This window comes from Streptomyces sp. NPDC052721, assembly GCF_040678315.1.
Classification (GTDB): Bacteria; Actinomycetota; Actinomycetes; order Streptomycetales; family Streptomycetaceae; genus Streptomyces.
In genome coordinates, this window is the sequence record NZ_JBFATL010000042.1 from 1 (window position 1) to 56,511 (window position 56,511).

The following is a 56,511-nucleotide window of genomic DNA, read 5'->3' on the forward strand; positions in this document are numbered from 1 at the left end:
GAGGGCCGGGGCCCGGCACGCCGAGAGCACGCACCTGACGCCGCGCGGCCCGCCCTCCGGGCGGACGACGGGAGTTTGACGACAGGACCTAGGCGGCCTTCGCCTTCGTGGCGTACATGTCCACGTACTCCTGCCCGGACAGCCGCATCACCTCGGCCATCACCGAGTCCGTCACCGCCCGCAGCACGTACCGGTCCCGGTCCATGCCGTCGTAGCGCGAGAACTCCATGGGCTCGCCGAACCGGACGGTGACCCGGCCGGGCCGCGGGATGCCCCGGCCGCCCGGCTGGAGCTTGTCCGTGCCGATCATGGCGAACGGCACCACCGGCGCGCCGGTCATCAGGGTGAGGCGGGCGATACCGGTGCGGCCCCGGTACAGGCGCCCGTCGGGAGACCGTGTGCCCTCCGGGTAGATCCCGAAGATCTTGCCCTCCTCCAGGATGCGCCGTCCGGTCATCAGCGCGGCCACCCCGCCGCTCGCCCCGTCCCGGTCCACCGGGATCATCCCGACGCCGGTGAAGAACCACGCCATCAGCCGGCCCTTGACGCCCTTGCCGGTGACGTACTCGTCCTTGCCGATGAAGCACACCTGCCGCTTGGTGACCAGCGGCAGCACGATCGAGTCGATGAACGTGAGGTGATTGCCGGCCAGAATCACCGGGCCGTCGCCGGGGATGTGCTCCACGCCCTCCACCTGTGGGCGGAACATCAGGCGCATGATCGGTCCGAGCACTGCCTTGATGAGCGCGAAGCGGGACAACGGGTCCTCCGATGTCAAAGGGGGCGATATGAGTCTGTGCAGGTGAGGACATTACTCGCGGCGCAGGGCCGCGCGCACATCGGGGACACCCGGTTCACCGAGGTCTTACGAAGTGTTGACGCGGGTTTACCTGCGGTGGCGTGCGAAGAACGGCGCGTAACCGCCTTGCGTCGATGTGACGGACATCGCGCCGGCACCGGGGGGCCGCCGCCTCCGACGAGCCGTCACCTTCCGCCGTTCGCAGGACATCCGGCAGCACCCGGGTGTTCGGACCGGAGCCTCCCGCTCGTCATGTGCGCGCCCCTACGATCGGGCCGCACGATGGACGAAGGCGGCAGGAGGGCGCTCATGGACGGCGACCAGGCGAACGGGCAGGCACAGGGAACGGGACGGAGGGCGCTCCTCGGCGCCGCGGTGCTCGGCGCGGGCGGAGCGGTCCTCGGACTGTCCGGCACGGCCCGGGCGGCCGAGGCCCGGGCGGCCGGACACGGGGGCCGCGGCCTGAAGGGCCTGCCGGTGCCGACGATCATCGGCCACCGGGGTGCCAGCGGCTACCGCCCGGAGCACACCTTCGGCTCGTACGACCTGGCCCTGGACCTGGGTGCCGACGTGGTCGAGGCGGGCGACCTGGTGCCCACCAAGGACGGTCACCTGGTCTGCCGGCACGAGCCGGAGATCGGCGGCACGACGGACGTCGCCTCCCACCCGGAGTTCGCCGACCGCAGGACCACCAAGGTGCTCGACGGGGTCCCCACCACCGGCTGGTTCACCGAGGACTTCACGCTCGCCGAGCTGAAGACGCTGCGCGCCGTCGAGCGCATTCCGGCCAACCGGCCGCACAACACGCTCTACAACGGCCGCTGGGAGATCCCCACCTTCGAGGAAGTCCTGCACTGGCAGGACGAGCAGACCCGCAAGCGCGGCAGGCAGGTCTGGATCTACCCGGAGACCAAGCACCCCACCTACTTCCGCAAGCTGGGCCTCGGCCTGGAGGAGCGGGTGGCCAAGCTGCTGCGCACGTACGGCAAGGACGGCCGGAACTCCCCGGTCATCCTCCAGTCCTTCGAGCCCAGCAGCATCCAGCGGCTGAACCGGCTGGTCGACAACCCGCTGGTCGTCCTGCTCTCCTCGGCGAACAGCCGCCCGTACGACTTCGTCGAGGCGAACGACCCGCGTACGGTCGCCGACCTCATCACGCCCAAGGGCCTGCGCGAGATCGCAGGTTACGCCCAGGGCATCGGCCCGACCCTGGACCTGATCATCCCGAAGAAGGCGGACGGCACCCTGGCCGAGCCGACCACGCTGGTCTCCGACGCGCACAAGGCCGGCCTGATCCTGCACCCCTACACCATGCGGAACGAGAACCCCTTCCTGCCGGCCGAGTACCGCAAGGGCACGGCGGCCGACGCCTACGGCGATGTCTTCGGTGCCTTCCAGAGGTACTTCGCGACCGGAATCGACGGCGTCTTCACCGACAACGCCGACACCGGGCTGCTCGCCCGCGCCGACTTCCTGAAGGACTGACGGCGTCTCTGAACGACCGACAGCACCCGGAGCGTCAACCGCCGCACCGCGCGGCACTCCGTTCGGGGTGACTGTGCGCCGCCCCGGCAACCCGCCGCCGGGGCGGCTCGTCGTTCCGCACGTGACGCACGACCTGGTAGCCGCCCTGCACCCCCTGCTCACCGCCGAGGCCTCCGCCGAGGCATCCGCCTGGGGAGGCGAGCCGGGCGACCTGGAGCAGGCCGTCTGGCTCCGGCTCCTGGAGCGGCTGGAGAGCGACGGGCCACCGCCGGACCCGCACGGCTGGCTGCGCAAGGCGGTCCGCGCCGAGGCCCGCCGCACCCGCCGCACCACCCGTTTTGAACGGCCGTACGGCACCGACCCGGCCGACGACCTCCGCCCCGGGCCGGAACAGCACGTCCTGACCGCCGCCCGGTACCGCGCCCTGCGGGAAGCGGTCCGCCGCCTGCCCGGCCGCTGCCCCCGTCTCATCGATGCGCTGCTCTCGCCGAAGGACCTCACCTACCGGGAGATCGCGGGTGAGTTGGGTATCTCACAGGGCAGTCTCGGACCGGAACGTTCCAGATGTCTTGGATGTCTGCGTCGATTGCTCACACCGGAGGTTGCGGCGTGCGAAGCGCGGGGATAGGAGTGGGGGACGACAGGTGATCAGGTGAGCGGGAGGCATGCGCACATGGGCATGAGCGTGACCATCTCGGTGGCGACCGAACAGGACGCGGAGCAGATCTTCCGGCTCCAGTACCTGTGCTTCCAGAGCGAGGCGGCGCTGTACGGCAACTACCGCATCGACCCGCTCGTGCAGACCCTCGAATCCGTCCGTCAGGAGGTCGCCTCCGACTGCGTCTTCGTCGCCCGGCTCGGCGACGAGGTGGTCGGCTCGGTGCGCGGCAAGGTCACCGAGGACGGCGCGGCGGCCATCGGCAAGCTGTGCGTCCACCCCCGCCTCCAGGGCCACGGCATCGGCGCGAGGCTGCTGCGCACGGCGGAGGCCGCGCTGGCGGACGAGCGCGGCGCCACCAGGTTCCGCCTCTTCACCGGCCACCGCAGCGAGGGCAACCTCCGCCTGTACCGCCGGTCCGGCTACGAGACGGTCGGCAGGGCCAGGGGCGCCGACGGCGTAGAGATGATCATCCTGGAGAAGCAGGCGGGCGCGTACGCGCAGACAGCGTGAGGCAGAGCGCCCGCTCACGCCTCTTCGGCACCCCTGCGGGCGGGCGCCTTCCGCAACCAGTACACCGCGGAAAGCGGCAGGAGCACGGGAATGAAGACGTACCCCATCCCGTACTTCGACCACACCGTCGCATCCGGAAACGCCGACGGCTCGACCAGGGTCCACGTACCGACGACCAGCACGCCCGCGAGCTCCGCCGCACAGCACACCAGCGCCGCCCGGCGAGCCGTCTCCCCGCCGCGCACCAGCGTGTACGTGATGAACCCGTACACCACGCCGGCCACGGCGGACAGGGAGTACGCGAGCGGCGCCCGGTCGAACTCCGTGGAGATCTGGTACGCGGACCGTGACACCGCGCCGACCACCATCACGCCGTAGAACCAGACGAGCAGCATGCCCGGACCGCTGATCAAACGGGCCGGCTTCTCCTCCACCGCCGTCACCTCAGCCTCCCCAGATGTCGAAGAGCCGCACTTCCAGCACGGCCAGCACCACACCGCCGGCCGCCACCGTCACCGAACCCCAGCGGGTCCGCTCGGCCAGCGACATGAAGCCCGCCGCCGGAACGCACGCGAACGCGCCCAGCAGATACGCCACGAAGATCGTCGTGCCCTGCTCCGGCTTCTCGCCCCGCGCCAGCCGCACGACCCCGGTCACCAGCTGGACGAGGGCCAGCAGCGACACCACGGCCATGCCGATGAAGTGCCAGTCCTTCGTCGGCTGGTCGCGGTACGCGGCCCAGCCGCACCAGGCGGCGAGCAACAGCGCGGCGACCCCGGTCACCAGCGTCAGGGCATTGAGCATGCCGTGACCTTATTACGGCGGAAACAGCCCATCGCCGCCGCCCCCGCCCGTCCGGCGCGACCACCGTGGCATTGGCCACAGCCCACCGGGCGGCCGAGCCGGACCCTGACCTGGTGGTGCGGGACCTGTCGGCCTTGTCCGCACTGGTGAGGCACGGGGGAGTGGAGGCCGGCGTGCGTGGCGGGGCGTCCCGCCGCCCCTGTCCGCCACTGTCCACTATGCGGACGGCGACGGCCGGTCAGGACCGTTCGTCTGCTTTACTTCTCGCATGACCACGACGAGCTGCCGCACCCTTGCGACCGAGGCGACCCCGACGCCCGGTGCTCGTTGTATGTGTCGCCTGATGTGTCGAATGTGCGCCTTCTAGAGGGCCCCCGCATCAGCTGAGCCTCGCGCCCCGAAGCGAGACCCGTGGCATGTCCGTGCGCCGTAGGCCGTACGGGACGCACATCCCTTCCCCCATGCCGGAACCGCATGCACCCGTGCCCGGGCACACCCACGCCCGCGCACTCGACAGTGACGGAAACCCACGTGATCACCACCTCGGGCCTGACCAAGGTCTACCGCTCCCGCGGCCGTGAGGTCACCGCCCTCGACGGCGTCGATCTTCACGTCCGCGAAGGTGAGGTCTACGGCGTCATCGGCCAGTCCGGCGCCGGAAAGTCCTCGCTCATCCGCTGCGTCAACCTGCTGGAGCGCCCCACCTCCGGCACCGTGACCGTCGCCGGGCAGGACCTCACCGCCCTGGCCGGACGCGGCCCGCGCGCCGGCAGGGAACTGCGCCGCGCCCGCAGCCGGATCGGCATGGTCTTCCAGCACTTCAACCTGCTGTCCTCGCGGACCGTGCAGGACAACGTCGAACTGCCGCTGGAGATCCTCGGCCAGTCCGGCCGGGCCCGCTCCCGCAAGGCGCTGGAACTGCTCGACCTCGTCGGCCTCGCCGACAAGGCCAAGGCCTACCCCGCCCAGCTCTCCGGCGGCCAGAAGCAGCGCGTCGGCATCGCCCGCGCCCTCGCCGGCGACCCCAAGGTGCTGCTCTCCGACGAGGCCACCAGCGCCCTCGACCCGGAGACCACCCGCTCCATCCTCCAGCTGCTGCGCGACCTGAACCGGCAGCTGGGCCTGACCGTCCTGCTCATCACCCACGAGATGGACGTCGTGAAGTCGATCTGCGACTCCGCCGCCCTGATGGAGAAGGGCCGGATCGTGGAATCCGGCACGGTCAGCGAGCTGCTGGCCACCCCCGGCTCGGAGCTGGCCGCCGCGCTGTTCCCCGTCGGCGGCGAGGCCACCGGCACCGACCGGACCGTCCTCGACATCACCTTCCACGGCGAGGCCGCCACCCAGCCCGTCATCTCCCAGCTCTCGCGCACCTACAACATCGACATCTCGATCCTCGGCGCCGCCATCGACACCGTCGCCGGCCTCCAGATCGGCCGCATGCGCATCGAACTGCCCGGCCGCTACGAGGACAACGTGGTGCCGGTCGGATTCCTGCGCGAACAGGGCCTGCAGATCGACGTGGTGGGCCAGGAGGCCCTGCTGGTGAAGGAAGGTGCCAAGTGACCTGGTCCGAGATGCAGCCGCTGCTGTCCCAGGCGTGTTCCGAGACGCTCACGATGGTGCTCTGGTCCACCCTGATCGCCGTCGCGGCCGGCCTCCCGCTCGGCCTCCTCCTCGTTGTCACCGACCGGGGCGGCCTGCTCCAGAACGTCGTCGCCAACAAGGTCGTCGGCCAGGTCGTGAACATCGGCCGGTCCATGCCGTTCATCATCCTGATGGTCGCGCTGATGAGCTTCACCCGCTGGGTCACCGGCACGACCATCGGCACCACCGCCGCGATCGTGCCGCTCGCCATCGGCGGCATCCCGTTCTTCGCCCGCCTGGTCGAGACGGCCGTCCGCGAAGTGGACCACGGCCTGGTCGAGGCCGTGCAGTCCATGGGCGGCAACACCTGGACGATCGTCCGCAAGGTCCTCATCCCCGAGGCCCTGCCCTCGCTGATCGCCTCCAGCACGACCACGGTCATCGCCCTCATCGGCTACTCCGCCATGGCCGGCACCGTCGGCGGCGGCGGCCTCGGCGACCTCGCCGTCCGCTACGGCTACCAGCGCTTCGAGACCGAGCTGATGTGGATCACCGTCGCGATCCTCGCCGTCGTCATCTCCCTCATCCAGTTCGCCGGCGACTTCGCGGCCCGCTCCCTGTACAGCCGGGGCGGCCGGTCGGGCCCCGCGCCCAAGCTCCGCCTGCTGAAGGCGAAGGAGCCGGCGGCGGCCGACGTCAGCAAGGTCGCCTGAGCTTCCGCAGAGCACCCAGGATTCCCCGTACACCCGCATACGGGGTCGCACCACCCTTAAGGAAAGGCACTTTTCGTGCGTAACACCGCCAAGTTCACCACCGCCGTCCTCGCCGCCGGAGCCGTCACCTTCGGGCTCACCGCCTGCGGCTCGGACAAGGACTCCGCCTCCTCCGACTACAGCGGACCGCTCGTCGTCGCCGCGAGCCCGACCCCGCACGCCGAGATCCTGGACTTCGTCAAGGACAAGCTGGCGAAGAAGGCGGGCCTCGACCTGGAGGTCAAGGAGTTCACCGACTACATCACGCCGAACACGGCGACCGAGGACGGCTCGGTGGACGCCAACTACTTCCAGAACCAGCCGTACCTGGACGACTTCAACAAGAAGCGCGGCACCCACATCGCGCCCGTCGTCACGGTGCACCTGGAGCCGCTCGGCCTGTACTCCCGCAAGGTCGAGAAGGCCGACGCCCTCAAGAGCGGTGCGACCATCGCCGTCCCCAACGACGCCGTCAACGAGGCACGCGCCCTGAAGCTGCTCGCCGCGGGCGGGCTCATCACCCTCAAGGACGGCGTCGGCGCCGAGGCGACCCCGCGGGACATCACCAAGAACCCCAAGGACCTCAAGTTCAAGGAGGTCGAGGCGGCCCAGACCGCGCGCTCCCTGGACGACGTGGACGCGGCCGTCATCAACGGCAACTACGCCATCTCCGCCGGCATCAAGCCCGCCAAGGACGCCCTGGTCCTGGAGTCCGCGAAGAACAGCCCGTACGGCAACTTCCTCGCGGTCAAGGAGGGCAACGAGAAGGACCCGCGCGTCAAGAAGCTCGCCAAGCTCCTCACCTCGCCCGAGGTCAAGAAGTTCATCGAGGACAAGTACCAGGGCTCGGTCATCCCGTCCTTCTGAGCCGTGAGGGGGACAGAACCGATGCGCATGTCCGTCATCGCCGTGGCGGCCCTGGCTCTCGGCCTGACCGCCTGCGGCTCCGGCACGGACTCCGGCAAGGGCGGTGGCAAGGACGACACCCTCGTCGTCGGCGCCACCGCCGTCCCGGCCGGCGAGGTGCTCACCTACGTCAAGGACCACCTCGCCGCCAAGGCCGGCCTGAAGCTGGAGATCAAGGAGTTCACGGACTACGTCCTGCCGAACACCGCCCTCCAGGAGGGCGAGCTGGACGCGAACCTCTACCAGAACCAGCCCTACCTGGACGACTTCAACAAGTCCAAGGGCACCGACCTCGTCTCCGTGGTCAAGCCCTACCTGCCGCCCATGGGCGTCTACTCCCACGAGGTGAAGAAGGTCACCGAGCTCGCCGACGGAGCCACCGTCGCCGTGCCGAACGACATCACCAACGAGGGCCGCGCCCTGAAGCTGCTGGCCGCGGGCGGCGTCATCGAACTGAAGGCCGGCGCCGGCACCGACGCGTCCCCTGCGGACGTCACGTCCAACCCCCGGCACCTGAAGATCCGGGAGCTGGAAGCCGCCCAGCTGCCCCGCTCGCTCGACGACGTGGACGCCGCGGTCATCAACAACAACTACGCCCAGGACGCGGGCCTCAGCCCCACCAAGGACGCGATCCTCCTGGAGTCGGCGAAGGACAACCCCTACGCCAACCTCCTCGCCGTCAGGCGCGGCGACGAGGACGACCCACGGGTGAAGAAGCTCGCCGCGCTGCTCCTCTCGCCCGAGGTGCGGACGTTCATCCAGGACAAGTACCACGGGTCCGTCCTGCCGGCGACCGGCGGCTGACGGCACGTACACGGCGTTTCGCGACGCACGGGGTCCACTCCCTCACCGGGTGTGGACCCCGTCGTGCGGTTCAGTGGTTTCATGCTGCATGCTGGGCAGTTCAGCAGACCTGACGGTCCTGACGGTCTTTCGAGGAATTTCCGAAGGTTACGGAGCGGCGCATGACGAGCACCTTCCCCAACATCTCCATCAGCACGGAGCGGTTGGTGCTGCGTCCCCTCGACGAGGACGACGTGCCCGCCCTGGCCGACATGATGAACGACGAACAGGTCGTCGCCTGGACCACCGTCCCCCACCCCTACACCGAGGCCGACGCCCACCGGTGGGTCACCCGCCTCGCCCCGGACGAACGCACCGAAGGGCGCGGCATAGTCCTCGCCGTCACCGAGTTCCTCACCCAGCGGCTCGTCGGCGTCGTCCACCTGAGGAACACGGACTGGCGCGTCCGCTCCAGCCAGATCGCCTACGTCATCGCCCCCTGGGCGCGCGGCGAGGGCTACGCCTCCGAAGCCGTCCTCGCCACCGCCCAGTGGCTCTTCCACGACCAGAAGTTCGAACGGCTCGAACTGCGCACCGCCGCCGACAACACCGCCTCCCAGCAGGTGGCCCAGAAGATCGGCTGCATCAGCGAGGGCGTCCTGCGCAACGCCTGGACAGCCCGCGCCAGGACCGAGGACGGTGCCTGGACCGAGGTGCGCACGGACGTCATCGTCTGGAGCCTGCTCCCGGAGGACCTCGCCGGGGTCAGCGAGCAGCCCGCCGACACGGGTGGTTTCACGTCGTACTCGGACTGGAACTGAGCCCCCGGGCTTCACCAGGTACTCTCACGGAGCCCGCCCCGGGCTCTCTCCCCCCGACGACCTGCGCAGAACCACTGGAGACTGACGACGATGGCCGACCGGGTCACGGTGATCGGCTGGGACGGCTCGCCGCTGACCGACGCGGCACGGGCCGCCCTCGGCGCCGCCACCCTCGTGGCCGGCGCCGCCCACCACCTGGCGCTGCCCGAGGTCCCGCCCTCCGCCGAACGCGTCCGCCTCGGCAGCCTCGCCCTGGCCGCCCGCCGCATCGCCGCCCACCGCGGCACCGCGGTCGTGCTCGCCGACGGCGACCCCGGCTTCTTCGGCGTCGTCCGCACCCTGCGCGCACCGGAGTTCGGCCTGGAGGTCGAGGTCGTCCCCGCCGTCAGCTCCGTCGCCGCCTCCTTCGCCCGCGCCGGCATGCCCTGGGACGACGCCCAGGTCGTCGTCGCCCACCCGCGCACCCTGCGCCGGGCCGTGAACGTCTGCCGCGCCCACACCAAGGTCGCCGTCCTGACCTCGCCGGGCGCCGGCCCCGCCGAACTCGGCCTCCTCCTGGAGGGCGTGCACCGCACCTTCGTCATCTGCGAGGAACTGGGCACCGAACGCGAACAGGTCAGCGTCGTCACCTCCGACAAGGCCGCCGACCACACCTGGCGCGACCCCAACGTCGTCATCGTCATCGGCGGACCGGCCGGCGCGCAGGAGGGCGGCGGCTGGATCGCCGGACGCGACCCGGGCGCCGGCCCGCGCGGCTGGGTGCAGCCCGACGAGAGCTACGGCGCCGGCCCGGCCGGCGGTCTCGGTGAGGGCGAGACCCAGCTGCTGCGCGCCGCCCAACTCGCCCGCCTCGGGCCGCGCGTCGGCGACCTCGTCTGGGACATCGGCTGCGGCAGCGGCGCGTTCGCCGCCGAGGCCGCGCGCGCCGGCGCGGCCGTCATCGCCGTCGACCACGACCCGGCCGCCTGCGCCCGCACCGAGAGCGCCGCGCGCCGGTTCGGCGTCCAGCTCCAGATCGTCCACGGCAGTGCCCCGCACGTCCTCGAAAACCTGCACGAACCGGACGTCGTACGGGTCGGCGGCGGGGGACCGGCCGTCGTCTCCGCGGTCGCCGACCGGCGCCCGCAGCGGATCGTCACGCACGCCGCCACCCGGGACGCCGCCGAACGCGTCGGCCGCGACCTGACCGAGCACGGATACCGGGTCGAGTGCGCCCTGCTCCAGTCCGTCGAACTCGACACCCGGGCCTGGACCGAGACCGAGCGGAACGTAGCGTTCCTGCTCAGCGGGGTATTGCCGGACCGCGCCCCGTGATCCTGTTGTCGTACCGCGCGCGGTAGGCTGGCCGATCGTTGTACCGCACCGGTGGGCCGAACTTCGTTCACCAATGTCCGGAACGCGCGCCCGTTTTGGGGTGGGTGTGGTACGGCGGAACCGGAGGACGCGCAACGTGGCGCAGTCCACAGCGGACTGTCGCGGATCTTGCTGTCGCGACGGCACGACGACCGGGACAATGCCACTGAATGGCTTTGTCGCCTTTTCCGGCGGGTCGTTCGTGCCGCTGGGCACGGACGCTCGTTCTTCACTGCGGGCGGTCGGTGCGCCGTTCCGGGTGAGCTGGTCGTAGGAGCACTAACCGATGGGCGAGGGGTACGCATGACCGACACCGGCCAGGTCCCGGGCGAGGGGCAGCCGGAGAGCGCAGGCATGGTGGAGCAGCCGGGCGTCCCCGCGCACGGCGCGTACACCTACCTCTCCGAGGCTCCCGCCGAGGACGAAGACCTGCTGCTGCCGGGTGCCCAGGGCGCGTGGGGCAACGAGGTGCCGCCACCCGCTCCGGAACCGGTGGTGGAAGCCGTCCACGAGCCGGGCCCGCACGAGACGGCCGGCCGTGACAGCGGCTCGGTCGACCTCAGCGGTGTCCGCCTGCCCGGCCCGGGCCCGGCGTCGGTACCGCCCTCGCCCATCCTCTCGGCGCCGCACGACCCGACGGCCGCCCCGCAGCCGCCGCGCCGCCCGCTGCACCTCGGCCCGCCGATCCCCGACACCTCCGCCAGCCCGGTCCGGTCCCTCGCCGACCGCGGTCCCGCGGGAGCGCCGGTACGGCAGCCCGGACCGGCGAGCGGCCCCGAATACCTCGACGCCCAGTCGCAGACGGCCCCGCAGAGCGCGGCCCCCTGGGGCGCGGCCCAGGTCGCCACCCAGACCCCGGCTGCCGAAACGGTTGGCCCGGCCGACGCGGCCCAGGCGGCGGTGGCCCGCCTCACCGGCCAGGCATCGTCCCCGACCGGCGACACCGGCCACGTGCAGGTCGTCCACGGCCATGACGGGGTCCAGCCGGTCCACGCGCACGACGGGGTCTATACGGCACCGGCGACGCAGGGTGCCGAGGCAGCGCAGGCGGGCGTGGCCGGGGAGGACGTGGCTTCCGGTGACGGCGGGGCCGTCGCCGGCGGGGCGCCCGCGGCCGAGGCGGACCCGGCGGGTCAGGCCGTACAGGACGCTGACGGCGAGTCAGAGCCGGCGCAGGTCGCCGAGGTCCCGAGCGGTGGAGCTGAAACGGGCGCCGAGCAGGGCGGTGCCGGCCAGGTGCCCCCGATGCCGGAGGCCCCCGGGGCGGACACGGCCCAGACGGCGCCGGGACAGGCCGTACCGACCGGCGCGCTGCCTTCGGAGGCCACCGGTGCCGAGGGGGCTGCGGACGCGGCTCCGGTCGCCGGTACGCCGGCCGGGGCGGCGGCTCAGGCAGCGGCCGGGGACGCGGCCCAGCCGACAGCACCGGCGGAGACGGCCGATGGCGCACAGCCGGGCGAAACGGCGCAGCCCACTGATGCCGGCCAGACCCCCGGGACTGGACAGGCCGCAGATGCCGGTCAGGCCCCCGGGGCTGTGCAGGCTACAGATGGCGGACAGACCCCCGGCGCGGGGGAGACCGCCGCTGCGGGGCAGGCCGCCGCGCAGTCCACCGGCGTCGCGCACGCCGTCGACGCGGCGCAGTCCGCCGCTCCCGCACCGGCTGCTGCCGCTGGGCAGGCTCCCGACGGGGTGCAGGCCGCTGACGGTGCGCAGATGGCCGAGGTGCCGCAGGCTGCTCCTGCCGCGCATGCCGCCGGCGGGGCGCAGTCCGCCGCTCCCGCACCGGCTGCTGCCGCTGGGCAGGCTCCCGATGGGGTGCAGGCCACTGACGGTGCGCAGATGGCCGAGGTGCCGCAGGCTGCCGCTGCCGGGCAGGAGGCCGCTGGCGCGGCGCAGTCCGTCGACGCCGTGCAGCCGACCGGCGCGGAGCAGCTTGCCGGTGCTCCGCAGCCCGCCGACGCCGGCCAGCCCGCTGGTTCCGCGCAGGCCGCCGCCGCGGTGCAGGCCGCCGATGGCGCGCAGATGGCCGAGGTGCCGCAGGCTGCCGCTGCCGGGCAGGAGGCCGTTGGTGGGGCGCAGTCCGTCGACGCCGTGCAGCCGACCGGCGCCGAGCAGAGTGCTGATGAGCCGCAGAGTGCCGAAGCGCAGCAGGCTGCCGTCGCGCACGCTGCCGAGGCCGCGCAGCCTCAGCTTCCCGGCGAGGCCCAGGCGTCCGCCGAAGCCCAGGCCCCCGTCTCTCCCCAGGAGACGCCCGAGTCGGCCGATGCGGTCGCCTCCCAGGGCGTGGGCGAAGCCATCGACGCGGTTGCTGCTCAGGGCGTGGGCGAAGCCATCGATGCGGCCACCGCCCAGGGCGTGGGCGAAGTCACCGATGCGGCCACTGCTCAGGGCGTGGGCGAAGCCATCGATGCGGTTGCCGCCCAGAACGCAGCCGCGGCTGCCGACGCGGCCACCGCCCAGGTGGCGGTCGACGGCGCCGCCCCGACGGCCGCCCAGGCCGTGCAGCCGACCGCCGTCCAGGCGCCGCAGCCCGCCGCCCCGGCCGCGGAGGCACCGCACGCCGATGGCGCCCAGGCGCCGGAGTCGGTCTTCCCCGCCGCCGCGGACGCACCCCACGCCGATGCGTCACAGACCAACGCGTCGCAGACCAACGCGTCGCAGACGGACCCGGCGCAGACCGCCGTACCCGTAGCCGCCGCCGGGCAGGACGCCGTACCGGCCCCGCCCGCCGGTGACGGCGCCGCCGAGCCCGTGGAGGTGGCCGAGCCGGTCGTGCTCCAGGGCCCGCAGCTCGCCGAGAGCGTCCCGCACCCCACCGACGCCCCGGCCGCGCAGGCGGCGCCGGACACCGCCGTACCCGACGCCCCGCACGCGCAGCCCCCCGCCCAGAACCCGGACCAGCCGCTGCCCTCCGGGCTCCCGATGGGGGCCGATCCGCGGCCGCTCGGGGAGTTCGTGCCGGTGGACGGCCAGGTGCCCACCACCCCGCACCTGGCGCCCACCCCGCCGCAGCCCCTCGTCGTGCCCGCACCCCGTGAGGGCGAGCCGGCCGGGGCGCCCACCCCCGATGTCGTCCAGCACGCGGAAGACCTGCAGACCAGGGCCGCCGACCAGGAAGAGAGCACGGCCCACGTGGCGGAAGCACGACAGTCCACCGGCCCCGCCGCGCCCGGCTACGCCGACGCCGAGCGCGAGGCCGTCCTGAAGGTGATGCGCGAGCGCCGCGACATCCGCAACGGCTTCCGCAGCGACCCCATCCCGCACGAGGTGCTGCTCAGAGTCCTGGAGGCCGCGCACACCGCGCCGTCGGTGGGCCACTCGCAGCCGTGGGACTTCGTCGTCATCCGGTCCGCCGAGACCCGGCGGACGATGCACGAACTGGCGATGCGGCAGCGCGAGGCGTACGCCAAGTCGCTGCCGAAGGGCCGGGCCAAGCAGTTCAAGGAACTGAAGATCGAGGCCATCCTCGACACCCCGGTCAACATCGTCGTCACCGCCGACCCCACCCGTGGCGGCCGGCACACGCTCGGCCGTCACACCCAGCCGCAGATGGCGCCCTACTCCTCGGCGCTCGCGGTGGAGAACCTCTGGCTCGCCGCCCGCGCCGAAGGCCTCGGCGTCGGCTGGGTCAGCTTCTTCGACGAGCGGGAGATGGTCCGCGCGCTCGGTCTGCCCGAGCACCTGGAGGTCGTCGCCTACCTGTGTGTCGGGTACGTCGACGAGTTCCCGGACGAGCCCGAGCTGATGCAGGCCGGCTGGTCCAAGCGACGCCCCCTGTCCTGGGTGGTGCACGAGGAGACGTACGGCCGCCGCGCCCTGCCCGGAGAGGAACCCCACGACCTGCTTGCCGAGACCGTCGCACAGATCCGCCCGCTCGACGCCAAGGCGCTCGGCGAGGCGTGGGAGCGCCAGAAGCGCATGACCAAGCCGGCCGGCGCGCTCGGCATGCTGGAGATCATCTCCGCACAGCTGTGCGGGCTGTCCCGCCAGTGCCCGCCGCCGATCCCGGAGCCTGCCGCCGTCGCCATCTTCGCCGGCGACCACGGCGTGCACGCCCAGGGCGTGACCCCGTGGCCGCAGGAGGTCACCGCCCAGATGGTGGCCAACTTCCTCGGCGGGGGCGCCGTCTGCAACGCCTTCGCCGGCCAGGTCGGCGCCGAGGTGTGCGTCGTGGACGTGGGCGTGGCCGCCGACCTGCCTGCCACCCCGGGCCTGCTGCCGCGCAAGATCCGCGGCGGCACGTCCGACATGACCACCGGCCCCGCGATGACCCGCGAGGAGGCCAGGGCGGCCATCGAGGTGGGCATCGAGACCGCCCGCGACCTGGTGGCGGCCGGCAACAAGGCGCTGCTCACCGGTGAGATGGGCATCGCCAACACCACCGCGTCCGCCGCGCTGATCTCCGTGTTCACCGGCGCCGACCCGGCGGAGGTGACCGGGCGCGGCACGGGCATCAACGACGAGACGCTCGCCCGTAAGACGGAGGTCGTCCGCCGCGCCCTGGAACTCCACCAGCCGGACCCGGCCGACCCGATCGGCGTCCTCGCCGCGATCGGTGGCTTCGAGCACGCGGCCATGGTGGGCCTGCTGCTCGGCGGCGCCTCGCTGCGTACGCCGGTGATCCTGGACGGCGTCAGCGCCGGCGCGGCGGCCCTGGTGGCCCGCGCCATCGCCCCGGAGGTCCTCGCGGCCTGCATCGCCGGCCACCGCAGCGCCGAGCCGGGCCACGTGGCGGCCCTGAACAAGCTGGGCCTGCGCCCCCTGGTCGACCTCGACCTCCGCCTGGGCGAGGGCACCGGCGCCCTGCTCGCCCTGCCGCTGGTCCAGAGCACGGCGCGGGCCATGCACGAGGTGGCCACGTTCGATTCGGCGGGGGTCACGGAGAAGTAGGCGCCGCGGGAGGGGTGGTCCGGTGTTCAGCTGTCGGACCACCCGTGTCCCGTGCCCTGCCCACCGCTTAAAATCTGCACGTCAGGGCCGCTCCGAAGGTGCAGCGCGCCCATCGCACAGCTGCACGAGGAGCCGCCCCTCATGGCCGAACACCCCGCCTACCCCGTAGGCCTCCGCCTCTCCGGCCGTCGCGTGGTCGTCCTCGGCGGCGGCCAGGTCGCCCAGCGCCGCCTTCCGGCGCTCATCGCGTCCGGCGCGGACATCGTCCTCGTCTCCCCGGAGGCGACCCCCTCGGTCGAGGCCATGGCGGACGCGGGCGAGATCACCTGGGTGCGGCGCGGCTACGAGGACGGCGACCTCGCCGAGGCCTGGTACGCCCTCATCGCCACCAGCGACCCCGCGGCGAACGTGGCCGCCTCCGCCGAAGCGGAGCGCCACCGCGTCTGGTGCGTCCGCTCCGACGACGCCGACCGGGCGACCGCGTGGACCCCGGCGACCGGCCACAGCGAGGGCGTCACCGTCGCCGTACTCACCACGCACGCGCGGGGCCGCGACCCCCGGCACACCGCGGCCATCCGGGACGCGGTCGTCGAGGGCCTGCGCGACGGCACCCTCGTCGCCCCGCACCACCGCACCCGCACCCCCGGCGTGGCCCTGGTCGGCGGCGGCCCCGGTGACCCGGACCTGATCACGGTCCGCGGCCGGCGCCTGCTCGCCGAGGCGGACGTCGTCATCGCCGACCGGCTCGGCCCGCGCGACCTGCTCGCCGAACTGCCGTCGCACGTCGAGGTGATCGACGCGGCGAAGATCCCGTACGGCCGGTACATGGCCCAGGAGGCCATCAACAACGCGCTCATCGAGCACGCCAGGCAGGGCAAGGCGGTCGTCCGGCTCAAGGGCGGCGACCCGTTCGTCTTCGGCCGGGGCATGGAGGAGGTCCAGGCGCTCGCCGAGGCCGGCATCCCGTGCACGGTCGTCCCCGGCATCTCCAGTTCGATCTCGGTGCCGGGCGCGGCCGGTATCCCGGTCACGCACCGGGGGGTGGCCCATGAGTTCACCGTGGTCAGCGGCCATGTGGCGCCCGACGACGAGCGCTCGCTGGTCGACTGGCCCTCGCTGGCCAAGCTCACCGGCACCCTGGTGATCCTGATGGGCGTCGACAAGATCGGGAAGATCGCCGAGACGCTCGTCGCGCACGGCAGGGCGCCCGAGACGCCGGTCGCCCTGGTGCAGGAGGGGACGACGGCCGCGCAGCGGCGCGTGGACGCCACCCTCGCCACGGTCGCCGAGACGGTCCGCGCGGAGGACGTGAAGCCCCCGGCGGTCATCGTCGTCGGCGAGGTGGTGCGGGTCGGGCCCGCGCCTTCGGCGTGACCTTGGCCTGATCACGCGTAACCCGGGGTAACACATCCCTTCCCAGCCGTTGGCACCACACCCAGGACAAGGCAGTATCACCCTGTGGCCGATCTCATCACCGTCGAGGATCCCGACGACCCGCGCCTGAGCGACTACACGGGCCTGACCGACGTCGAGCTGCGCCGCAAGCGCGAGCCCGCCGAGGGCCTGTTCATCGCCGAGGGCGAGAAGGTCATCCGCAGGGCCAAGGAAGCCGGCTACGAGATGCGGTCGATGCTGCTCTCGGCCAAGTGGATCGACGTCATGCGCGACGTCATCGACGAACTCCCGGCCCCGGTCTACGCCGTCAGCCCCGAACTCGCCGAACGGGTCACCGGATACCACGTGCACCGCGGCGCCCTCGCCTCCATGCAGCGCAAGCCGCTGCCGACGGCCGGCGAACTGCTCCGCACCGCCCGCCGCGTGGTGGTCATGGAGTCGGTGAACGACCACACCAACATCGGCGCCATCTTCCGCTCGGCGGCGGCCCTCGGCATGGACGCGGTGCTGCTGTCGCCCGACTGCGCCGACCCGTTGTACCGGCGCAGCGTCAAGGTCTCCATGGGCGCGGTGTTCTCGGTGCCGTACGCCCGGCTGGAAACCTGGCCGAAGGGCCTGGACTCGGTCCGCGAGGCCGGTTTCACCCTGCTCGCGCTCACCCCGGACGAGAAGGCCCGCACCCTGGACGAGGCCGCCCCGCACAGGATGGACCGGGTGGCGCTCATGCTCGGTGCCGAGGGCGACGGGCTGTCCACGCAGGCGCTGGTCGCCGCCGACGAGTGGGTCCGCATCCCGATGTCCCACGGCGTCGACTCGCTCAATGTGGGCGCGGCGGCGGCGGTGGCCTTCTACGCGGTCGCCACGGGCCGACCGGAGTCCTGACCGGACGTACCCCCGCCCGCCGAACCCTTCCGGACACGCCCTCAGTTACCGGCGTCGCGACTCACAGCCGACTCGTTCGGGTTCGGTACGAACGTTGCCTCGCCCAGCGGCGAGTGGCTCGGCCGGGTGTGCCGCTGCGGGGAGACGCCGTCGTCGCCGAGCCCGCGCGCCGGGCCCTGGCAGCCCTGGGCCACCGCGATCCCGAGTGCCACGAGCAGTGTCACCACCACGAACACGAACAGCCGCTGCCGCAGCAGCCGCGGATTGGCAGGCCGCCGTAGGCCCCCCGCCGGGCGCTGCCCCGGCCGACCGGAACCGCCGCGCTGAGCGGGCCGGCCGCCACCGGAGCGCGGGCCGCCGCCACGCGGCACCGGGGTGGGACGCGCCGTACCCGGGCGGGCGGAGGAGCCGCCACCGCGCGCACCGCTGCCACCGCGTGAGGGCACCCCGCCGCGCGAGGACGCTCCGCCGAGGGACGGCACCCCGCCCCTGGAGGACCCGGAAGGCGCACCGCCCCGGGCGGGAGTGCCGCCGCGCGGCAGCGGCGTACCGGGGGAGGCGCGCCGCTGGGTGCGCTGCTGCTCGGGGTAGGTGTCGGCGAGCCGCCCGGTGGGCCGGTCCGCCTCGGCGGCACGCGGCGCGGGCGGCCGTACGCCGTCCAGGCCCTGCGCCTCCCGGGCGGCGATCTCCTTCAGCCGCAGCGACAACTGGAGCGTGCTGGGCCGCTCGTCGGGGTCCTTCGCCAGGCAGGCCCGGATCAGCGGGGCCAGCGCGTCCGGTACGCCGTGCAGCTGCGGCTCCTCGTGCACCACCCGGTACAGCATCACCTCGGAACTGCCGTGTCCGAAGGGCGAGTCGCCGGTCGAGGCGTACGCCAGGGTCGCGCCCAGCGAGAAGACGTCGGTGGCCGGGGTGACCGCCGCGCCGCGGACCTGCTCCGGGGCGAGGAAGCCGGGGGAGCCGACGGCGGTGCCCACGTGGGTGAGCGTCGAGGCGCCGGTGGCCCAGGCGATGCCGAAGTCGATGATCCGCGGCCCCTTCGGGGACAGCAGGATGTTGGAGGGCTTCAGGTCCCGGTGGACGACGCCGGCCTCGTGCACGGCGACCAGCCCCTCGGACAGGGCCGCGCCGATCGCCGCCGTGTCCGCCGCGCCGAGAGCGCCCTCCTCGGCGACCTTGTCGTGCAGGGAGGGGCCCGGTACGTACTGGGTGGCGAACCAGGGCCGCTCGGCCTCCAGGTCCGCGGCGACCAGCCGGGCCGTGCACCCGCCCCGGATCCGCCGGGCCGCCGACACCTCGCGCGCGAACCGCGACCGGAACTCCTGGTCCTCCGCGAGATCGGGCCGGATCACCTTCAGGGCGACCCGCTGCCCCTTCTTGTCGGAGCCGAGATAGACCACGCCCATCCCGCCCGCGCCGAGCCGTCGGTGAAGCCTGAACGAGCCGACGACGCGCGGGTCCTCGCGCCTCAGGCGCATCATCGCCATGTTCATCCCCGCTGCCCGGTCCCTGTGACGTGGCACAGCTTACGTTTCCACGGCCGCCTGCGCGCAGAGGCCGCGCCCTCCGGGCCCGATGGATTGTGTCGGCCGTCCGGGGGAGGTGAAACGGGGTCAGGAAGCTCGAGCCCACGCCGACTTCGCGTCGCCGGAGACCTCAACCGGTCGCAGTGGCAGGGAGGTTGACGTCCCGCTGGGCTGCGGCGCAAGGGTCCGTACGCCGACCGGCCCGTGGTCGGCGGCGACCCGTGGCCGTGCCCGCGCCCCGGATCTCCATCCACCTCCGGCATCCACGCCGACCCGGACGGGAGTGATCGAAGTCACTCAACTCACCCCATAGAGTGCGTCGGAAATAACGGGACAGAGTGGGTTACCCCTCCGGGAAGACCCCGAGACACCGGCCTCCGTCTCCACCCACGGGAGTACGTCGCACCTCATGGCTCATCCTCATGGAGGCCCGGCAATCGGTACGCGGGCATGACGCCCGGTGGACGCCGCGCGCCTAGATTTAGGTCAAGCGGCGGGTGCAGCACTCGTCCCCCGAGGTCAGACACCCGCCGCTGCCGACGACAACCGAAACGGTCAGGAGAGGGACCATGGCCTACACGGCACCGCGACGCACGGCGTTCGCCCCCCGCCGGACGGGCCGCCGCCACCCCCTGGTGGCGACGCTCATGGCCCTTCCCCTGGCGGCCCTGCTCCTGCTCGTCTTCGACGGCTGGGAGACGGTGGCCACACAGGCGTCGTCCGTGGGTGCGATGCTGGGGCGCTGAGCGGCGACCCCCAGGCCCGGAAGAGCGGTCCGGGCGGGGACATCCATCCATGAAACCCCGTGGGGACGGGGGTACGGCGGACGGCACAAATGCCGGCGCAGCTGGGGAGCTGCGCCGGCATTGGCCGTTTCGTCAGCGCCGCCGCCCGGCGGGCCGTATGCCGGCCGCGGGCCCGTGGGGACGGTTCGCACAGGTCCGCGCGCCCACTTGGCTGCGGGCAGCCGTGCCGCTGGGGCGGCACGGGTCGGCTGGGGTACCCCCCTCTGGGGGGAGGCACCCTGCCGGCGGGCGGTCCCCCTTTGGGGGAGGTACCCCCGCCGGCGCGGGTGAGCGATCCAACCCCCGGCCGGCGCCGGCGCGCCGCACTCGGCCGGCGCGGGTGAGCAACCCGGCCTCAGGCGGGCGGCAGCGCTCCCCCCCCGTCGGCAGGGGTGAGCGACCCCACCCGGAGGCCGGCGGCAGCGCCGCGGCGCCGGTGAGTGAACCCCCGCCGTCCGGCCCCAGTACCCTCGCCCCAACACCCCACCCCGCCCGAGGCCCCCTTGACCGCAGACACGGACACCGGCACCGACACCGACAACCCCGCCCTCATGTCCGCGCTGGCCGCCCACGCCAGGGCCGCCGCTCACGCCCGTACCCCCTCCACCCCCTGCACCTGCCCCAGCACCCCCCTCGCCGACCGCCGGGACGCCACCGTCGTCCGCCACGACGCCACCGTCGCCAAGGCCCACGCCCCGGACACGGACCCCGCCGCGCTCGCGCTCCGCGTCACCACGGCCGCCCGCCTCCCCGAGCTGCTCCTGCCCCCGCTCACCCCGGACACGGCCACCCTGCACGACCGTCCGGTCACCTTCTGGCCGTACGGCGTCCCCGTGGACCCGGACGATCCGGACGCCGCTCCCTGGGAGGCCGCCGCCACCCTCCTGGCCCGCCTGCACCGCACCCCCGTCCCCGCCGGCCTCCCCCCGATGCGTGGCCCCGCCAAAGCGGCCCGGGCGCTCGGCCGCCTCCAGGCGACCCTGCGCACCACACCCGGCGCAGCCGCGCACACAGCCGCCCGTCCCGTCCTGGACGCCTGGGCCGCCCTGCCCGCCTGGGCCCGCGCGAACGCGCCGATGCCCGGCCCGTCGGCCCTCTGCCACGGCGACCTGCACCTCGGCCAGCTCGTCCGGCACCCGGCACCGGACGGCCCCTGGAAGCTGATCGACGTGGACGACCTCGGTGCCGGCGTCCCGGCCTGGGACCTCGCCCGCCCCGCCGCCTGGTACGCCTGCGGACTCCTCCCGCCCGACGAGTGGACCCGCTTCCTGACCGCCTACCGGCAGGCCGGCGGCCCGGCCGTACCCGCGGACGGCGACCCCTGGACCGCCCTGGACGTCCCGGCCCGCGCGCTCACCGTGCAGACGGCCGCCCTGGCGGTCACCAAGGCGCTCGCCGCGGACCGCCCGCTGGACGAGGTGGAACAGGCCGTGGTGGACGCCTGCGCGCGCATGCCGTCCGTCCCCACCGGCCTTCCGGGTCCCCCTCGGCCCGCGCCCGGATTCCCGGACTAGGCTGCAACCGCCCGGGGCCGGACGGAGTCTGTCCTGGGGAAACACGAAGCAGGACCGACCGGCGAGGAGTTGAGCCGAGCATGCAGTGTCCGAAGTGCCATGCGCCGATGCACACCTACAACCGCAACGGCGTCCAGATCGAGCAGTGCAGCGGCTGTCGCGGCATATTCCTCGACTACGGCGAGCTGGAGGCGCTGACCCGCCTGGAGGCCCAGTGGGCGCAGCCGGCCCCGCCGCCCCCGCCCGCCGCCCCGCAGGCCTACCCGGCGGCCCCGCCCGCGCCCGCCTGGGGCGCGCCGCAGGGCGGCCACGGCGGTCACGGTCACTACGGCCACCACCGCCACAAGAGCTTCGGCCACATGCTCTTCTCCAGCTGAGCACGCGCAGGAGCCCCCGGCCGTACGAGACGGCCGGGGGCTCCTTGCTGTGGACGATACTGGGATTGAACCAGTGACCTCTTCCGTGTCAGGGAAGCGCTCTCCCGCTGAGCTAATCGTCCGCGGGCTGTGACCCGTGAGTCACAGTCAGTGCGCGATACTGGGATTGAACCAGTGACCTCTTCCGTGTCAGGGAAGCGCTCTCCCGCTGAGCTAATCGCGCGGGTGGGATCTTCGAGAAGACCCAGGATCCGGAGATCCAGTGGACGATACTGGGATTGAACCAGTGACCTCTTCCGTGTCAGGGAAGCGCTCTCCCGCTGAGCTAATCGTCCTTGGAGGTGGAGACGGGATTTGAACCCGTGTAGACGGCTTTGCAGGCCGTTGCCTCGCCTCTCGGCCACTCCACCAGGAGTGTAAGGGGATCGGGACGACCCCTTCTCCTTCGAGCGGACGACGAGGCTCGAACTCGCGACCTCAACCTTGGCAAGGTTGCGCTCTACCAACTGAGCTACGTCCGCTTGTCGTTTCGGTCCGCTTCCACGTCCCGGCGACGTGTTGAACTCTAGCGGATTCCCGGGCCAGCACAAAAACGCGTTTGCGCAGCGTGCTGCGGTGCACCCGACGGACCCCGTGGTCAGGGCCCCCTCCGGGACATCCCGGAGCCACCTCCCGGACACCCGCCCTAGACTCGACCACGTGCTCCACCACCCATCCGGACTCCCCCCGCTGGCCCGCTTCGGCGACCGCGTCGCCACCGGCCTCCTCGACGTCACCAGCGATCCGGCCGCCCTGGACTCCACCGGCTTCTGGGCCGTCTGCGCGGACTTCGAGGGCCGCTTGACCTGCGCACGCTTCGCGGACGTGCGCGAGGAGCCGGTGCCCGCGCCGGTGCCCGGCGGATGGCGGGGCCCGCAGCCGGGGGACTGGACCTCTTCCCTGGACCGCGCCGCGTACACGGCGGCCGTCCACCGCATCCGCGAGTACATCGCGGCCGGCGAGGTCTACCAGGCCAATCTCTGCCGGGTGCTCAGCGCGCCGGTCGGCCCCGGCGCCGACGTGGACGCCCTCACCGCACTCCTGGCCCGCGGCAACCCGGCGCCGTACGCGGGAACGGTCCGGCTGCCGGAGCACGGCGTGGAGATCGCCACCGCCTCGCCCGAGCTGTTCCTGCGCCGGGCCGGACGTACGGTCGAGTCGGGGCCGATCAAGGGCACCGGGCGCACCGAGGCGGACCTCCTGGAGAAGGACTACGCCGAGAACGTGATGATCGTGGACCTGGTCCGCAACGACATCGGCCGCGTCTGCCGGACCGGCAGCGTGACCGTCCCCGACCTGTGCGCCGTGGAGAAGCACCCGGGGCTCGTCCACCTCGTCTCCACCGTCCGCGGCGAGCTGCGGGAGGACGCCGGCTGGCCGGAGCTGCTGGCCGCGGCCTTCCCGCCCGGTTCCGTCACCGGCGCCCCCAAGTCCAGCGCCCTGACGATCATCGAGGCGCTGGAGACGGCACCGCGCGGCCCGTACTGCGGCGGCATCGGCTGGGTGGACGCCGACCGGGGCACCGCCGAGCTGGCCGTGGGCATTCGCACCTTCTGGATCGACCGCGCCGCGGGCGCCCTGCGCTTCGGCACCGGAGCGGGCATCACCTGGGGGTCCGACCCGGAGGGGGAGTGGCGCGAGACCGAGCTGAAGGCGTCCCGGCTGCTCGCGGTAGCGTCGGGGGCGTACGACGAGACCGAGGGGGCGCTCCTGTGAGGATCTGGCTGGACGGCGAGCTGCGGGACCTGGAATCCGCGAGGATCTCCGTCCTCGACCACGGGCTGACCGTCGGTGACGGCGTCTTCGAGACCGTCAAGGCGGTCCACGGCGCGCCGTTCGCGCTCACCCGGCACCTGGACCGGCTGACCCGCTCGGCCCGCAGCCTCGGCCTGCCCGACCCCGACCACGACGAGGTGCGCCGCGCCTGCACGGCCGTGCTGGAGGCGGACCCGGTGCCGCTGGGCCGGCTGCGGATCACCTACACCGGCGGCCACGGCCCGCTCGGCTCCGACCGCGGCGAACAGGGTCCGACCCTCGTGGTCGCCGTCGGTGAGACCAGCCGCCGCCCGGACTCCACGGCGGCGATCACCGTCCCGTGGACCCGCAACGAACGCGGTGCTCTCGCCGGCGTGAAGAGCACCTCGTACGCGGAGAACGTCGTCGCCCTGGCCCGCGCCCATCAACACGGCGCCTCCGAGGCACTGTTCGGCAACACGGTCGGACAGCTCTGCGAGGGCACCGGGTCCAACGTCTTCGTCGTCCTGGACGGCGAGATCCACACCCCGCCGGTCACCTCCGGCTGTCTGTCCGGCATCACCCGGGCCCTGGTCATCGAATGGGTCGGCGCCAAGGAGACCGACCTGCCACTGGACGTCCTCCAGCGCGCCGACGAGGTCTTCCTGACCTCCACCCTGCGGGACGTACAGGCCCTGCACCAGATCGGCGACCGCGAACTGCCCGGCACCGGGGGCCCGGTGACCGCCGAGGCCATGCGCGTCTTCGACGACCGGGCCGGGCGCGACCTGGATCCCTGAGCCGGAAAACGGGCTGACGCGGGCGGTCCTCCTGGGTAGAACACCTGTGATGACCACGACCCTGCGGCCGGCCGAGCCGCTCCAGCAGCACCCCGACGGAACGCGTTCCCGCCGCTACGCCGTGTGCGTCAACAGCCGTCCCGTCGGCGAGATCCACCTCGGCACCTCGCCGTCCCTCGGTGCCTCGGTGTCCCGCGTCATCGACCTGCGGATCGCCGAGCCCGACCGGCGGCGCGGCCGGGGTACCGTGGCCGCGCTCGCCGCGGAGGAGGTGGCCCGGGGCTGGGGCTGCGTACAGATCGAGGCGGTGGTGCCCGCCACGGCGGACGCCGCGCTGCGCCTGTTCGGCGCCCTCGGCTACACGGTGCGCAACCGCGGCATGGAGAAGCGCCTCGGCGTCACCCCGCCCGCGCTGCCGCCGGGCAGCCACGCGCGCCCCATGACCGAGGCCGAGTTCGCCGCCTGGCAGGAGGCGGAGAGCGAACGGTACGCGCGAGGGTGGATCGGGCGGGGCATCCCCGAGGCCGCGGCCCGGACGAAGGCCCGCGACGACCACGCGCGGCTGCTCCCGCACGGGCTCGCGACCGAGGGCGTGCTCTTCAGCGTGCTGGAGCACGAGGGCGCCCGGGTGGGCACCCTCTGGCTGGCCCTGGAGGACACCAAGGCGTTCGTGTTCGACGTGGAGACCGACGCCGCCCACCGCGGCCGAGGACACGGCCGTACGCTCATGCTGCTGGCGGAACGCCAGGCGATCGAGGCCGGCCGGACGGTCCTCGGCCTCAACGTGTTCGCGGGCAACACCCCGGCCGAGCGGCTGTACGCGTCACTCGGCTACGAGACGGTGACCCATTCCCTGAGCAAGCCCCTGCTGTAGGAGTGCACGGGCCCGCGCCCCCGCTGCGTGCCGTGGAGTGACGGTGCGCGTGCCGCTGACCCCTCGCAGCCGCCCCGGACCCTGGCCCCTGCCCTCGGTCAGGCCTCCCGGTCGGCCAGCAGCCGGTCCGCGATCTCCTCGATACGTTCGCGCAGGCCCTCCTGGCTCTTGCCGCCGTCGAGGCGCTCGCCGCCGATGACGTACGTCGGGGTGCCCGTCACACCGATCGCCTTGCCCTCGGCCTGGTCGGCGTCGACGGCCAGGATGTGCCGGCCGTCGATCAACGCGGTGTCGAACTCCTCCGCGTCCAGGCCGAGTTCCCGGGCCACCTCGACCAGGAAGGGCTCTCCCTCACGGTCCAGCTCCGCCACCCGCTCCAGCACGGCCTCCACGTACGGCCAGCCCTTGCCCTGTTCCAGCGCCTCCTCCGCGGCCTGGGCGGCGGCGAAGGCGTGCTTGTGCTTCTCCAGCGGGAAGTGCCGCAGCCGCAGCTCCAGCCGGTCGCCGTAGCGGGCGCGCAGGGCGCGGACGTCGTCCAGGGCGGTGCGGCAGTCGGGGCACTGCAGTTCGCACCAGACGTCGAGGACGAGGGCTTCGGTGCGTGCGGGGGAGGAGTCGCTCATGCCCACCAGTCTTCCAGGCCGGGCCCGGGCGACCCAATCGGGACCTGGGCCGGCCCGTGGGGGCGGGGACCGGCCCTCCGGGCTGTGACCTGGACCGGCACTCCCGTAGGAGGGGACCCGGAGATGTCCCTGATGTCCGGCCGGGGCATGGCATCGCGGGGACCGGGCGGTGCACGATGGAAGCGACGCACGAGCCCGCCAGGAGGACGGATGATTGCCGAGACAGTCTGCTCCGCCGTGTCCGCGGCGGGCCTGGGTATCGCGGTGGTCACGGCCTACCGCAAGCGTTTCCTGGCGGCGGCCCGCCTCGCGGCCTACTCGCTGGTGCCGGTCGGCCTGGTCATGACCGGAGTCGTCGGCTGGCTCGCCGACACCGCCCTGAGCCCCACCGCCTGGGCGGGCTTCGGAGTGCTGGGCGCGGCCTGGCTGCTGTTCGCCGGAACGCGCGCCGTGGAGCGACGGCGCGGAGTCGCCGGGCGCGAGGCGGCCGAGCGGGACGCGGTGGCGCCCGCGGCTTCGGCGCCGTCCCTGGGGGAGGCGTCCCGGCCCACGGCGCGCCCCACGGCCGGACCGCCCGCCGGCGCGCCCCGGGCCGCCGACTCCGCCGAGGACTTCAGCGACATCGAGGCCATCTTGAAGAAGCACGGCATATGACAGTCACATGACTCGCTGAAACGACACAGTGGGTCCGCGGACGTCCGGAATCGTTCACGAGCCGAACGAGACCTCACGGTATTCGGCGAACTCCCGCAAGATCCGTGAGCCTTGATCGCGGGCGGCCCGTCGAGTGCGCCATCATCGGCCGCGAGATGCTGGACACGCAACAGAGCGAGGCCGCGCCGCCGAAGGACGAGCCGCGCGGATGCCTCTTCGCCCTTTCCCAGCCACCGCTGATGATCTTCCTTGCGGTGATCGGGTGTCTGCTGCTCATGGCCGCGCTGCACGACCTGCTGTTGCTGTGAGCCGTACACGTCCGTCCCGGCGCCACCCGCCGGGACCGACGTCGCACCGGGGCGGGCGCAGGACACCTCGGCCCGCCTCCTCCTCAGCCCGTCGCCTCCTTGCGCCGGGCCCGGTAGGCGGCGACGTGCAGCCGGTTGCCGCAGGTGCGGCTGTCGCAGTAGCGGCGCGAGCGGTTGCGGGACAGGTCCACGAAGGCCCGCCGGCAGTCCGGTGCCTCGCAGCGCCGCAGCCGTTCCTGCTCGCCGGCCACGACGAAGAAGGCGAGTGCCATCCCGCAGTCCGCGGCGAGATGGTCGGCCACGGAGGCGCCCGGTGCGAAGTAGTGCACATGCCAGTCATAGCCGTCGTGGTCGGTCAGACGGGGGGTGGTGCCCGCGGCGGCGACCAGTTCGTTGATCATCATGGCCGCGGACCGGGCGTCAGGCGCCGCGAAGATCGCCGCGAACCGCGCCCGGACCCTGCGCACCGCGGAGAGGTCGAACTCCGAGAGCACGCCGACATCGCTCATCTTGTGGTTTCGTACGAAATCCGTGAGAGCCGGGACATCGGGCAGTCCGTCCGCCGCCGCATCTTCCTCCGGCGCGGTGTTCACCAGATCCACCACGGTGTCGAGGGCGCACCGGGTGTCGTGGGTGATCAGCACGTTTCGCTCCCTGGCCTGGGGGGTCGGGCGGGCGCCCGCCGATGCTGGCCGATGGTAGCGACAACCGCGCCCACCGCACCCGTGTGTGCCCGACCTCTCGCTCGCCGGTAGAACGCCGCCGATCCCCCGAGGGGTTCCCAGGGCACGCCGTCCGGACGGAACGCGGTCGGACGTACACGGAGGGCAGCCGGACGCGCACAGCCCGACGCCGCCTCCGTGACGCTCACGGTGACGGCGCCTGCCTGTGCCGTATGCGGTTGTCTTGGCCCGAGCCGTCTCCCCGAGTGGACGGCGCCGGGCTGCTTGGAGGGGCCGCGACCTAGCTCTCCGCCAGGATGTGCGAGAGCTCCTGATCCAGGTCGAAGTGCCGGTGTTCCGTGCCGGGCGGCACGGCGGCGTCGGTTCGCTTCAGGAAGGACTCAAGGGCCCGCGCCGGGGCCTCGAGCAGCGCCTCCCCCTCCGGGGAGCTGAGGGCGATGCACACGACGCCCTGACCATGGCTGCGGGATGGCCAGACGCGGACGTCGCCGGTGCCGGTGGGCCGGTGAAGCCCCTCGGCGAGGAGGTCGCGGGCGAACACCCACTCGACGGTCTCCTCGGCTCCGGTGTGGAAGGTGGCGTGCACGGCGTAGGGGTCGGCCGTGTCGTACCGCAGGCCTGCGGGGACAGGCAGGGAGGACTCGCTCGACACAACGAGGCGCAGGTGCAGCTCGCAGCTGACCGTGGTGTTCATAAGCGCCAGGGCCTTTCGCTCAGTGTGCGCTCGGGGATTCGCACGTCGGCGAAATCGACATGCCACCTACGGTGCCGTTGTAAACCCCTCTGAGGGTTTTGCGTGTGTTTACGTAACTCTTCCGGCCGAGAACTCGTACCAGACCTACGACCATTCCAGTGACCGGATTCACTCGGGTAGGGTTTGTCTGTATGAATACGGGGAGTGACGATCCGGGCGAGGTCGCCGTGGCAGCGGACAAGGCGAGGACGGGCCGGCCGGAGGCCGGGCAGGAGACCGGGCACGAGGCCGAGCGCGGGCTCGGCTCACGGGCGCCGGAATTCGTCAAGGCCCGCCGGCTCCTGCACCTGAGCTGGCAGGTAGGGGTCTTCGTGGTCGGCCTCGCGGTGGTCGGCGCGGGGATCATCATGCTGCCGCTGCCCGGGCCCGGCTGGGTGGTGATCTTCGGAGGCATGGCCATCTGGGCGACCGAGTTCGTCTGGGCCCAGCTCGTGCTCCGCTGGACCAAACGCAAGATCACCGAAGCGGCCCACCGTGCCCTCGACCCCAAGGTGCGCCGCCGCAACATCACACTGACCGTGACCGGACTGGTGATCATCGGCGTGCTCGCCGGGATCTACCTGTGGAAGTTCGGCCTCGTCATGCCGTGGAAGATCAAGGACCAGTGACGCGGCTTCGCCGGCCGGCGGCACCCGCCGCCCGGCCCCGGTCGGACGCACCCCCTGACATGCGGTAATGTTCTTCCTGCGCCCGGGCGATTAGCTCAGTGGGAGAGCGCTTCGTTCACACCGAAGAGGTCACTGGTTCGAACCCAGTATCGCCCACCCGGACCGACGGCCCATCTGCGACCAGCAGGTGGGCCGTCGGCGTATGCGCGCCCTGTCGGCGGGCGGTGCGAGCGGGCGGGCCCAGGGCTCCCGCACCGTCGCGTTTTGCCGAACCGGCAACAACCCTCGTGCCCGCCGGGCCGCCCACCGGATCATCGAGAGGCACCCCGACCGACGGCCCGGGCGCCGGCCGTCGCACACCGGGCCGCCCGGCCACACCGTCACGACCGGCGGCCCGCCCCCCGGGCCACGCGCGCCCGGCGCCGACGTCCGCCCGGCCCTCACCGGCCCGCCGGGTGTGACGGGCCCGGGGTGGGGGTGGCACCACCTGCACCGCAGCTTCGGCCCACGTAGGCACACCACCAGGAGGACCCATGCAGCCCACCACCCCCGGTGCCGCCCCGGCCACCTCCTCCGGGGCTCCCAGCGCCGCCTCTGCCGCCTCCACCGGGGCTCCCGGCACCGCCCCCACGGTCGTCCCCGTCGCTCCCGCCGGCACTCCCCGCTCCGCCCCCGCCGGCACTTCGGGCACCGCTGCCCCCACCCACCACCTCCTCCCCACCCCGGCGGGCCGCACCCACGCCGTGCAACAGGGCGGCCACGGCCCCCTCGTGCTGCTCCTGCACGGCTTCCCGGAGTCCTGGTACACCTGGCGTCACCAGTTGCCGGTGCTCGCCGCCGCCGGTTACCGGGCGGTGGCGATCGACGTGCGTGGTTACGGCCGTTCGTCCAAGCCGGCGTCCGTGGACGCGTACCGGATGCTGGACCTGGTCGCGGACAACGTCGCCGTGGTGGAGGCGCTGGGTGAGGGGCCCGCGGTGGTCGTCGGGCACGACTGGGGCGCCTCGATCGCCGCCGTATCGGCACTGACCAGGCCGGACGTGTTCCGGGCCGTGGGTCTGCTGAGCGTGCCGTACACCCCGCCGGGTGGCCCGCGGCCCAGCGAGGTCTTCGCGGCGATGGCGGGGGGCGGGACCGGGGACGGGGCCCGGGATGGCGCCGGGGATGGCGCCGGGGAAGAGTTCTACGTCTCGTACTTCCAGCGGCCGGGCCGCGCGGAGGCCGAGATCGAGCCCGATGTGCGTGGGTGGCTCGCCGGTTTCTACGCGGCCCTGTCCGCCGACACCATGCCCGAGCCGGGCGCTCCCGCCCCGTACTTCGTCAGCCCCGGCGGCACACTGCGTGACCGTTTCCCGGTCGGCGTACTGCCGTCCTGGCTGGGGGAGCGGGACCTCGATGTGTACGCCGGGGAGTTCGAGCGGACCGGGATGACCGGGGCCCTGAACCGGTACCGCAATATGGACCGGGACTGGGCGGACCTGGCCGATCACGCGGGCGCCCCGATCACGCAGCCGTCGCTGTTCATCGGGGGTGAGCGGGACGCCTCCCTCGCCTGGCTGGCCGGCGCCCTGAAGGCCTTCCCCGAGACCCTGCCGGGGCTGCTCGGCTCGCACATCCTGGACGGATGCGGGCACTTCGTCCAGCAGGAACGCCCGGACGAGACGAACCGGATCCTGCTCGACTGGCTCACGTCCCTGCCGGCCTGACCGGTCCGGTCTGGCGGGTGGGTGGCTTGTGGGTCTGGTCGGTCCCCGGTCTGGCTGGTGGGTGGCTTGTGGGTCTGGTCGGTCCCCGGTCTGGCTGGTGGGGGGCCTGTGGGTCTGGTAGTCCTCCGCCTCGCGGGTCTGTGCCCTGTGGGCCCGGTCGCCGCCCGCGTTGCCCGTCTGCGACCTGCGGGCCAGATGGGTCCCCGCCTCCCCGGTCTGCGACCTGCGGGCCAGATGGGTCCCCGCCTCCCCGGTCTGCGACCTGCGGGCCAGATCGGCCCCCGCCTCGCCGGTCTGTCGCCTGCCGGCCTGGTCGGCGCCCCGCCTCGCGGATCTGCGCCTGTCAGCCCGATCCGTCCCAGTCTCACGGATCTTCCGTCTCTCGTCCCGATCGGCCCCGCCTGTCCGACCCCTCCGTCGGCCTGTCGGTCACCCTTCCCCTCACCAGGGGAAACGGCCGGCAGGCCGACCCGTCGCCCCGGCCGCCCGCAAGAAATCCTGTCCGAATCATTGACGCACCCCGGGCCCCTCCGTACCTTGTGCCAGCAAGCGCTTGCTTGAAACGATTCATGCGGTGTGCGGCGACGCTGCTGCGGGGAGGGCCCGACTGTGGGAACCAGGAATCTTGACAGGCGTACGATCCTGAAGGCGGCCGGGGCGTCGGCGGCCACGCTGGGGCTCGCCGCGACGACGGGGTGCGGAGGCGACAGCGGCTCCGGGAACGGGACGGTGACGATCCGTTACTCCTGGTGGGGTGCCGAGGAGCGGGCCAAGAAGATCAACCAGAGCATCGCGCTCTTCGAGGAGAAGTACCCGAAGATCAAGGTCAAGACGGACTTCCAGACGTACCAGTCCTTCTGGGAGAAGTTCCAGACGCAGGCCGCCGGCGGAAATCCCCCGGACGTTTTCCAAAACGCCGTCACATTCCTTAGGAAGTACGACAAGCGGGGAATTCTCCTCGATCTGAAGTCACAGGTGCAGGCCGGAAATCTGAGCCTGGATCACTTCCGCGAGGGTGTCACGAAGGTCGGCGAGGTCGACGGCAAGCAGCTCGGCGTTCCCGTCGGCTCCAACACCATGGCGCTCGTCATCGACAAGAAGGTCTTCCGGAAGGCGGGCGTCGAGCCGCGGCCCGGCTGGACCTGGGACGAGTACTTCAAGGCCCTGAAGACCGTCCACGACAAGACGAAGATCCCCGGGGACACCGGCTACTTCACCATCATGTACCTGTACGACCTCTACCTCCGCCAGAACGGCAAGGCGTTCTTCACCGACGACGGACTCGGCTTCGACAAGGCCGATCTGACGGAGTGGTGGACCGACGGCTACAACCGGGTCAAGGCCGGTCACGTCACCGACCCGAAGGTCGTCTCGCAGGACCAGCCCAAGTCCTCGCTCTCCGCCGGGCACGGCGCCTCGGAGTTCACCTGGGACAACTTCACCGTCCGCTACTCGGCGGAGGGCGACAGCGCGTACGGTCTCGCGCCGATCCCCACCACCGACGGCAAGCACACCGGCCAGTACCTCGCCTCCCTCATGCTCAGCGCCTCCGCCCGCACCTCCCACCCGAAGGAGGTGGCGCGGTTCATCGACTTCATGGTCCACGACCCCAGGGTCGGCAAGATCATGGGCTACGACCGGGGCATCCTCGCGAGCACCGAGCAGTACGAGGCCTACAAGCCGACCGACGCCATCAACAAGGAGATCGCGCGGTACGAGCAGGACACCGCCAAGTCCGGTGTCCTCGGCACGATCACCCCGCACCCCTCCGGTGCCGACACCATCGAGGCCGCCTTCCTGCGCATCGGCGGTGACCTCGGACAGGGCAAGGCGAAGGTCGCGGACGCGGTGAAGCAGTTCTTCACCGAGGCCGAGGCCGCCTTCCAGGCCTGAGGGGAACCGCCGTGACGCTCGTCAAGGACTCGGTGCCCGCGACCCGCGCGGCACGCTCGGCCGCCACCGCGAGGACGGGGCGGCCGGGCCGGCGGCGGGAGAACCTCGCCGGCTACCTCTTCATGTCCCCGTGGATCGCCGGCTTCCTGCTGCTGACCGCGGGCCCGATGACCGCCTCGCTGTACTTCGCGTTCACCGACTACAACCTCTTCACCACCCCGAAGTGGGTCGGGTTCGACAACTTCACCAAGATGTTCGACGACCCGAGATGGCAGAAGTCGGTGGAGGTGACGGCCAAGTACGTCGTCATCGGCACCCCGCTGAAGCTGCTGCTCGCCCTCGGCGTCGCCCTGCTCCTCGCCCAGAGCCGCCGCGGCCAGGCCTTCTACCGGGCCGCCTTCTACGCCCCCTCGCTCATCGGCGCGAGCGTCTCGGTCGGCTTCGTCTGGCGGTCCCTGTTCTCCGACGGAGCGATCGTGGACCGTACGCAGACCTTCCTCGGCTTCCACGTCGGCGGCTGGGTCGGCAACGCCGACTGGGTGCTGTACTGCCTGGTCGCGCTGACCGTGTGGCAGTTCGGGGCGCCCATGGTCATCTTCCTGGCCGGGCTCAAGCAGGTGCCCGGGGAGCTGTACGAGGCGGCCGAGATGGACGGCGCCGGGCCCTTCAGGAAGTTCTGGAACATCACCCTGCCGATGATCTCCCCGGTGCTCTTCTTCAACGTGCTGCTGGAGACCATCCACTCCTTCCAGATCTTCGGCTCCGCCTACGTCGTCTCCAACACCTACTGCGGACCGGCCGACGCCACGCTCGTCTACACCTGCTACCTGTACCAGCAGGGCTTCAAGAACTCCCAGATGGGCTTCGCCTCCGCCATGGCCTGGATGCTGCTGCTCGCCGTGGCCCTGGTGACGGCCGTCCTCTTCTGGTCCCAGAAGAAGTGGGTGCACTACGAGGAGGGCGCCCGATGAGCTCCCCCCGTCTCCCGGCTCCGCTCCAGCCGGGGGTACCCCCACCGACCACCACCAAGCCGTCCGCGCCGACCCGCCGGCGCACCGGCTCCCTCGCCTGGCACCTCGGTGCCCTGCTGATCCTGGCCGTCATCCTCTACCCGGTCGTCTGGGTGATCGGCGCCTCCTTCAAGCCGAGCAAGGGCATCATCAACAGCCTCACGCTGTTCCCCTCCCGGCCGATCCTGTCCAACTTCAAGGGTCTCGCCGACGGCATCGCGGACATCTCGATCTGGACGTTCTTCCAGAACTCGCTCTTCTACGCGGGCGGTGCGGTCGTCGGCGTCCTGATCTCCTGCTCGCTGACCGCGTACGCCTTCGCGCGCATCCGGTTCGCCGGGCGCAACCTGCTGTTCTCCCTCATGATCGGCACGCTCCTGCTGCCGTACCACGTGCTGCTCATCCCGCAGTACGTGATGTTCCAGAAGCTGGAGCTGGTCAACACCTATGTGCCGCTGCTGATCGGCAAGTACCTCGCCACCGAGGCCTTCTTCGTCTTCCTGATGGTGCAGTTCATGCGGAACCTGCCCCGTGAACTGGACGAGGCCGCCCGTCTCGACGGCTGCGGACACCTGCGCATCTACTGGTCGGTCGTGCTGCCGCTGTGCCGGCCCGCGCTCATCACCAGCGCGATCTTCACCTTCATCAACGCCTGGAACGACTTCATGGGCCCGCTGATCTACCTCAACGAGCCCGGCAAGTACACCGTGTCCCTGGGCCTGATGATGTTCCGCGACTCCGACGGCGTGGCCGCGAACTACGGCGGCATGATCGCCATGTCCCTGGTCGCGCTGCTGCCGGTGCTGCTGTTCTTCCTCGCCTTCCAGCGCTATCTCATCGACGGCATGGCGACGTCCGGACTGAAGGGCTGAGCCATGGCCGAAGCACGGGTGAAGCCGCACAGGGAGTCCCTGGTCGCGGAGCGGTTCGGGATCTTCGCCGAATGCCTGCTGACCGGGGTGTGGATCGCGGTGGCCTGCCTCGGGGTCGTCACCTACCCGGCCGCGTTCGCCGCCGGCGCCCGGCACCTGCGCCGCCGTACGGCCCAGCAGGGCGGCGGGTGGCGGGAGTTCACCGCCGACTTCCGGTCCGCGCTGCGCGGGGGGTGGGCGGTCGGTGTCGCCGGGTGGGCCGCCGCGCTGCTCGCCCGGGTGGACGTCCAGGCGGTGCGGGCCGGACTGCCCGGCGGCCCGCCGGCCGGGGCCGTAGGACTGTTCGCGCTGCTCGGGCTGGCCGTGGCCGGGCTGCGGGCGGCGGCGGTCTGGGCGCCGGGGGAGCGCTGGCGGGTGCTGTTCGCCGATGCCGGGCGGCGTACCGTCCGGGACCCCGCCGGCTCCTTCCTGCTCGTCGGCGGAGCCGTCCTGACCTGTACGTCCGCCCTGCTCATCGCCCCGCTCGCGGTTCCCGTGCTGGGGGCCGTCGCCGCGGCGGCCGTCGCCGTCGAGGAGCGGTACCGGCGCCGCTGAGCCCGCGGCGCCCGTCACTCAAGGCCGATGCCCTGAGCACCGTACCCCTCCCTGTCATGCCCCTGATCAGTACCCGTACGGAAGGAAGGCCGCCACTCCCATGTCTCCCATCCCCCGCAGGTCCCTCCTCAAGGCCGCCGCCGTCGCCGGAGCCGCCGCCCCGTTCAACTGGGCCCTGGGGACCAGGAGCGCCGAGGCCGCACCCGGAGCCGCCGGTGACGGCGCCGACCCGGTGACCCTGGACTGGCTGGAGGACGGCGGCCTCGGCGCGGCCCCCGGCGCCACCGTCGGCGTGCCCTGGCCCATGGGCGCCCACCAGGAGGACCAGACCTTCGCCGTCACGGCCGCCGACGGCAAGGCCGTCCCCGTCCAGACCTGGCCGCTCGCCTACTGGCCCGACGGCTCCCTCAAGTGGACGGCCCACGCGGTCAGTTCCGGCAGCGGGAAGCTCACGCTCGCCGCGGGCACCCCCGCCGAACCCGCGAAGAAGGTGACCGTCGACACAAGCGGCGGCACCGTCGACGTCTCCACCGGCGTCATCACCGCGAAGATCGGCAAGAACGGATCCACGATCGTCAAGTCCGTCACCCGCGGCTCCACGGAGATCGCCAGGAACGGCAGGCTCGTCCTGATCCGGCAGCCCGAGATCGAGGACGAGGACCAGGGCACGGTCAGGACCGAGCGGTTCGACGGCGCGGTCTTTGAGGTCACCGTCGAACAGGACGGCCCGGTCCGGGCCGTCGTCCGTGTCGACGGCAAGCACCGCAGGGGCGAACTCGGCTGGCTGCCGTTCTCCCTCCGCCTCTACTTCTACGCCGGCTCCGACTCCTTCCGCATGGTGCACACCATCACCTACGACGGCACCCAGGAACCCGGCAAGGCATCCGGCGACTTCATCCGCGGCCTCGGCGTCCGCTTCACCGTCCCGATGCGCGACGCGGCCTACGACCGGCACATCCGCATCGGCGGCGAGGGCACCGGCCTGCTCCGCGAGGCCGTCCAGGGCATCACCGGACTGCGCCGCGACCCCGGCGCCGCCGTGCAGGCGGCGCAGTACGAGGGGAAGAAGCTGCCCGACCCGGCCACCTGGGACCAGCGGGTGACGACCCGCCTGCAGTACATCCCGCACTGGGGCGACTACACCCTCGCCCAGCTGTCCGCCGACGGCTTCACCGTGCGCAAGCGCACCAAGAAGGGCCACGGCTGGATCGCCGCCGGCGGTGGCAGGCGGGCCTCCGGCTTCGGCTACGTCGGCGGCACGAGCGGCGGCCTCTCCTTCGGCCTGCGGGACTTCTGGGAGAAGTTCCCCGCCCAGCTCGACGTCCGCGACGCCCACACCGACGAGGCCACCGTCACCCTCTGGCTCTGGTCGCCCGAGGCCCAGCCCATGGACCTGCGCTTCTACCACGACGGCATGGGCCAGGACACCTACGCCGAACAGCTCGAAGGCCTCAACATCACCTACGAGGACTACGAGCCCGGGTTCGGCACCCCCTACGGCATCGCCCGCACCTCCGAACTCCTCTTCTGGGCCAACGACTCCACCCCGGCCGCCGAGACCCTCGCCCGGCAGGCCGAAGCCGTACGGGTGCTGCCCCAGCTCGCCGCCCCGCCCGGACAGCTCATCAAGGCAAAGGTCTTCGGCCCCGGCCTGTACGCCGAGCCGGACCGCTCCACCCCGGCCAAGGCGAAGATCGAGGACCACCTCGACTTCCTCTTCACCTACTACAAGGACCAGGTGGAGATGCGCCGCTGGTACGGCTTCTGGGACTACGGCGACATCATGCACACCTACGACTCCGCCCGGCATGTGTGGCGGTACGACATCGGCGGCTACGCCTGGGACAACTCCGAACTCTCGCCGGACCTGTGGCTCTGGTACGCGTACCTGCGTTCCGGCCGGTCCGACATCTTCCGCTTCGCCGAGGCGATGACCCGGCACACCGGCGAGGTCGACGTCTACCACCTCGGGAAATGGGCCGGCCTCGGCACCCGGCACGGCGTGCAGCACTTCGCCGACAGCGCCAAACAGCAGCGCATCGCCAACACCACGTACCGGCGCTTCTACTACTTCCTCACCGCCGACGAACGCGTCGGCGACCTCATGCACGCCAACGTCGACTCCGACGAGACCTTCCTCGTCCTCGACCCGCAGCGCAAGGTCCGCACCGACCCCTACACCCCCGACCGGCACGCCCTGTCCATCGGCTTCGGCACCGACTGGAGCGGCCTGGTGTCGGCCTGGCTGACCGAGTGGGAACGCAAGGGCCCCAAGTGGGAGAAGGCCAAGGCGCGCGTGCTGTCCACCATGGAGGGCATCGCCGCCCAGCCCAACGGCTTCGTCCAGGGCAGCGGCCTGTACGACCTCGACACCGGGAAGTTCGCCGTCGCCGACAAGCCGGTGGTCTCCGTCTCCCACCTCTCGGCCGTCTTCGGGCTGAACGAGCTGTGCGCCGAGCTGATCCACCTCGTCGACATGCCGAAGTTCAAGGAGGCCTACCTGGACTACTGCCGCTACTTCAACGCCACCAAGGCCGAGCAGACCGCACGCTACGGCTCCCACTTCGGCACCCTGCTGCTCTTCCAGGGCCACTCGCGTCTCGACGCCTACGCCGCCGTCCAGACCGGCGACGCGGCCCTGGCCAGGCGGGCCTGGGCCAAGTTCTACGGCTCCGACGGCTACACCGAGTCCTCCCCCTGGAAGACCGGGAAGCTGACCGGACCGGCCACCCTGGTCGAAGGGAGCGAGGCGGCCTGGGTGTCCACCAACGACACCGCCCTCTACGGCCTCGCCGCCATCGAGAACCTGGCCCTGCTCGGCGACACGATGCCGGCCTGACCGGAACTGGGGGAGCGCCGCTGCACGGGCGGCGGCGCTCGCGCCCCCAGTGTGACGCCGGCCATGGCCCCGCGCATGAGTACCCGTACTCACATCTCCGCACCTCTTCGCGCCACACTCGACCCATGGACTGGAACCACTACCGCTTCCGCAGCGTGTGGCCCCTGCCCGCCCCGCCGGCCACCGTGTACGCGGCACTGGAGCGGGCCGAGGACTATCCCCGCTGGTGGCCGCAGGTGCGGGCGGTGACCCGGCGGGACGACGGCACCGGCGTGATCACCATCCGGTCCGCGCTGCCGTACGCCCTCACGTCCACCGTGCGGGAGACCCGCCGGGACCCGGCCGCCGGCGTCCTGGAGGTCACCCTGTCCGGCGACATCGACGGCTGGGCCCGCTGGACGGTCACCCCCGGCGGCCCCGGCACCCTCGCCCGCTACGACCAGGAGGTCCGCGTCCGCAAGCCCCTGCTCAGGCGGCTCGCCCTGCCGGGACGGCCGCTCTTCCGCCTCAATCACCGGCTGATGATGCGGGCCGGACGGCGCGGACTGCTGCGCCACCTGCGAGCGGTTTGAAGGAACCCCGCCGGGACCTGTATTGTTCAGTGCGTTCCCGGGCGATTAGCTCAGTGGGAGAGCGCTTCGTTCACACCGAAGAGGTCACTGGTTCGAACCCAGTATCGCCCACCGGGAAAGGCCGGTCCGCCGTCGCGGACCGGCCTTCTTCATGCCGCCGAGCCCTCACGCCGCCGCCGGCAGCTCCGGCCTGAGCGGCCACTCCGTGCTGACGACCTCCTCCGAGCCGCTGCGCGCGAACCACGCCTGCAAGCCCCGCGCCTGCGCCGCGTGCCAGTTCGCCTGCAGCGTGTGCAGGTCGGCGGGGGACAGCCGCTCCAGCCGGGTCGCGAACCGGCGGCCCAGCGCCCGTACGACATCCATCGCGGCCAGCGCGTCCGCCGCCGCGTCATGCGCGTCCTGCAGCGTCACGCCGTAGTGCGCGCACAGGTCCGTCAGCGTGCGCCGGCCCTTGCGGTACCGGTCCAGATGCTTGTCCAGCACCCGCGGGTCCAGCACCCTGAGCGGCACCGACTCGAACCAGCGGTCCAGCGACGACGCCCGGTGCCGGCGCAACTCCCGGTCCAGCAGCGTCAGATCGAACGGCGCGTTCATCACCACCAGCGGCCGGCCCAGCGCCGCGTGCTCGGCCAGCTGCTCGGCTATCTCGTACATCACCGGGGCCGGCCAGCGCCCGTTGTGCTGCAGGTGCTCCTCCGTCAGCCCGTGCACCGCCGTCGCCGCCTCCGGCACCGGCACACCCGGGTTCACCAGCCACCGGGTGATCCGGGGCCGGGTCCCCGGCGCGTCCTGGACGACGACGGCGGCCGACACGATCCGGTCGGTCTCGACGTCCACGCCCGTCGTCTCCGTGTCGAAGGCGGCCAGCGGCCCTTCGTACCAGGTCGTCATCCCAACCCAACTCCTCGTTCACCCACGGCAGGTGACGTTCCGTCTTCTGCCCGTTTGGTGATACCCGGGCCGTTTGCGACGTACGCCGGGAGGAGACAACAGGAGTACGGGTCTTTGCAGTTCAGCGGCCCACAGCGGGGAAACCCTTGCCTTGGAAGGCTGTTGGTCATGGCCATAGCGCAGCCCGAGCGGGGCGGGCTGCTGCCCGAACGTCCGGGCCACCTTCGCGGCTCGCTCGCCACCACCGCCTGCATGGAGACACTGCAGGTCGGCTATCTGCACGCGGTCGCCGCCGCGGCCGGCTGCTCGCTGTCCCAGCCCTTTCCGGACAACGGCATCGACTGGCACGTCAGCCACAGCGCGCCCGGACACACCGTCGACGACGAGGTCACGATCAAGGTGCAGCTCAAGGCCACCTACCAGGTCCCGCCGAACCCTCCGGGGCGCTCCTTCTCCTTCACCCTCGACAACGACCACCTGCGCAAACTCGCCCGCACCCCCGTCTCGGTCCACAAAATCCTGGTCGTCATGCTCGTGCCCCGCTCCCAGGGCGACTGGCTGCGCGCCAGCCACGACCGCCTCGACCTGAGGCACTGCTGCTACTGGATCAACCTCGCCGGCCACCCCGTCACCGGCCGCAACCGGACCACCGTGCGGATACCGACCTCACGCATCTTCGACGACCGGGCGCTCTGCGAGATCATGACGCGCGTCGGGACGGGAGGCAGACCATGAGGAACCGTCCCTGTGACGAGCCGGTACGGCAGGTCCGGCCGCACCCCGACGACCTCCCCTGGAACCGGCCGCCCCAGCCCGCCGACGTCGACCCCGCCGTACTCGGCGCCCTGCTGCACCGGCACGGCTGGCAGCGGCGCGGCGGAGCGGCCGGGCGCTACGGCCGCTGGACCCCGCCGGGCCCGGGCGGCGCCGGGACCAGCCTGCTCGTCCCCGAGAACCGCGCCTTCCCCGACAGCGACGACCTGCTCGGCGAGGCCCTCGACGCCCTCGCCCGCAGCCATGCCCCCTCCGCGCGCGAGGTCCTGATCTCCCTCGCCGTACCCAGCGACGAGATCCGCTGGTGGCGCGACACCCCGAGCGGACCCGCCGGCGCCGCCCCGTGGACCGCCGACGACCATCTGCGCGGCGCCGCCCGGCAGACGCTGTTCGCCGCCGCGCTCGCCACACGCGCGCGTGCCGGCTACCACGGCGCCCGCCACCGCCGCTCCGCCGCCGCCCTCCTGGACGAGGTCCTCGTCGGCCCCGTCACCGAGGGCCGCGCCCTCACCGCCTTCGTCCCCGTGCCCACCGGCCGCCCCCTCGCCGTCCGCCTCCACCAGGCCCTCCACGCCGCCCGCGAGGCCATCGACTACCGGCGGGCCACCGGCGGCATGGACGCCTTCGACGGCGCCGTCGAGGCCGGCGTCAGCCGTGAGCTGACCGAGGCGCTCAGCGCGCTCGTCCGCGGCACCGAGGGCGCCCGCGTCGCCGTCGCCTGGGCGCCCGGCGCCGGTGTTCCGGAAGGCTGCGCCCCCTCCGCGGAACCCGTCGAGTTCTCACCCGGCGACCTGCCCGCGCTCCGCGAGGCCGCCGCCCGCTACCTGCGCGCGGAACCCTCCGTCCCGGTCCGCGTCACCGGCGCCGTCGTCCGCATGCGCCGCTTCGGTCCCGGCGGCGAGGGCACCGTACGCCTGCGCGTCCTCGCCGGCGCCGACGTCCCGCACCTGCGCGTCACCCTGGACGAGGAGGACTACCGCATCGCCGGCCACGCCCACCTCGTCGGCCTCCCCGTCCGCGTGCACGGTCGGCTGGAGAGCCGTGGCGGCTTCCGCAGGCTCACCGGCGCCTCCGGCGTCGTACCCGTGCAGGTGGACGAGGGCGAGCGGGAGCGGCTGATGAAGTCCCTCCAGGAGAACCTCGACTTCTTCGAGGAGGCCTGCGGTGAGGAGTGAGGGGCGGGCGACCGAGGGTGACCGTTTCGCGGTCGGTGCCGTCGGGTCGGTACGATCGCCTGTGCGCGCGCTCCTGGTATGGCGCCGCACCCCACCTTCAGTCAGGAGAGACCGGTGTCAGACGTCCGTGTGATCATCCAACGCGATTCCGAGCGGGAAGAACGCGTGGTGACGACGGGCACTACGGCCGCCGACCTCTTCGCGGGCGAGCGCTCGATCATCGCCGCGCGCGTGGGCGGCGAGCTGAAGGACCTCACCTACGCACTGTCCGACGGCGACGAGGTCGAGGGCGTCGAGATCTCGTCCGAGGACGGCCTGAACATCCTGCGCCACTCCACCGCGCACGTCATGGCGCAGGCCGTGCAGGAACTCTTCCCCGAGGCCAAGCTGGGCATCGGCCCGCCCGTCAAGGACGGCTTCTACTACGACTTCGATGTCGAGAAGCCGTTCACGCCCGAGGATCTCAAGGCCATCGAGAAGAAGATGCAGGAGATCCAGAAGCGCGGGCAGCGCTTCTCCCGCCGTGTCGTCACCGACGAGGCCGCCCGCGAGGAACTGGCCGACGAGCCGTACAAGCTGGAGCTGATCGGCCTCAAGGGGTCGGCGTCACACGATGACGGCGCGGACGTCGAGGTGGGCGCCGGCGAGCTGACGATCTACGACAACCTGGACGCCAAGACCGGCGAGCTGTGCTGGAAGGACCTGTGCCGCGGTCCGCACCTGCCCTCGACCCGGCTGATCCCCGCGTTCAAGCTGATGCGCAACGCGGCCGCCTACTGGCGCGGCAGCGAGAAGAACCCGATGCTCCAGCGCATCTACGGCACCGCGTGGCCGTCCAAGGACGAGCTGAAGCAGTACCTGGACTTCCTCGCCGAGGCCGAGAAGCGCGACCACCGCAAGCTCGGCACCGAGCTGGACCTCTTCTCGATCCCCGAGCAGATCGGCTCCGGCCTCGCCGTCTTCCACCCCAAGGGCGGCATCGTCCGCCGGGTCATGGAGGACTACTCGCGGCGCCGCCACGAGGAAGAGGGCTACGAGTTCGTCTACACCCCGCACGCGACGAAGGGGAAGCTCTTCGAGACGTCCGGGCACCTGGACTGGTACGCCGAGGGCATGTACCCGCCCATGCAGCTCGACGAGGGCGTGGACTACTACCTCAAGCCCATGAACTGCCCGATGCACAACCTGATCTTCGACGCGCGTGGCCGTTCGTACCGCGAACTGCCGCTGCGCCTCTTCGAGTTCGGGACCGTGTACCGGTACGAGAAGTCGGGCGTCGTGCACGGCCTGACCCGCGCGCGGGGCTTCACGCAGGACGACGCGCACATCTACTGCACCCGTGAGCAGATGTCCGACGAGCTGGACAAGACGCTCACCTTCGTCCTCGGCCTGCTGCGGGACTACGGTCTGACCGACTTCTACCTGGAGCTGTCCACCAAGGACCCGGAGAAGTTCGTCGGCTCCGACGAGGTCTGGGAGGAGGCGACCGAGACCCTGCGCCAGGTCGCCGAGAAGCAGGGCCTGCCCCTCGTCCCCGACCCGGGCGGTGCCGCCTTCTACGGCCCGAAGATCTCCGTCCAGACCAAGGACGCCATCGGCCGCACCTGGCAGATGTCGACCATCCAGCTCGACTTCAACCTGCCCGAGCGGTTCAACCTGGAGTACACGGGTCCGGACGGCTCCAAGCAGCGCCCGGTCATGATCCACCGTGCGCTGTTCGGCTCCATCGAGCGCTTCTTCGCCGTCCTGCTGGAGCACTACGCGGGTGCCTTCCCGGCGTGGCTGGCGCCGGTCCAGGCGATCGGCATCCCGATCGGCGACGCGCACGTGGAGTACCTGCGGAAGTTTGCGACCGCGGCCAAGAAGCAGGGCCTGCGCGTCGAGGTGGACTCCTCCTCGGACCGCATGCAGAAGAAGATCCGCAACGCCCAGAAGCAGAAGGTGCCCTTCATGGTCATCGCGGGCGACGAGGACATGTCGAACGGCTCGGTGTCCTTCCGCTACCGCGACGGCTCGCAGGAGAACGGCATCCCGTTCGACGAGGCCATCGCGAAGATCGCGAAGGTGGTCGAGGAGCGGACCCAGGTCTGAACCGCCTGAGCCTTGAGGGCCCCCGGTATCACGGTCCCGGGGGCCCTTCCCTTTCCTCGTCCCCCTCCCGCGAGAACCGCTGGAGCAGCAGCGAGGAGAACGAGCCCGTCACCGCGCCCAGCAGGGCGAGGCCGCAGGCCATGAGGGCGACGGCGATGGTGCGGCCCCAGGGGGTGACGGGGGTGACGTCGCCGTAGCCGACGGTCGCCAGTGTCGAGCAGGTCCACCACACCGAGTCGCCGAACGTACGGATCGTGGCGTGCGGGGCCCCGCGTTCCTGCTGGTACACGGCGAGCGCGCCGGAGAAGCCCAGCAGCAGTGCGGACAGGCCGGCGTAGAGCACCACGCGCGCGTGCAGTGTGAGCCGGGCGCGGCCCCGCCTGCGCTGGACCACGTCGTACAGCCGCACGATGCGCAGCGGCCACAGCAACGGCAGCAGCATGACCAGCGTGTCCAGCCAGTGGCAGGTCACGAAGCTGAGCCCGCGGCCGCTCAGCCGCCAGCGCACCGCGTAGTCGACGACGAACACCGCCCAGGCGGCCCCGGTGATCACCCGCAGGACGTCGTGTGCGGTCGGGGGCAGGCCCTCCACCAGCACATGCGCCGCGTAGCCGGCGAGGTAGAGCAGCGACGCGATGCCGAGCGGCAGCGCGGCGCGCCCCTCCCAGCGTTCCCAGCGCCGCGTACGGCTGTCGTCGTCCACCGGCCAAGCTTGGCCGGAGACCGTCGGCCGGCCGCCCCGGCGACACGCCGGGAAGGGGTGAAGCCATATGCTGCCTAGCATGACGAGTGAGCCGGAGCAGCAGATCGGAGTGGGGACGCAGGACGCGTTCCAGCGCCTGTGGACGCCCCACCGGATGGCCTACATCCAGGGCGAGAACAAGCCGACCGGCCCGGGGGCCGGCGACGGCTGCCCCTTCTGCTCGATTCCGGCCAAGTCGGACGAGGACGGGCTGATCGTCCGGCGCGGTGAGCATGTGTACGCCGTGCTCAACCTGTACCCGTACAACGGCGGCCATCTGATGACCGTGCCGTACCGGCATGTGGCCGACTACACGGATCTGACCGGGCCGGAGACCGCCGAGCTGGCGGAGCTGACCAAGGAGGCGATGACCGCTCTGCGGACCGCGTCCGGCGCGCAGGGTTTCAACATCGGCATGAACCAGGGCGCGGTCGCGGGTGCCGGCATCGCCGCGCATCTGCACCAGCACATCGTTCCGCGCTGGGGCGGCGACACGAACTTCATGCCGGTCGTGGGCCACACCCGGGTGCTGCCGCAGCTGCTGGCGGACACCCGGAAGATGCTGGCGGAGGCCTGGCCGGCGGCATGAACAGCCTGTCCGGCGTGTGAGGACGAGGCCGTTCACGGCCGATGCGGGGGTCTGGGGGCTGCGGGCCCCAGTGACCACGGCCCACGCGCACCCGCACCGGCCGGGCCGCCGGAGGCCTACGCGTCGTAGAGGTCTGCCTTCTTCGGCGTCGGGTCCTGGACGTTGCCGCTGAGGAAGGCCGAGCGGGCGCCGAACTTCTCCGTGTTCACGCCGTTCTCCTCCAGGTGCTTGATCGCGGCGGAGTGGACCACGCGCAGCACCGGTGTGGCCGCGCGCAGCGCGTCGTCGGCCATGAAACGGTGGCGCCACGGCTGGTCGGCCCAGGCGTGCCGCAGGCCGAACGGCTCGGGCAGGCCGAGCGAGCCGCCGAGCCAGTTCAGCAGCGGCGGGTACCAGGTCAGCGGGGCGCGCACGGCGAGCCGTACGACCTCGTCGGGGGTGACCAGCGGCAGCTTGACCGTGCGGTTCTCCCAGGGCTTGAGGGACTTGGCGACTTCCTTGGTCGGCGCCTCCGGCTTGCTGGTGAACAGCGGGTTCACCGGTCCCAGCGCGTGCCCGGTGACCTCGATGCGCAGCGTCTCGTGCAGCACGGTGACGGTGATCAGCATGGTGATGACCAGCTGTCCGTCCCAGAGCGTCCACTGCACGCCCAGGTAGTGCCGGTCGCCGCTGCCGAACTGCTGCTTGTTGCAGATGTCCTGTATGGCGTGCGGCTTGACCTGGAAGGCCTCGACGTCGGTGCCCTCGGGCCGGGACACCGCCGTGGCCTTCTCGCCGATCGGGGTGACGATCCAGTGCCGTATGGACGGCTTGGGGAAGCCGCCGGTGTTCAGCGGGCCGCGCTCCAGGAGGGACAGCTGGTCGTGGATGGCGCGTATGACGTCCCAGCTGCGGAAGGGGTGGATCTCCCGGCTGGGGTCGGCGGGCACGAGGTCCTCGGCGAGCTGCCAGGCGCCCCAGCGGGTGCCCATGCCGAGTATGCCCTTGGGGCCGGCGTAGAAGACCGAGTTGGACCGCTGCTCGGCGCTCAGCCGGGCCAGTGACTGGCGCAGCTCCTCCGCGGCGGTCTGGCCGGGGCCGTGCGGCACGGCCTCCGGGACCTTGGCGCCGACGCTGGTGCCGGAGAGCAGGCCGTCCCAGCGGGCCCGCAGGTCCTTCGCGGTGCGCTCGCAGATCTGCTTGGCCCAGAACCAGCCGAGCACGGGGACGATCACGGACGCGCGGGCGTACCACGCCCAGAAGCCGGAGAACGGCATCTTGATCAGGAACAGCGCGGCGAGCACACCGACGCCCAGCAGGAGCGCGGTGGCCAGTGCCCCGGCCCGCTTGTCGTCGCGCCTGGTGACGAAGGTGCGCAACTGGAAGACGAGCAGCCAGCCGATCATCCCGGGCAGGAAGAGCAGGCCGCAGACGACGGTGATGGCGGTCAGGCGGTTGTCGCGCTCCCGGCGGATGTTGTTGGCGGCCAGGGCGTGTTCCACGACGAACTGCGGTTCGGAGCCGAAGGACTGGATGAGCGGTTTGCGGCCGGGGGCGAGCATCCGGTCGACGAGGGCCCGGGAGAACGCCTCACCGAGATTGGGCCGCAACAGCTTGATCCGGCCGGGCTTGACGGTCGACTGGTGCCACTCGTTGTCGGCCTTCTTGATCTCCTCGACCGGGCTGTCCCGGTACGCCGCGGAGGCCAGCGCGGAGGTCGCCGCCTGCCCCTCGTCGCCCGAGACGGGTACCTGGGGCCCGTCCCACTCCGTTCCAAACGACATTCCCGCCCCCATCGCCGCCGGTGCCCATCCTGCGGCCTTCCCGACTTCCCTGCTCCGCACACCTGTTGGACCGGTCGCCGTGCCGACACCGGTCGGCTGCCGGTCGGTTGCGGCACGACGACATCAGGTGATCAGCGTATCCGCCTGCACCGACAGCGCGTGGGCGGACGGCCGAAGCCGCCCGCCCGTGCGCCGGTCGTGCGCCGGTGTACTACGCCTCGTCCCCGGCCTGTTCGCGGACGCGTTCGGCGATCTGCGGCGGCATCGGCTCGTGCCGGGCGTAGCTCCGGTCGAAGCGGGCCGTGCCGTGCGAGAGCGAGCGCAGGTCGACGGCGTACCGCCCGATCTCGAACTCGGGCACCTCGGCGCGGATCAACGTGCGCCCCGTGCCCACCTGTTCGGTGCCGAGCAGCCGTCCGCGACGGCTGGAGAGGTCGCTCATCACGGCGCCCACGTAGTCGTCGCCGACCAGGACGGTCACCTCGGCGACCGGCTCCAGCAGATGGATCTTCGCGTCCGCCGCGGCCTCGCGCAGCGCGAGCGCGCCCGCCGTCTGGAAGGCGGCGTCGGAGGAGTCCACCGAGTGGGCCTTGCCGTCCACCAGCGTGACCCGCACGTCGATCAGCGGGTAGCCGGCGGCGACGCCCTTGGCGGCCTGGGCGCGTACGCCCTTCTCGACGGACGGGATGAACTGACGGGGCACCGCGCCGCCGACCACCTTGTCCACGAACTCGATGCCCGAGCCGCCCGGCAGCGGCTCCACCTCGATCTCGCAGATGGCGTACTGGCCGTGGCCGCCGGACTGCTTGACGTGCCGGCCGCGCCCGGTGGCCCGGGTCGCGAACGTCTCCCGGAGGGAGACCCTGTGCGGGACGACGTCGACCTGGACGCCGTAGCGGCTGCGCAGCCGTTCCAGGGCCACGTCGGCGTGCGCCTCGCCCAGACACCACAGGACGACCTGGTGGGTGTCCTGGTTCTGTTCCAGGCGCATGGTCGGGTCCTCGGCGACCAGCCGGGCCAGCCCCTGGGAGAGCTTGTCCTCGTCGGCCTTGCTGTGCGCGTGGATGGCGAGCGGCAGCAGCGGGTCGGGCATCTGCCACGGCTCCATCAGGAGCGGGTCGTCCTTGGCGGAGAGGGTGTCGCCGGTCTCGGCGCGGCTGAGCTTGGCCACGCAGACCAGGTCGCCGGCGACGGCGTGGGTGACCGGGCGCTGCTGTTTGCCGAAGGGCATGGACAGGGCGCCGACCTTCTCGTCCACGTCGTGGTCCTCGTGCCCGCGGTCGGCGAGGCCGTGCCCGGAGACGTGCACGGTCTGGTCCGGTCGAAGGGTGCCGGAGAAGACACGGACCAGCGACAGCCGGCCGACGTACGGGTCGGAGGAGGTCTTGACGACCTCGGCGACCAGCGGGCCGTCCGTGTCGCACGGCTTCAGCTCGCGCGGCTTGCCGTCGATGGTGGTCACCCCGGGCAGCGGATGCTCGAACGGGGTCGGGAAGCCCCGCGTGATCAGCTCCAGCAGCTCGACCGTGCCGAGGCCCTGCCTGGCGCCCTCGGCGGCGGGGGCGGCGGCCAGCACCGGGAAGAACGAACCGCGTGCCACGGCCCGCTCCAGGTCCTCGATCAGCGTCTTGACCTCGACCTGCTCGCCGCCCAGATAGCGGTCCATGAGGGTCTCGTCCTCGCTCTCCGCGATGATCCCCTCGATGAGCCGGTTGCGGGCCTCCTCGATTCCCGGCAGCTGGTCCTCGCCGGGCTCGGACTCCTTGCGCTCCCCGGTCGAGTAGTCGAACAGCTTCTGCGACAGCAGTCCGATCAGCCCGGTCACGGGCGCGTGCCCGTCGGGGCCCTCGGGGCCGCGCAGCGGCAGGTACAGGGGCAGGACCGCGTCCGGGTCGTCACCCCCGAAGGCCTCCGCGCAGATCCGGTTCATCTCCTCGAAGTCCGCGCGCGCGGCCTCCAGGTGCGTGATCACGATCGCGCGGGGCATGCCGACCGCCGCGCACTCCTCCCACACCATCCTGGTCGAGCCGTCCACGCCGTCGGAGGCCGAGACGACGAAGAGGGCCGCGTCCGCGGCCCGCAGACCGGCCCTCAGCTCACCGACGAAGTCGGCGTAGCCAGGGGTGTCCAGGAGGTTGATCTTGATGCCGTCCCATTCGACCGGCACCAGGGAGAGCTGCACCGAGCGCTGCTGCCGGTGCTCGATGTCGTCGTAGTCGGAGACGGTGCCGCCGTCCTCGACGCGCCCTGCCCGGTTCACCGCCCCCGCGGTCAGCGCGAGGGCCTCCACGAGGGTCGTCTTTCCCGAGCCGGAGTGGCCGACCAGCACCACATTCCGTACGGACGCGGGTCGGTCGGCCGCCAGAGCCCTGCCGGCGGCCCCGGGGTGGTGTGTCTGTGCCTTGTCGCCCATGATCCTGCCTCCCGTGCACGGTGAGGTCACTGTGGGCGCGGACACGCGGGATCCGCGTGTGCGGCGGCTCCGGCGACGCCCGCGGTTATTCGAGCTTTCCACTCCCGTCACGTCGCGTCCATACGAAGGACTACGAAGCGTGCGTACGCGCCACCGATACGTCACGCACGCCCCGCGCGCGACGGCACGCGCCGGTTCCCGGCGCGGCTGCGGGTGCCCGCCCGTCACGCACACGCGCGCGTGGCTACGATGGGCCAGCCGGCGGCCACCAGGGGCCGCGGCGACACCGACCGTCGGGAAGGCCATGCTGAACAAGTACGCGCGTGCATTCTTCACGCGTGTCCTCACACCGTTCGCCGCGTTTCTCATCCGGCGGGGCGTGAGCCCCGACACGGTCACGCTCATCGGCACGGCCGGTGTGGTCGCGGGCGCGCTGGTCTTCTACCCCAGGGGCGAGTTCTTCTGGGGCACGGTCGTGATCACCCTGTTCGTCTTCTCCGACCTGGTCGACGGCAACATGGCCCGTCAGCTGGGCCGCTCCAGCCGCTGGGGCGCCTTCCTGGACTCTACCCTGGACCGGGTCGCCGACGGCGCGATCTTCGGCGGCTTCGCGCTCTGGTACGCGGGCAACGGGAACGACAACGTGCTGTGCGCGGTGTCGATCTTCTGCCTGGCGAGCGGCCAGGTGGTGTCGTACACCAAGGCGCGCGGCGAGTCGATCGGGCTGCCGGTCGCCGTCAACGGCCTCGTCGAGCGCGCCGAGCGGCTGGTGATCTCGCTGGTCGCGGCCGGTTTCGCGGGCCTGCACAAGTTCGGCGTGCCGGGCATCCAGTGGCTGCTGCCCATCGCCCTGTGGATCGTCGCCGTCGGCAGCCTCGTCACGCTGATCCAGCGGGTCGTCACCGTCCGCCGCGAGTCCGCCGAGGCGGAGGCGGCGGCCCGGCAGAGCACGAGCGAGGCGACGCAGTGAGCGCCGCCGACCGGCTCACCGACACGCTCTACGGGCTCGGCTGGAGCACCGTCAAGAAGCTCCCCGAGCCCGTCGCGGTGCGCCTGGGCCGGACCATCGCCGACCTCGCCTGGAAGCAGCGCGGCAAGGGCGTCCAGCGGCTGGAGGCCAACTACGCGCGCGTGGTGCCGGGCGCCACTGCGGAGCGGCTCGCCGAGCTGTCCCGCGCGGGCATGCGCTCGTACCTGCGCTACTGGATGGAGTCCTTCCGGCTGCCGGCCTGGAGCGCCGAACGCGTGCGGACGGGCTTCGACCCCAAGGACGTCCACCACCTGACCGACGGCCTCGCCGCCGGCCGGGGCGTGATACTCGCCCTGCCCCACCTGGCCAACTGGGACCTCGCCGGCGCCTGGGTCACCACGGAGCTGAAGACGCCGTTCACGACGGTCGCCGAGCGTCTGAAGCCGGAGACGCTGTACGACCGGTTCGTCGCCTACCGTGAGGGCCTCGGCATGGAGGTCCTGCCGCACAGCGGCGGCTCCGCGTTCGGCACCCTGGCCCGCAGGCTGCGCGACGGCGGCCTGGTCTGCCTGGTCGCCGACCGCGACCTGTCCGCCTCCGGCGTCGAGGTCGACTTCTTCGGCGACACGGCCCGGATGCCGGCCGGACCGGCCCTGCTGGCCCAGCAGACCGGCGCGCTGCTGCTGCCCGTCACGCTCTGGTACGACGACTCGCCCGTCATGAAAGGCCGTGTGCATCCGGCGATCGAGGTCCCCGATTCAGGTACCCGGGGCGAGAAGACGTCTGTCATGACACAGGCGCTGGCCGACGCCTTCGCCACCGGGATCGCCGACCATCCGGAGGACTGGCACATGCTCCAGCGGCTGTGGCTCGCCGACCTCGACCCCGCGAAGGGACCCGCGTGAGAATCGGGATCGTCTGCCCGTACTCCTGGGACGTGCCCGGTGGCGTCCAGTTCCACATCCGCGACCTCGCCGAGTACTTCCTGCGGCTCGGCCACGAGGTGTCCGTCCTCGCCCCGGCCGACGACGACACCCCGCTTCCGCCGTACGTCGTCTCGGCCGGCCGTGCGGTCCCGGTGCCGTACAACGGCTCGGTGGCCCGGCTGAACTTCGGGTTCCTGTCGGCCGCGCGGGTACGGCGCTGGCTGCACGAGGGCGCCTTCGACGTGGTCCACATCCACGAGCCGACCTCGCCCTCGCTGGGCCTGCTGACCTGCTGGGCGGCGTCCGGCCCGATCGTGGCCACCTTCCACACCTCCAACCCGCGCTCGCGCGCCATGATCGCCGCGTACGCCATCCTGCAGGCCGCGCTGGAGAAGATCAGCGCGCGGATCGCGGTCAGCGAGTACGCCCGCCGCACCCTGGTCGAGCACCTCGGCGGAGACGCGGTGGTCATCCCCAACGGCGTCGACGTGGACTTCTTCGCCAGGGCCGAGCCCAGGCCGCAGTGGCAGGGCGGCACCATCGGCTTCATCGGCCGCATCGACGAGCCCCGCAAGGGCCTGCCGGTCCTGATGAGGGCTCTCCCGCGCATCCTGGCCGCCCGCCCCGGGACCCGGCTGCTGGTCGCCGGCCGCGGCGACGAGGAGGCGGCCGTCGAGGACCTGCCGAAGGAACTGCGCTCCCGCGTGGAGTTCCTCGGCATGATCAGCGACGAGGACAAGGCCCGGCTGCTGCGCAGCGTCGACCTGTACGTCGCCCCCAACACCGGAGGGGAGAGCTTCGGCATCATCCTGGTCGAGGCGATGTCGGCGGGCGCCCCCGTGCTCGCCTCCGACCTGGACGCGTTCGTGCAGGTCCTCGACCAGGGCCAGGCCGGCGAGGTCTTCACCAACGAGGACGCCGACGCGCTGGCCGAGGCGGCCGTACGCCTGCTGGAGGACCCGGCCCGCCGGACCGAACTGCGCGAGCGCGGCAGCGCCCATGTACGGCGGTTCGACTGGTCCACGGTCGGCGCGGACATCCTGTCCGTCTACGAGACGGTGACGGCGGGCGCGGCAGCGGTCGGCGCGGACGAACGGACGACGGGGCTGCGGGCACGGTTCGGGTTGGCGCGGGACTGAGCCGGGGGCTGTCGGGTTCGGCGTGACCCTGGACTGAAGGGGGGCGTCGGGGCTGGGCTGGACCGGGATTCTCGGGGGGCTCAGGGTGGGCCGGGACGGACGCGGGGTGCGTGGGCCGGCTCGGGATGGACACGGGCCGTACGAGCCGGCCCGGGACGGACGCGGGTGTGGACCGGCGCGGGACTGACGCGAGGTCGTACGGGCCGGACCGGAGTCGGTGTGGGGGTGTGCCGGGTGGCGCGACCAAAGCGTGGTCGTGCGGGCCGGGCTGGAGTCGGCGTGGGGTTGTGCCCGGTGGCGGCGGGGTGACGCGGGACGTACGTACGAGCCGGCCCGGAGCCGGCGCGAGGTCGTGCGGCCGGTCGAGGGCTGAAGCGAGGCTGTGGCGGGGTGGTGCGGCCGGGGGGTGACGCGGGAGCGTACAGGTCTGCCCCGTCCTGACCAAGGTCGTGTGGGTGGGGGCTGGAGTCGGTGTGGGGTTGTGCCCGGTGGCGGCGGTGTGACGCGGGACCGTACGTACGAGCCGCACCGGAGCCGGCGCGGGGCGGCCCTGCACGGTGGCGTGGTACTGGCTCGTGGTGGCCGTCTGCGCAGCCGATAGCCTTCCGGCGTGACCGCAACCCTCATCTGGATCCTCGTCGCGCTCCTCGCCGTCGGCGTGTACCTCAGCTGGACGGCCGGGCGGCTGGACCGGCTGCACGTGCGGATGGACGCCGCCCGGGCCGCGCTCGACGCCCAGCTGCTGCGGCGGGCCTCCGTGGCGCAGGAACTGGCGACCTCGGGCGTGCTGGACCCGGCCGCCTCGATCGTGCTGTACGAGGCCGCGCACGCGGCCCGGCAGGCGGAGGAGGAGCAGCGAGAGGTCGCCGAGAGCGAGCTGAGCCAGGCACTGAGGGCGGTCTTCGAGGATCCGGCGCAGGTGGAGGCCGTACGGGAGTTCCCCGGCGGCGAGGAGGCGGCCCGTGAGCTGGCCGAGGCCGTCCGCAGGGTGCCGATGGCCCGCCGCTTCCACAACGACGCCGTGGGAGCCGCCCGCAGACTCCGTGAGCACCGCAAGGTCCGCTGGTTCCGGCTGGCCGGCCACGCCCCCTTCCCGCTCGCCTTCGAGATGGACGACGAGCCGCCCGCGGCCCTGGTGGAAAGGGTCTCCTGAACGCCGGGCGGACCAAAAGGATCCACCGGCTTGTCATTGGCCCTTGCTGTGGCCTGGTCCACTCACGTTTCCTCGTCGGTGCAGAACACCCTCTTCCCTTCAGTGAGGTCACCCGTGTCCACCATCGAGAACCAGGCTCCCGAGACCGGCACCGCCCGCGTGAAGCGCGGTATGGCCGAGCAGCTCAAGGGCGGCGTGATCATGGACGTCGTCACGCCGGAGCAGGCGAAGATCGCCGAGGACGCGGGCGCCGTCGCCGTCATGGCCCTGGAGCGGGTACCGGCCGACATCCGCAAGGACGGCGGCGTGGCCCGCATGTCCGACCCGGACATGATCGAGGGCATCATCGACGCCGTCTCGATCCCGGTCATGGCCAAGTCCCGCATCGGCCACTTCGTCGAGGCCCAGGTGCTGCAGTCCCTCGGCGTCGACTACATCGACGAGTCCGAGGTGCTCACCCCGGCCGACGAGGTCAACCACTCCGACAAGTGGGCCTTCACCACGCCGTTCGTCTGTGGCGCCACCAACCTGGGCGAGGCCCTGCGCCGCATCGCCGAGGGCGCCGCGATGATCCGCTCCAAGGGCGAGGCCGGCACCGGCAACGTGGTCGAGGCCGTCCGCCACCTGCGTCAGATCAAGAACGAGATCGCCCGCTTGCGCGGCTTCGACAACCACGAGCTGTACGCCGCCGCCAAGGAGTTGCGCGCCCCGTACGAGCTGGTCAAGGAGGTCGCCGAGCTGGGCAAGCTCCCGGTGGTCCTCTTCTCCGCCGGCGGTGTGGCCACCCCGGCCGACGCCGCCCTGATGCGTCAGCTCGGCGCCGAGGGCGTCTTCGTCGGCTCCGGCATCTTCAAGTCCGGCGACCCGGCCAAGCGCGCCGCCGCCATCGTGAAGGCCACCACCTTCTACGACGACCCGAAGATCATCGCGGACGCCTCCCGCAACCTCGGCGAGGCCATGGTCGGCATCAACTGCGACACCCTCCCCGAGACCGAGCGCTACGCGAACCGCGGCTGGTAAGGCACTGGAACCCATGAACACCCCCGTCATAGGCGTCCTGGCCCTCCAGGGCGACGTACGGGAGCACCTCATCGCCCTGGCCGCGGCCGACGCCGTGGCCAGGCCGGTGCGGCGCCCCGAGGAACTCGCCGAGGTCGACGGCCTCGTTCTGCCCGGCGGCGAGTCCACCACCATCTCCAAGCTGGCCATCCTCTTCGGCGTGATGGAGCCCCTTCGCGCGCGCGTGCGCGCCGGCATGCCGGTCTACGGCACCTGCGCGGGCCTGATCATGCTCGCCGACAAGATCCTCGACCCGCGCTCGGGCCAGGAGACCATCGGCGGCATCGACATGATCGTGCGCCGCAACGCCTTCGGACGGCAGAACGAGTCGTTCGAGGCCGCGGTCGACGTCAAGGGAATCCCGGGCGATCCTGTGGAGGGCGTCTTCATCCGCGCCCCGTGGGTGGAGTCCGTGGGCGCCGGGGCCGAGGTGCTGGCCGAGCACGACGGCCACATCGTCGCCGTACGCCAGGGCAACGCCCTCGCCACGTCGTTCCACCCGGAGCTGACGGGCGACCACCGCGTGCACTCCCTGTTCGTCGACATGGTGCGCGCGCACCGCACACCGGAGTAGGACGAGAGTCCTTGTAGGATCTCTGGCGTTCGTATCTGGATGGGTTACGCGAAGGAGACAGGCAGATGTCCGGCCACTCTAAATGGGCCACGACGAAGCACAAGAAGGCCGTGATCGACGCCAAGCGCGGCAAGCTCTTCGCGAAGCTCATCAAGAACATCGAGGTCGCGGCGCGGATGGGCGGCGCGGACCCCGAGGGCAACCCGACGCTGTACGACGCCATCCAGAAGGCGAAGAAGTCGTCGGTCCCGAACAAGAACATCGACTCCGCGGTCAAGCGCGGCGCGGGCCTGGAGGCCGGCGGCGCCGACTACGAGACGATCATGTATGAGGGCTACGGCCCGAACGGCGTCGCGGTGCTCATCGAGTGCCTCACCGACAACCGCAACCGCGCCGCCTCCGAGGTCCGCGTCGCCATGACCCGCAACGGCGGCTCCATGGCCGACCCGGGTTCGGTGTCGTACCTGTTCAACCGCAAGGGCGTCATCATCGTCCCCAAGGGCGAGCTGACGGAGGACGAGGTCCTCATGGCCGTCCTGGACGCGGGCGCCGAGGAGGTCAACGACCTCGGTGAGACCTTCGAGGTCATCAGCGAGGCCACCGACCTGGTCGCGGTCCGCACCGCCCTCCAGGAAGCCGGCATCGACTACGACTCCGCCGAGGCCAACTTCGTCCCGACCATGCAGGTCGAACTGGACGAGGAGGGCGCGAAGAAGATCTTCAAGCTGATCGACGCCCTGGAGGACAGCGACGACGTGCAGAACGTCTTCGCCAACTTCGACGTGAGCGACGAGATCATGGAGAAGGTCGACGCGTAACGCCTACGGCTGGCTGACCGGGCCGACGGGACACACCCGTCGGCCCGTCGCGTTGTACGGCGTTGTCAGTGGCACCCGATAGCCTGCACGAACAAGCGATGGGGTGATCGGAGGGAGGGGCGCGCGTGCGCGTACTGGGGGTGGACCCCGGCCTGACCCGGTGCGGGGTCGGTGTCGTCGAAGGGGTCGCGGGCCGCCCGCTCACCATGCTCGGTGTCGGGGTCGTCCGCACCCCCGTGGACGCCGACCTCAGCCACCGGCTGCTCGCCGTGGAGCAGGGCATCGAGCAGTGGATGGACGAGCACCGCCCCGAGTTCGTCGCCGTGGAGCGCGTCTTCAGCCAGCACAACGTGCGCACGGTCATGGGCACCGCCCAGGCCAGCGCCGTCGCCATGCTGTGCGCCGCCCGGCGCGGCATCCCGGTCGCCCTGCACACGCCCAGCGAGGTCAAGGCCGCCGTCACCGGCACCGGACGCGCCGACAAGGCACAGGTCGGAGCCATGGTGACCCGGCTGCTCCGGCTCGCGGCGCCGCCCAGGCCGGCCGACGCCGCGGACGCCCTCGCGCTCGCCATCTGCCACATCTGGCGGGCCCCCGCCCAGAACCGGCTCCAGCAGGCCGTCGCCCGGCACGCAGTCCACGCAACGAAAGGCCGAACGGCATGATCGCCTTCGTCAGCGGCACGGTTGCCGCGCTCGCTCCCGACGCCGCGGTCGTCGAGGTCGGCGGCGTCGGCATGGCCGTCCAGTGCACCCCGAACACGCTGTCGACGCTCCGGATCGGCCGACCGGCCAAGCTGCACACTTCCCTCGTCGTCCGCGAGGACTCGCTCACCCTGTACGGCTTCGCCGACGACGACGAGCGCCAGGTCTTCGAACTGCTGCAGACCGCGAGCGGCGTCGGCCCGCGCCTGGCCCAGGCGATGCTCGCCGTGCACACCCCGGACGCGCTGCGCCGCGCGGTCGCCACCGGTGACGAGAAGGCCCTCACCGCCGTCCCCGGCATCGGCAAGAAGGGCGCCCAGAAGCTGCTGCTGGA

The 56,511-nt window shown here is 72.0% G+C and carries 51 protein-coding genes, 7 tRNA genes and 2 pseudogenes (1 of these 60 only partly in view); 44 read left to right on the top strand and 16 right to left on the bottom strand.

Going from position 1 to position 56,511, the window contains the following annotated elements; translation table 11 throughout:
• Positions 1–88 precede the first annotated feature (88 nt).
• The gene (locus tag AB0L21_RS31070) at positions 89–709 is read right to left on the bottom strand and encodes a lysophospholipid acyltransferase family protein (protein ID WP_365704895.1); all 621 of its coding nucleotides are present in this window, start codon (positions 707–709) and stop codon (positions 89–91) included.
• Positions 710–1,108: 399 nt separating this feature from the next.
• Between AB0L21_RS31070 and AB0L21_RS31075 the strand changes: the two genes are divergently transcribed.
• From AB0L21_RS31075 to AB0L21_RS31085, 3 genes are all read left to right on the top strand, one after another.
• The gene (locus AB0L21_RS31075) at positions 1,109–2,284 is read left to right on the top strand and encodes a glycerophosphodiester phosphodiesterase (RefSeq protein WP_365787804.1); all 1,176 of its coding nucleotides are present in this window, start codon (positions 1,109–1,111) and stop codon (positions 2,282–2,284) included.
• A gap of 121 nt (positions 2,285–2,405) precedes the next feature.
• Positions 2,406–2,912 (top strand): sigma-70 family RNA polymerase sigma factor, encoded by a 507-nt coding sequence (locus tag AB0L21_RS31080; protein ID WP_365787862.1) that lies wholly within the window; start codon positions 2,406–2,408, stop codon positions 2,910–2,912.
• A 45-nt stretch (positions 2,913–2,957) separates the two neighbouring features.
• Positions 2,958–3,455: a GNAT family N-acetyltransferase gene (locus tag AB0L21_RS31085; protein WP_365787864.1), complete on the top strand. Its 498-nt coding sequence runs from the start codon at positions 2,958–2,960 to the stop codon at positions 3,453–3,455.
• 14 nt (positions 3,456–3,469) lie between these two features.
• Here AB0L21_RS31085 and AB0L21_RS31090 read toward each other — a convergent pair whose 3' ends face one another.
• Positions 3,470–3,898 carry a hypothetical protein gene (locus AB0L21_RS31090; RefSeq protein ID WP_365787806.1) on the bottom strand — a complete coding sequence of 143 codons (429 nt, stop codon included), beginning with the start codon at positions 3,896–3,898 and terminating at the stop codon, positions 3,470–3,472.
• Position 3,899: 1 nt separating this feature from the next.
• Positions 3,900–4,259 carry a hypothetical protein gene (locus AB0L21_RS31095; RefSeq protein ID WP_365704889.1) on the bottom strand — a complete coding sequence of 120 codons (360 nt, stop codon included), beginning with the start codon at positions 4,257–4,259 and terminating at the stop codon, positions 3,900–3,902.
• 44 nt (positions 4,260–4,303) lie between these two features.
• On the opposite strand from AB0L21_RS31095, the pseudogene AB0L21_RS31100 reads away from it, so the two are divergent.
• From AB0L21_RS31100 to AB0L21_RS31145, 10 genes and pseudogenes are all read left to right on the top strand, one after another.
• Positions 4,304–4,441 (top strand): annotated as a pseudogene (locus AB0L21_RS31100) (HAD family hydrolase); the annotation flags it as partial.
• Positions 4,442–4,790: 349 nt separating this feature from the next.
• Positions 4,791–5,825, top strand: a complete 1,035-nt coding sequence (locus AB0L21_RS31105; RefSeq protein WP_365787808.1) for an ATP-binding cassette domain-containing protein — start codon at positions 4,791–4,793, stop codon at positions 5,823–5,825.
• Positions 5,822–6,559, top strand: a complete 738-nt coding sequence (locus tag AB0L21_RS31110) for a methionine ABC transporter permease (RefSeq protein ID WP_365787810.1) — start codon at positions 5,822–5,824, stop codon at positions 6,557–6,559. Before AB0L21_RS31105 ends, AB0L21_RS31110 begins: the two co-directional genes overlap by 4 nt.
• A 75-nt stretch (positions 6,560–6,634) precedes the next feature.
• On the top strand, positions 6,635–7,465 hold the full coding sequence (locus AB0L21_RS31115; RefSeq protein WP_365704885.1) for a MetQ/NlpA family ABC transporter substrate-binding protein: 831 nt from the start codon (positions 6,635–6,637) through the stop codon (positions 7,463–7,465).
• 21 nt (positions 7,466–7,486) lie between these two features.
• Positions 7,487–8,308, top strand: coding sequence for a MetQ/NlpA family ABC transporter substrate-binding protein (locus AB0L21_RS31120; RefSeq protein WP_365787812.1), 822 nt, complete (start codon positions 7,487–7,489; stop codon positions 8,306–8,308).
• A gap of 161 nt (positions 8,309–8,469) precedes the next feature.
• On the top strand, positions 8,470–9,108 hold the full coding sequence (locus tag AB0L21_RS31125; RefSeq protein WP_365704880.1) for a GNAT family N-acetyltransferase: 639 nt from the start codon (positions 8,470–8,472) through the stop codon (positions 9,106–9,108).
• A gap of 90 nt (positions 9,109–9,198) precedes the next feature.
• Positions 9,199–10,422, top strand: a complete 1,224-nt coding sequence (cbiE, locus tag AB0L21_RS31130) for a precorrin-6y C5,15-methyltransferase (decarboxylating) subunit CbiE (protein ID WP_365704878.1) — start codon at positions 9,199–9,201, stop codon at positions 10,420–10,422.
• Between the two features lie 342 nt (positions 10,423–10,764).
• A complete protein-coding gene (gene cobT / locus AB0L21_RS31135; protein ID WP_365787814.1) occupies positions 10,765–15,354 on the top strand; it encodes a nicotinate-nucleotide--dimethylbenzimidazole phosphoribosyltransferase in 4,590 nt (1,529 codons plus the stop codon).
• A gap of 141 nt (positions 15,355–15,495) precedes the next feature.
• On the top strand, positions 15,496–16,728 hold the full coding sequence (gene cobA, locus AB0L21_RS31140) for a uroporphyrinogen-III C-methyltransferase (RefSeq protein ID WP_365704874.1): 1,233 nt from the start codon (positions 15,496–15,498) through the stop codon (positions 16,726–16,728).
• Between the two features lie 84 nt (positions 16,729–16,812).
• Positions 16,813–17,631, top strand: a complete 819-nt coding sequence (locus AB0L21_RS31145) for an RNA methyltransferase (RefSeq protein ID WP_365704872.1) — start codon at positions 16,813–16,815, stop codon at positions 17,629–17,631.
• Positions 17,632–17,672: 41 nt separating this feature from the next.
• Here AB0L21_RS31145 and AB0L21_RS31150 read toward each other — a convergent pair whose 3' ends face one another.
• Positions 17,673–19,124 carry a serine/threonine-protein kinase gene (locus tag AB0L21_RS31150; RefSeq protein WP_365787816.1) on the bottom strand — a complete coding sequence of 484 codons (1,452 nt, stop codon included), beginning with the start codon at positions 19,122–19,124 and terminating at the stop codon, positions 17,673–17,675.
• 602 nt (positions 19,125–19,726) lie between these two features.
• Between AB0L21_RS31150 and AB0L21_RS31155 the strand changes: the two genes are divergently transcribed.
• The 3 genes from AB0L21_RS31155 (at position 19,727) to AB0L21_RS31165 (ending at position 21,833) form a co-directional block, all read left to right on the top strand.
• Positions 19,727–19,903: a hypothetical protein gene (locus tag AB0L21_RS31155; RefSeq protein ID WP_030654904.1), complete on the top strand. Its 177-nt coding sequence runs from the start codon at positions 19,727–19,729 to the stop codon at positions 19,901–19,903.
• A 590-nt stretch (positions 19,904–20,493) separates the two neighbouring features.
• Positions 20,494–21,456: an aminoglycoside phosphotransferase family protein gene (locus AB0L21_RS31160; RefSeq protein WP_365787866.1), complete on the top strand. Its 963-nt coding sequence runs from the start codon at positions 20,494–20,496 to the stop codon at positions 21,454–21,456.
• Positions 21,457–21,536: 80 nt separating this feature from the next.
• Entirely contained in the window at positions 21,537–21,833 is a 297-nt protein-coding gene (locus AB0L21_RS31165; RefSeq protein WP_365704868.1) for a zf-TFIIB domain-containing protein, read from the top strand.
• A gap of 50 nt (positions 21,834–21,883) precedes the next feature.
• Here AB0L21_RS31165 and AB0L21_RS31170 read toward each other — a convergent pair.
• From AB0L21_RS31170 to AB0L21_RS31190, 5 genes are all read right to left on the bottom strand, one after another.
• Positions 21,884–21,955: transfer RNA gene (locus tag AB0L21_RS31170), tRNA-Val, on the bottom strand.
• 29 nt (positions 21,956–21,984) lie between these two features.
• Positions 21,985–22,056: transfer RNA gene (locus AB0L21_RS31175), tRNA-Val, on the bottom strand.
• A gap of 40 nt (positions 22,057–22,096) precedes the next feature.
• Positions 22,097–22,168 (bottom strand) — tRNA-Val (locus AB0L21_RS31180).
• 1 nt (position 22,169) lies between these two features.
• Positions 22,170–22,243 (bottom strand) — tRNA-Cys (locus AB0L21_RS31185).
• 38 nt (positions 22,244–22,281) lie between these two features.
• A tRNA-Gly gene (locus AB0L21_RS31190) sits at positions 22,282–22,354 on the bottom strand.
• A 178-nt stretch (positions 22,355–22,532) separates the two neighbouring features.
• Between AB0L21_RS31190 and AB0L21_RS31195 the strand changes: the two genes are divergently transcribed.
• Genes AB0L21_RS31195 through AB0L21_RS31205 form a run of 3 tightly spaced genes read left to right on the top strand, consistent with a single transcriptional unit; the run spans position 22,533 to position 25,280 of the window.
• Positions 22,533–23,588: a chorismate-binding protein gene (locus tag AB0L21_RS31195; RefSeq protein ID WP_365787818.1), complete on the top strand. Its 1,056-nt coding sequence runs from the start codon at positions 22,533–22,535 to the stop codon at positions 23,586–23,588.
• Positions 23,585–24,406: an aminodeoxychorismate lyase gene (locus AB0L21_RS31200; protein WP_365787820.1), complete on the top strand. Its 822-nt coding sequence runs from the start codon at positions 23,585–23,587 to the stop codon at positions 24,404–24,406. Before AB0L21_RS31195 ends, AB0L21_RS31200 begins: the two co-directional genes overlap by 4 nt.
• Positions 24,407–24,455: 49 nt before the next feature.
• Entirely contained in the window at positions 24,456–25,280 is an 825-nt protein-coding gene (locus AB0L21_RS31205; protein WP_365704862.1) for a GNAT family N-acetyltransferase, read from the top strand.
• 98 nt (positions 25,281–25,378) lie between these two features.
• Here the strand turns inward: AB0L21_RS31205 and AB0L21_RS31210 are convergent, their stop codons facing one another.
• Positions 25,379–25,903: a DsbA family protein gene (locus AB0L21_RS31210; RefSeq protein ID WP_365704860.1), complete on the bottom strand. Its 525-nt coding sequence runs from the start codon at positions 25,901–25,903 to the stop codon at positions 25,379–25,381.
• A 210-nt stretch (positions 25,904–26,113) separates the two neighbouring features.
• Between AB0L21_RS31210 and AB0L21_RS31215 the strand changes: the two genes are divergently transcribed.
• Positions 26,114–26,557, top strand: coding sequence for a hypothetical protein (locus AB0L21_RS31215; RefSeq protein WP_365704858.1), 444 nt, complete (start codon positions 26,114–26,116; stop codon positions 26,555–26,557).
• Positions 26,558–26,661: 104 nt separating this feature from the next.
• Complete coding sequence (locus AB0L21_RS31220) at positions 26,662–26,865, top strand: hypothetical protein (protein ID WP_365704909.1); 204 nt, start codon at positions 26,662–26,664, stop codon at positions 26,863–26,865.
• Positions 26,866–26,948: 83 nt separating this feature from the next.
• On the opposite strand, the gene AB0L21_RS31225 is transcribed toward AB0L21_RS31220, so the two are convergent.
• Both AB0L21_RS31225 and AB0L21_RS31230 read right to left on the bottom strand, forming a co-directional pair.
• Complete coding sequence (locus AB0L21_RS31225; protein ID WP_365787822.1) at positions 26,949–27,509, bottom strand: CGNR zinc finger domain-containing protein; 561 nt, start codon at positions 27,507–27,509, stop codon at positions 26,949–26,951.
• 319 nt (positions 27,510–27,828) lie between these two features.
• On the bottom strand, positions 27,829–28,242 hold the full coding sequence (locus AB0L21_RS31230) for an SsgA family sporulation/cell division regulator (RefSeq protein WP_004002642.1): 414 nt from the start codon (positions 28,240–28,242) through the stop codon (positions 27,829–27,831).
• 191 nt (positions 28,243–28,433) lie between these two features.
• On the opposite strand from AB0L21_RS31230, the gene AB0L21_RS31235 reads away from it, so the two are divergent.
• The 10 genes from AB0L21_RS31235 (at position 28,434) to AB0L21_RS31280 (ending at position 38,507) form a co-directional block, all read left to right on the top strand.
• The gene (locus AB0L21_RS31235) at positions 28,434–28,910 is read left to right on the top strand and encodes a TIGR02611 family protein (protein ID WP_365787824.1); all 477 of its coding nucleotides are present in this window, start codon (positions 28,434–28,436) and stop codon (positions 28,908–28,910) included.
• 84 nt (positions 28,911–28,994) lie between these two features.
• Positions 28,995–29,066, top strand: a tRNA-Val gene (locus AB0L21_RS31240).
• A 377-nt stretch (positions 29,067–29,443) separates the two neighbouring features.
• The gene (locus AB0L21_RS31245; RefSeq protein ID WP_365787826.1) at positions 29,444–30,616 is read left to right on the top strand and encodes an alpha/beta hydrolase; all 1,173 of its coding nucleotides are present in this window, start codon (positions 29,444–29,446) and stop codon (positions 30,614–30,616) included.
• A gap of 609 nt (positions 30,617–31,225) precedes the next feature.
• Positions 31,226–32,509 (top strand): substrate-binding domain-containing protein, encoded by a 1,284-nt coding sequence (locus AB0L21_RS31250; RefSeq protein WP_365704850.1) that lies wholly within the window; start codon positions 31,226–31,228, stop codon positions 32,507–32,509.
• Positions 32,510–32,520: 11 nt separating this feature from the next.
• Entirely contained in the window at positions 32,521–33,480 is a 960-nt protein-coding gene (locus AB0L21_RS31255; protein WP_365704848.1) for a sugar ABC transporter permease, read from the top strand.
• Complete coding sequence (locus AB0L21_RS31260; RefSeq protein ID WP_365704846.1) at positions 33,477–34,391, top strand: carbohydrate ABC transporter permease; 915 nt, start codon at positions 33,477–33,479, stop codon at positions 34,389–34,391. Before AB0L21_RS31255 ends, AB0L21_RS31260 begins: the two co-directional genes overlap by 4 nt.
• 3 nt (positions 34,392–34,394) lie before the next feature.
• A complete protein-coding gene (locus AB0L21_RS31265; protein WP_365787828.1) occupies positions 34,395–34,985 on the top strand; it encodes a hypothetical protein in 591 nt (196 codons plus the stop codon).
• A gap of 100 nt (positions 34,986–35,085) precedes the next feature.
• Entirely contained in the window at positions 35,086–37,824 is a 2,739-nt protein-coding gene (locus AB0L21_RS31270; RefSeq protein ID WP_365787830.1) for a Tat pathway signal sequence domain protein, read from the top strand.
• Positions 37,825–37,949: 125 nt separating this feature from the next.
• The gene (locus AB0L21_RS31275; protein WP_365704840.1) at positions 37,950–38,396 is read left to right on the top strand and encodes an SRPBCC family protein; all 447 of its coding nucleotides are present in this window, start codon (positions 37,950–37,952) and stop codon (positions 38,394–38,396) included.
• A gap of 39 nt (positions 38,397–38,435) precedes the next feature.
• A tRNA-Val gene (locus AB0L21_RS31280) sits at positions 38,436–38,507 on the top strand.
• Positions 38,508–38,561: 54 nt separating this feature from the next.
• On the opposite strand, the gene AB0L21_RS31285 is transcribed toward AB0L21_RS31280, so the two are convergent.
• A complete protein-coding gene (locus AB0L21_RS31285) occupies positions 38,562–39,287 on the bottom strand; it encodes a 3'-5' exonuclease (protein WP_365787832.1) in 726 nt (241 codons plus the stop codon).
• A 168-nt stretch (positions 39,288–39,455) separates the two neighbouring features.
• Between AB0L21_RS31285 and AB0L21_RS31290 the strand changes: the two genes are divergently transcribed.
• The 3 genes from AB0L21_RS31290 (at position 39,456) to thrS (ending at position 43,327) form a co-directional block, all read left to right on the top strand.
• Complete coding sequence (locus tag AB0L21_RS31290; protein WP_365704836.1) at positions 39,456–40,022, top strand: DUF4365 domain-containing protein; 567 nt, start codon at positions 39,456–39,458, stop codon at positions 40,020–40,022.
• Positions 40,019–41,236, top strand: coding sequence for a hypothetical protein (locus AB0L21_RS31295; protein ID WP_365787834.1), 1,218 nt, complete (start codon positions 40,019–40,021; stop codon positions 41,234–41,236). Before AB0L21_RS31290 ends, AB0L21_RS31295 begins: the two co-directional genes overlap by 4 nt.
• Before the next feature lie 114 nt (positions 41,237–41,350).
• Positions 41,351–43,327 carry a threonine--tRNA ligase gene (gene thrS / locus AB0L21_RS31300; protein WP_365787836.1) on the top strand — a complete coding sequence of 659 codons (1,977 nt, stop codon included), beginning with the start codon at positions 41,351–41,353 and terminating at the stop codon, positions 43,325–43,327.
• A 28-nt stretch (positions 43,328–43,355) separates the two neighbouring features.
• On the opposite strand, the gene AB0L21_RS31305 is transcribed toward thrS, so the two are convergent.
• On the bottom strand, positions 43,356–44,030 hold the full coding sequence (locus AB0L21_RS31305) for an ion channel (RefSeq protein ID WP_365787838.1): 675 nt from the start codon (positions 44,028–44,030) through the stop codon (positions 43,356–43,358).
• 67 nt (positions 44,031–44,097) lie between these two features.
• Here AB0L21_RS31305 and AB0L21_RS31310 point away from each other — a divergent pair, with 67 nt between their 5' ends.
• Complete coding sequence (locus tag AB0L21_RS31310; protein WP_365787840.1) at positions 44,098–44,658, top strand: HIT domain-containing protein; 561 nt, start codon at positions 44,098–44,100, stop codon at positions 44,656–44,658.
• A gap of 116 nt (positions 44,659–44,774) precedes the next feature.
• On the opposite strand, the gene AB0L21_RS31315 is transcribed toward AB0L21_RS31310, so the two are convergent.
• Together AB0L21_RS31315 and AB0L21_RS31320 are read right to left on the bottom strand one after the other, a co-directional pair.
• The gene (locus tag AB0L21_RS31315; RefSeq protein WP_365787842.1) at positions 44,775–46,421 is read right to left on the bottom strand and encodes a hypothetical protein; all 1,647 of its coding nucleotides are present in this window, start codon (positions 46,419–46,421) and stop codon (positions 44,775–44,777) included.
• 211 nt (positions 46,422–46,632) lie between these two features.
• Positions 46,633–48,834 carry an elongation factor G-like protein EF-G2 gene (locus AB0L21_RS31320; RefSeq protein ID WP_365704823.1) on the bottom strand — a complete coding sequence of 734 codons (2,202 nt, stop codon included), beginning with the start codon at positions 48,832–48,834 and terminating at the stop codon, positions 46,633–46,635.
• Positions 48,835–49,083: 249 nt separating this feature from the next.
• On the opposite strand from AB0L21_RS31320, the pseudogene pgsA reads away from it, so the two are divergent.
• From pgsA to ruvA, 9 genes and pseudogenes are all read left to right on the top strand, one after another.
• Positions 49,084–49,804, top strand: a pseudogene (pgsA, locus tag AB0L21_RS31325) (phosphatidylinositol phosphate synthase).
• Positions 49,801–50,709 carry a phosphatidylinositol mannoside acyltransferase gene (locus tag AB0L21_RS31330; protein WP_365787844.1) on the top strand — a complete coding sequence of 303 codons (909 nt, stop codon included), beginning with the start codon at positions 49,801–49,803 and terminating at the stop codon, positions 50,707–50,709. The pseudogene pgsA and the gene AB0L21_RS31330 overlap by 4 nt, the downstream one beginning before the upstream one ends.
• The gene (locus AB0L21_RS31335) at positions 50,706–51,869 is read left to right on the top strand and encodes a glycosyltransferase family 4 protein (protein WP_365704819.1); all 1,164 of its coding nucleotides are present in this window, start codon (positions 50,706–50,708) and stop codon (positions 51,867–51,869) included. The genes AB0L21_RS31330 and AB0L21_RS31335 overlap by 4 nt, the downstream gene beginning before the upstream one ends.
• A gap of 610 nt (positions 51,870–52,479) precedes the next feature.
• Positions 52,480–53,022, top strand: coding sequence for a hypothetical protein (locus tag AB0L21_RS31340; RefSeq protein WP_365704817.1), 543 nt, complete (start codon positions 52,480–52,482; stop codon positions 53,020–53,022).
• Positions 53,023–53,136: 114 nt separating this feature from the next.
• Positions 53,137–54,042 carry a pyridoxal 5'-phosphate synthase lyase subunit PdxS gene (gene pdxS, locus AB0L21_RS31345; protein WP_014671557.1) on the top strand — a complete coding sequence of 302 codons (906 nt, stop codon included), beginning with the start codon at positions 53,137–53,139 and terminating at the stop codon, positions 54,040–54,042.
• A 13-nt stretch (positions 54,043–54,055) separates the two neighbouring features.
• Entirely contained in the window at positions 54,056–54,655 is a 600-nt protein-coding gene (pdxT, locus tag AB0L21_RS31350; protein WP_365704814.1) for a pyridoxal 5'-phosphate synthase glutaminase subunit PdxT, read from the top strand.
• Positions 54,656–54,720: 65 nt separating this feature from the next.
• A complete protein-coding gene (locus AB0L21_RS31355; RefSeq protein WP_103816383.1) occupies positions 54,721–55,473 on the top strand; it encodes a YebC/PmpR family DNA-binding transcriptional regulator in 753 nt (250 codons plus the stop codon).
• Between the two features lie 125 nt (positions 55,474–55,598).
• The gene (gene ruvC / locus AB0L21_RS31360) at positions 55,599–56,138 is read left to right on the top strand and encodes a crossover junction endodeoxyribonuclease RuvC (protein WP_356340895.1); all 540 of its coding nucleotides are present in this window, start codon (positions 55,599–55,601) and stop codon (positions 56,136–56,138) included.
• Positions 56,135–56,511, top strand: the 5' portion of a protein-coding gene (gene ruvA, locus AB0L21_RS31365; RefSeq protein WP_132786558.1) for a Holliday junction branch migration protein RuvA. 229 nt of this gene lie beyond the right edge of the window; the window shows 377 of its 606 coding nt (coding positions 1–377); it begins with the start codon at positions 56,135–56,137; the stop codon falls past the right edge of the window. The genes ruvC and ruvA overlap by 4 nt, the downstream gene beginning before the upstream one ends.

Coding starts and splice junctions, on each gene's coding strand:
- AB0L21_RS31245 (WP_365787826.1), top strand. CDS start 29,444: ATGCAGCCCACCACCCCCGGTGCCGCCCCGGCCACCTCCTCCGGGGCT.
- AB0L21_RS31125 (WP_365704880.1), top strand. CDS start 8,470: ATGACGAGCACCTTCCCCAACATCTCCATCAGCACGGAGCGGTTGGTG.
- AB0L21_RS31320 (WP_365704823.1), bottom strand. CDS start 48,834: ATGGGCGACAAGGCACAGACACACCACCCCGGGGCCGCCGGCAGGGCT.
- cobT (WP_365787814.1), top strand. CDS start 10,765: ATGACCGACACCGGCCAGGTCCCGGGCGAGGGGCAGCCGGAGAGCGCA.
- AB0L21_RS31295 (WP_365787834.1), top strand. CDS start 40,019: ATGAGGAACCGTCCCTGTGACGAGCCGGTACGGCAGGTCCGGCCGCAC.
- pdxT (WP_365704814.1), top strand. CDS start 54,056: ATGAACACCCCCGTCATAGGCGTCCTGGCCCTCCAGGGCGACGTACGG.
- AB0L21_RS31355 (WP_103816383.1), top strand. CDS start 54,721: ATGTCCGGCCACTCTAAATGGGCCACGACGAAGCACAAGAAGGCCGTG.
- AB0L21_RS31210 (WP_365704860.1), bottom strand. CDS start 25,903: ATGAGCGACTCCTCCCCCGCACGCACCGAAGCCCTCGTCCTCGACGTC.
- AB0L21_RS31230 (WP_004002642.1), bottom strand. CDS start 28,242: ATGAACACCACGGTCAGCTGCGAGCTGCACCTGCGCCTCGTTGTGTCG.
- AB0L21_RS31165 (WP_365704868.1), top strand. CDS start 21,537: ATGCAGTGTCCGAAGTGCCATGCGCCGATGCACACCTACAACCGCAAC.
- cobA (WP_365704874.1), top strand. CDS start 15,496: ATGGCCGAACACCCCGCCTACCCCGTAGGCCTCCGCCTCTCCGGCCGT.
- AB0L21_RS31265 (WP_365787828.1), top strand. CDS start 34,395: ATGGCCGAAGCACGGGTGAAGCCGCACAGGGAGTCCCTGGTCGCGGAG.
- AB0L21_RS31095 (WP_365704889.1), bottom strand. CDS start 4,259: ATGCTCAATGCCCTGACGCTGGTGACCGGGGTCGCCGCGCTGTTGCTC.
- AB0L21_RS31150 (WP_365787816.1), bottom strand. CDS start 19,124: ATGAACATGGCGATGATGCGCCTGAGGCGCGAGGACCCGCGCGTCGTC.
- AB0L21_RS31270 (WP_365787830.1), top strand. CDS start 35,086: ATGTCTCCCATCCCCCGCAGGTCCCTCCTCAAGGCCGCCGCCGTCGCC.
- AB0L21_RS31120 (WP_365787812.1), top strand. CDS start 7,487: ATGCGCATGTCCGTCATCGCCGTGGCGGCCCTGGCTCTCGGCCTGACC.
- AB0L21_RS31205 (WP_365704862.1), top strand. CDS start 24,456: ATGACCACGACCCTGCGGCCGGCCGAGCCGCTCCAGCAGCACCCCGAC.
- cbiE (WP_365704878.1), top strand. CDS start 9,199: ATGGCCGACCGGGTCACGGTGATCGGCTGGGACGGCTCGCCGCTGACC.
- AB0L21_RS31260 (WP_365704846.1), top strand. CDS start 33,477: ATGAGCTCCCCCCGTCTCCCGGCTCCGCTCCAGCCGGGGGTACCCCCA.
- AB0L21_RS31315 (WP_365787842.1), bottom strand. CDS start 46,421: ATGTCGTTTGGAACGGAGTGGGACGGGCCCCAGGTACCCGTCTCGGGC.
- AB0L21_RS31155 (WP_030654904.1), top strand. CDS start 19,727: ATGGCCTACACGGCACCGCGACGCACGGCGTTCGCCCCCCGCCGGACG.
- AB0L21_RS31085 (WP_365787864.1), top strand. CDS start 2,958: ATGGGCATGAGCGTGACCATCTCGGTGGCGACCGAACAGGACGCGGAG.
- AB0L21_RS31235 (WP_365787824.1), top strand. CDS start 28,434: ATGAATACGGGGAGTGACGATCCGGGCGAGGTCGCCGTGGCAGCGGAC.
- AB0L21_RS31160 (WP_365787866.1), top strand. CDS start 20,494: ATGTCCGCGCTGGCCGCCCACGCCAGGGCCGCCGCTCACGCCCGTACC.
- AB0L21_RS31310 (WP_365787840.1), top strand. CDS start 44,098: ATGCTGCCTAGCATGACGAGTGAGCCGGAGCAGCAGATCGGAGTGGGG.
- AB0L21_RS31290 (WP_365704836.1), top strand. CDS start 39,456: ATGGCCATAGCGCAGCCCGAGCGGGGCGGGCTGCTGCCCGAACGTCCG.
- AB0L21_RS31215 (WP_365704858.1), top strand. CDS start 26,114: ATGATTGCCGAGACAGTCTGCTCCGCCGTGTCCGCGGCGGGCCTGGGT.
- AB0L21_RS31075 (WP_365787804.1), top strand. CDS start 1,109: ATGGACGGCGACCAGGCGAACGGGCAGGCACAGGGAACGGGACGGAGG.
- AB0L21_RS31275 (WP_365704840.1), top strand. CDS start 37,950: ATGGACTGGAACCACTACCGCTTCCGCAGCGTGTGGCCCCTGCCCGCC.
- AB0L21_RS31070 (WP_365704895.1), bottom strand. CDS start 709: ATGTTCCGCCCACAGGTGGAGGGCGTGGAGCACATCCCCGGCGACGGC.
- AB0L21_RS31285 (WP_365787832.1), bottom strand. CDS start 39,287: ATGACGACCTGGTACGAAGGGCCGCTGGCCGCCTTCGACACGGAGACG.